The organism is Streptomyces coerulescens (genome assembly GCF_042657965.1).
GTDB classification, from domain to species: Bacteria; Actinomycetota; Actinomycetes; order Streptomycetales; family Streptomycetaceae; genus Streptomyces; species Streptomyces coerulescens.
On the sequence record NZ_JBHSKM010000016.1, the window covers coordinates 115,344 to 170,996 of the forward strand.

Annotated in this window: 52 protein-coding genes and 3 pseudogenes (2 of these 55 running past the window's edge); 34 read left to right on the top strand and 21 right to left on the bottom strand. The window is 72.1% G+C overall.

Annotation, left to right across the window (positions count from 1 at the left end):
* From ACFPQ9_RS21985 to ACFPQ9_RS22050, 14 genes are all read left to right on the top strand, one after another.
* Positions 1-283: the 3' end of an SDR family NAD(P)-dependent oxidoreductase gene (locus tag ACFPQ9_RS21985; RefSeq protein WP_380855664.1), read on the top strand. 503 nt of this gene lie to the left of the window's left edge; 283 of the gene's 786 nt are visible here — the last part of the coding sequence; the start codon falls outside the window, past its left edge; it ends in the stop codon at positions 281-283.
* Positions 284-333: 50 nt separating this feature from the next.
* Positions 334-1,275 carry an aromatase/cyclase gene (locus ACFPQ9_RS21990; protein ID WP_380855667.1) on the top strand — a complete coding sequence of 314 codons (942 nt, stop codon included), beginning with the start codon at positions 334-336 and terminating at the stop codon, positions 1,273-1,275.
* A gap of 2 nt (positions 1,276-1,277) precedes the next feature.
* A complete protein-coding gene (locus ACFPQ9_RS21995; protein ID WP_380855670.1) occupies positions 1,278-3,632 on the top strand; it encodes an SDR family oxidoreductase in 2,355 nt (784 codons plus the stop codon).
* A gap of 43 nt (positions 3,633-3,675) precedes the next feature.
* A complete protein-coding gene (locus tag ACFPQ9_RS22000; RefSeq protein ID WP_380855673.1) occupies positions 3,676-5,145 on the top strand; it encodes an MFS transporter in 1,470 nt (489 codons plus the stop codon).
* The gene (locus tag ACFPQ9_RS22005) at positions 5,142-6,128 is read left to right on the top strand and encodes a 4'-phosphopantetheinyl transferase family protein (RefSeq protein ID WP_380855676.1); all 987 of its coding nucleotides are present in this window, start codon (positions 5,142-5,144) and stop codon (positions 6,126-6,128) included. Before ACFPQ9_RS22000 ends, ACFPQ9_RS22005 begins: the two co-directional genes overlap by 4 nt.
* Complete coding sequence (gene fabD, locus ACFPQ9_RS22010) at positions 6,125-7,093, top strand: ACP S-malonyltransferase (RefSeq protein ID WP_380855679.1); 969 nt, start codon at positions 6,125-6,127, stop codon at positions 7,091-7,093. The genes ACFPQ9_RS22005 and fabD overlap by 4 nt, the downstream gene beginning before the upstream one ends.
* A gap of 54 nt (positions 7,094-7,147) precedes the next feature.
* Entirely contained in the window at positions 7,148-8,713 is a 1,566-nt protein-coding gene (locus ACFPQ9_RS22015; protein ID WP_380855682.1) for an acyl-CoA carboxylase subunit beta, read from the top strand.
* Between the two features lie 15 nt (positions 8,714-8,728).
* A complete protein-coding gene (locus ACFPQ9_RS22020; protein WP_380855685.1) occupies positions 8,729-9,016 on the top strand; it encodes an acyl-CoA carboxylase subunit epsilon in 288 nt (95 codons plus the stop codon).
* 52 nt (positions 9,017-9,068) lie between these two features.
* On the top strand, positions 9,069-10,859 hold the full coding sequence (locus ACFPQ9_RS22025) for an acetyl/propionyl/methylcrotonyl-CoA carboxylase subunit alpha (protein WP_380855688.1): 1,791 nt from the start codon (positions 9,069-9,071) through the stop codon (positions 10,857-10,859).
* A 7-nt stretch (positions 10,860-10,866) separates the two neighbouring features.
* A complete protein-coding gene (locus tag ACFPQ9_RS22030; RefSeq protein ID WP_380855691.1) occupies positions 10,867-11,919 on the top strand; it encodes a DMT family transporter in 1,053 nt (350 codons plus the stop codon).
* Positions 11,889-12,473, top strand: coding sequence for an NADPH-dependent FMN reductase (locus ACFPQ9_RS22035; RefSeq protein ID WP_380855694.1), 585 nt, complete (start codon positions 11,889-11,891; stop codon positions 12,471-12,473). Before ACFPQ9_RS22030 ends, ACFPQ9_RS22035 begins: the two co-directional genes overlap by 31 nt.
* 26 nt (positions 12,474-12,499) lie before the next feature.
* Positions 12,500-13,405, top strand: coding sequence for an alpha/beta hydrolase (locus ACFPQ9_RS22040; protein ID WP_380855698.1), 906 nt, complete (start codon positions 12,500-12,502; stop codon positions 13,403-13,405).
* Positions 13,402-14,697 carry an MFS transporter gene (locus tag ACFPQ9_RS22045; RefSeq protein ID WP_380855701.1) on the top strand — a complete coding sequence of 432 codons (1,296 nt, stop codon included), beginning with the start codon at positions 13,402-13,404 and terminating at the stop codon, positions 14,695-14,697. Before ACFPQ9_RS22040 ends, ACFPQ9_RS22045 begins: the two co-directional genes overlap by 4 nt.
* Before the next feature lie 188 nt (positions 14,698-14,885).
* Positions 14,886-15,311 carry a Clp protease N-terminal domain-containing protein gene (locus tag ACFPQ9_RS22050; protein ID WP_380855704.1) on the top strand — a complete coding sequence of 142 codons (426 nt, stop codon included), beginning with the start codon at positions 14,886-14,888 and terminating at the stop codon, positions 15,309-15,311.
* 473 nt (positions 15,312-15,784) lie between these two features.
* Here ACFPQ9_RS22050 and ACFPQ9_RS22055 read toward each other — a convergent pair whose 3' ends face one another.
* Together ACFPQ9_RS22055 and ACFPQ9_RS22060 are read right to left on the bottom strand one after the other, a co-directional pair.
* Positions 15,785-17,371 (bottom strand): glycerol-3-phosphate dehydrogenase/oxidase, encoded by a 1,587-nt coding sequence (locus ACFPQ9_RS22055; RefSeq protein ID WP_380855707.1) that lies wholly within the window; start codon positions 17,369-17,371, stop codon positions 15,785-15,787.
* The gene (locus ACFPQ9_RS22060; RefSeq protein WP_380855710.1) at positions 17,368-17,979 is read right to left on the bottom strand and encodes a TetR/AcrR family transcriptional regulator; all 612 of its coding nucleotides are present in this window, start codon (positions 17,977-17,979) and stop codon (positions 17,368-17,370) included. The genes ACFPQ9_RS22055 and ACFPQ9_RS22060 overlap by 4 nt, the downstream gene beginning before the upstream one ends.
* A 74-nt stretch (positions 17,980-18,053) precedes the next feature.
* Between ACFPQ9_RS22060 and ACFPQ9_RS22065 the strand changes: the two genes are divergently transcribed.
* Both ACFPQ9_RS22065 and ACFPQ9_RS22070 read left to right on the top strand, forming a co-directional pair.
* Positions 18,054-19,652, top strand: coding sequence for an FAD-binding oxidoreductase (locus ACFPQ9_RS22065; RefSeq protein WP_380855713.1), 1,599 nt, complete (start codon positions 18,054-18,056; stop codon positions 19,650-19,652).
* Between the two features lie 138 nt (positions 19,653-19,790).
* Complete coding sequence (locus ACFPQ9_RS22070) at positions 19,791-20,672, top strand: YegS/Rv2252/BmrU family lipid kinase (protein ID WP_380855716.1); 882 nt, start codon at positions 19,791-19,793, stop codon at positions 20,670-20,672.
* 24 nt (positions 20,673-20,696) lie between these two features.
* On the opposite strand, the gene ACFPQ9_RS22075 is transcribed toward ACFPQ9_RS22070, so the two are convergent.
* Positions 20,697-21,062 carry a helix-turn-helix transcriptional regulator gene (locus tag ACFPQ9_RS22075; RefSeq protein ID WP_380855719.1) on the bottom strand — a complete coding sequence of 122 codons (366 nt, stop codon included), beginning with the start codon at positions 21,060-21,062 and terminating at the stop codon, positions 20,697-20,699.
* Between the two features lie 127 nt (positions 21,063-21,189).
* Between ACFPQ9_RS22075 and ACFPQ9_RS22080 the strand changes: the two genes are divergently transcribed.
* The 3 genes from ACFPQ9_RS22080 to ACFPQ9_RS22090 all read left to right on the top strand — a co-directional run bounded on the left by ACFPQ9_RS22080 (position 21,190) and on the right by ACFPQ9_RS22090 (position 24,713).
* Positions 21,190-21,972, top strand: a complete 783-nt coding sequence (locus ACFPQ9_RS22080) for an ANTAR domain-containing protein (protein ID WP_380855722.1) — start codon at positions 21,190-21,192, stop codon at positions 21,970-21,972.
* A 28-nt stretch (positions 21,973-22,000) separates the two neighbouring features.
* On the top strand, positions 22,001-22,453 hold the full coding sequence (locus ACFPQ9_RS22085; protein ID WP_380855725.1) for a flavodoxin family protein: 453 nt from the start codon (positions 22,001-22,003) through the stop codon (positions 22,451-22,453).
* A 241-nt stretch (positions 22,454-22,694) separates the two neighbouring features.
* On the top strand, positions 22,695-24,713 hold the full coding sequence (locus tag ACFPQ9_RS22090) for a DUF1996 domain-containing protein (RefSeq protein WP_380856271.1): 2,019 nt from the start codon (positions 22,695-22,697) through the stop codon (positions 24,711-24,713).
* Positions 24,714-24,828: 115 nt separating this feature from the next.
* Here ACFPQ9_RS22090 and ACFPQ9_RS22095 read toward each other — a convergent pair whose 3' ends face one another.
* The 3 genes from ACFPQ9_RS22095 to ACFPQ9_RS22105 form a co-directional block, all read right to left on the bottom strand.
* Positions 24,829-25,578, bottom strand: a complete 750-nt coding sequence (locus ACFPQ9_RS22095; RefSeq protein ID WP_380855728.1) for an SDR family NAD(P)-dependent oxidoreductase — start codon at positions 25,576-25,578, stop codon at positions 24,829-24,831.
* Between the two features lie 110 nt (positions 25,579-25,688).
* A complete protein-coding gene (locus ACFPQ9_RS22100; protein ID WP_380855731.1) occupies positions 25,689-26,450 on the bottom strand; it encodes a YqjF family protein in 762 nt (253 codons plus the stop codon).
* Positions 26,451-26,496: 46 nt separating this feature from the next.
* Complete coding sequence (locus ACFPQ9_RS22105) at positions 26,497-27,147, bottom strand: TetR/AcrR family transcriptional regulator (protein WP_380855734.1); 651 nt, start codon at positions 27,145-27,147, stop codon at positions 26,497-26,499.
* 57 nt (positions 27,148-27,204) lie between these two features.
* Here ACFPQ9_RS22105 and ACFPQ9_RS22110 point away from each other — a divergent pair, with 57 nt between their 5' ends.
* A complete protein-coding gene (locus tag ACFPQ9_RS22110) occupies positions 27,205-27,891 on the top strand; it encodes a class II aldolase/adducin family protein (protein WP_380855737.1) in 687 nt (228 codons plus the stop codon).
* The gene (locus ACFPQ9_RS22115) at positions 27,888-28,850 is read left to right on the top strand and encodes a carbohydrate kinase family protein (RefSeq protein WP_380855740.1); all 963 of its coding nucleotides are present in this window, start codon (positions 27,888-27,890) and stop codon (positions 28,848-28,850) included. Before ACFPQ9_RS22110 ends, ACFPQ9_RS22115 begins: the two co-directional genes overlap by 4 nt.
* Positions 28,851-28,892: 42 nt before the next feature.
* Here the strand turns inward: ACFPQ9_RS22115 and ACFPQ9_RS22120 are convergent, their stop codons facing one another.
* The 5 genes and pseudogenes from ACFPQ9_RS22120 to ACFPQ9_RS22140 all read right to left on the bottom strand — a co-directional run.
* Positions 28,893-29,312, bottom strand: a complete 420-nt coding sequence (locus ACFPQ9_RS22120; RefSeq protein ID WP_380855743.1) for a TOBE domain-containing protein — start codon at positions 29,310-29,312, stop codon at positions 28,893-28,895.
* A gap of 163 nt (positions 29,313-29,475) precedes the next feature.
* A complete protein-coding gene (locus ACFPQ9_RS22125; protein WP_380855746.1) occupies positions 29,476-30,561 on the bottom strand; it encodes an ABC transporter ATP-binding protein in 1,086 nt (361 codons plus the stop codon).
* A complete protein-coding gene (modB, locus tag ACFPQ9_RS22130; protein ID WP_380855749.1) occupies positions 30,558-31,436 on the bottom strand; it encodes a molybdate ABC transporter permease subunit in 879 nt (292 codons plus the stop codon). Before modB ends, ACFPQ9_RS22125 begins: the two co-directional genes overlap by 4 nt.
* Positions 31,433-32,260 carry a molybdate ABC transporter substrate-binding protein gene (gene modA, locus ACFPQ9_RS22135; RefSeq protein WP_380855752.1) on the bottom strand — a complete coding sequence of 276 codons (828 nt, stop codon included), beginning with the start codon at positions 32,258-32,260 and terminating at the stop codon, positions 31,433-31,435. The genes modB and modA overlap by 4 nt, the downstream gene beginning before the upstream one ends.
* A gap of 35 nt (positions 32,261-32,295) precedes the next feature.
* A pseudogene (locus ACFPQ9_RS22140) lies at positions 32,296-32,427 on the bottom strand (MerR family transcriptional regulator); the annotation flags it as partial.
* A 314-nt stretch (positions 32,428-32,741) separates the two neighbouring features.
* Between ACFPQ9_RS22140 and ACFPQ9_RS22145 the strand changes: the two are divergent.
* A pseudogene (locus ACFPQ9_RS22145) lies at positions 32,742-32,960 on the top strand (LysR family transcriptional regulator); the annotation flags it as partial.
* Positions 32,952-33,199 (top strand): annotated as a pseudogene (locus ACFPQ9_RS22150) (NAD-dependent formate dehydrogenase); the annotation flags it as partial. The pseudogenes ACFPQ9_RS22145 and ACFPQ9_RS22150, both read left to right, overlap by 9 nt.
* Before the next feature lie 25 nt (positions 33,200-33,224).
* Here the strand turns inward: ACFPQ9_RS22150 and ACFPQ9_RS22155 are convergent.
* The 7 genes from ACFPQ9_RS22155 to ACFPQ9_RS22185 all read right to left on the bottom strand — a co-directional run bounded on the left by ACFPQ9_RS22155 (position 33,225) and on the right by ACFPQ9_RS22185 (position 40,950).
* Positions 33,225-33,620, bottom strand: coding sequence for a TOBE domain-containing protein (locus ACFPQ9_RS22155; RefSeq protein WP_030955054.1), 396 nt, complete (start codon positions 33,618-33,620; stop codon positions 33,225-33,227).
* 87 nt (positions 33,621-33,707) lie between these two features.
* On the bottom strand, positions 33,708-34,700 hold the full coding sequence (locus tag ACFPQ9_RS22160; protein ID WP_380855756.1) for a TAXI family TRAP transporter solute-binding subunit: 993 nt from the start codon (positions 34,698-34,700) through the stop codon (positions 33,708-33,710).
* A complete protein-coding gene (locus ACFPQ9_RS22165; protein WP_380855759.1) occupies positions 34,697-36,118 on the bottom strand; it encodes a sensor histidine kinase in 1,422 nt (473 codons plus the stop codon). The genes ACFPQ9_RS22160 and ACFPQ9_RS22165 overlap by 4 nt, the downstream gene beginning before the upstream one ends.
* 8 nt (positions 36,119-36,126) lie before the next feature.
* A complete protein-coding gene (locus ACFPQ9_RS22170) occupies positions 36,127-36,795 on the bottom strand; it encodes a response regulator transcription factor (RefSeq protein WP_380855762.1) in 669 nt (222 codons plus the stop codon).
* A gap of 17 nt (positions 36,796-36,812) precedes the next feature.
* Positions 36,813-38,162, bottom strand: coding sequence for an MFS transporter (locus tag ACFPQ9_RS22175; RefSeq protein WP_380855765.1), 1,350 nt, complete (start codon positions 38,160-38,162; stop codon positions 36,813-36,815).
* A 128-nt stretch (positions 38,163-38,290) separates the two neighbouring features.
* A complete protein-coding gene (gene abc-f, locus ACFPQ9_RS22180) occupies positions 38,291-39,997 on the bottom strand; it encodes a ribosomal protection-like ABC-F family protein (RefSeq protein WP_380855768.1) in 1,707 nt (568 codons plus the stop codon).
* Positions 39,998-40,260: 263 nt separating this feature from the next.
* Positions 40,261-40,950 (bottom strand): GAF and ANTAR domain-containing protein, encoded by a 690-nt coding sequence (locus tag ACFPQ9_RS22185; RefSeq protein WP_380855771.1) that lies wholly within the window; start codon positions 40,948-40,950, stop codon positions 40,261-40,263.
* Between the two features lie 139 nt (positions 40,951-41,089).
* Between ACFPQ9_RS22185 and ACFPQ9_RS22190 the strand changes: the two genes are divergently transcribed.
* The 3 genes from ACFPQ9_RS22190 to ACFPQ9_RS22200 all read left to right on the top strand — a co-directional run bounded on the left by ACFPQ9_RS22190 (position 41,090) and on the right by ACFPQ9_RS22200 (position 44,187).
* Positions 41,090-41,317, top strand: a complete 228-nt coding sequence (locus tag ACFPQ9_RS22190) for an EF-hand domain-containing protein (RefSeq protein WP_380855774.1) — start codon at positions 41,090-41,092, stop codon at positions 41,315-41,317.
* 42 nt (positions 41,318-41,359) lie between these two features.
* Complete coding sequence (locus tag ACFPQ9_RS22195; RefSeq protein WP_380855777.1) at positions 41,360-42,769, top strand: MFS transporter; 1,410 nt, start codon at positions 41,360-41,362, stop codon at positions 42,767-42,769.
* Between the two features lie 302 nt (positions 42,770-43,071).
* Positions 43,072-44,187 carry a hypothetical protein gene (locus tag ACFPQ9_RS22200; RefSeq protein ID WP_380855780.1) on the top strand — a complete coding sequence of 372 codons (1,116 nt, stop codon included), beginning with the start codon at positions 43,072-43,074 and terminating at the stop codon, positions 44,185-44,187.
* A 3-nt stretch (positions 44,188-44,190) separates the two neighbouring features.
* On the opposite strand, the gene ACFPQ9_RS22205 is transcribed toward ACFPQ9_RS22200, so the two are convergent.
* Positions 44,191-45,162: an NAD(P)-dependent alcohol dehydrogenase gene (locus tag ACFPQ9_RS22205; RefSeq protein ID WP_380855783.1), complete on the bottom strand. Its 972-nt coding sequence runs from the start codon at positions 45,160-45,162 to the stop codon at positions 44,191-44,193.
* A 451-nt stretch (positions 45,163-45,613) separates the two neighbouring features.
* On the opposite strand from ACFPQ9_RS22205, the gene ACFPQ9_RS22210 reads away from it, so the two are divergent.
* The gene (locus ACFPQ9_RS22210) at positions 45,614-46,891 is read left to right on the top strand and encodes an alpha/beta fold hydrolase (protein WP_380855786.1); all 1,278 of its coding nucleotides are present in this window, start codon (positions 45,614-45,616) and stop codon (positions 46,889-46,891) included.
* Between the two features lie 18 nt (positions 46,892-46,909).
* Here ACFPQ9_RS22210 and ACFPQ9_RS22215 read toward each other — a convergent pair whose 3' ends face one another.
* A complete protein-coding gene (locus ACFPQ9_RS22215; protein WP_380855789.1) occupies positions 46,910-47,656 on the bottom strand; it encodes a MerR family transcriptional regulator in 747 nt (248 codons plus the stop codon).
* Positions 47,657-47,703: 47 nt separating this feature from the next.
* On the opposite strand from ACFPQ9_RS22215, the gene ACFPQ9_RS22220 reads away from it, so the two are divergent.
* The 7 genes from ACFPQ9_RS22220 (at position 47,704) to ACFPQ9_RS22250 (ending at position 55,037) form a co-directional block, all read left to right on the top strand.
* Complete coding sequence (locus ACFPQ9_RS22220; RefSeq protein ID WP_380856274.1) at positions 47,704-48,195, top strand: DUF6194 family protein; 492 nt, start codon at positions 47,704-47,706, stop codon at positions 48,193-48,195.
* A gap of 201 nt (positions 48,196-48,396) precedes the next feature.
* On the top strand, positions 48,397-49,704 hold the full coding sequence (locus ACFPQ9_RS22225; protein ID WP_380855792.1) for an RsbRD N-terminal domain-containing protein: 1,308 nt from the start codon (positions 48,397-48,399) through the stop codon (positions 49,702-49,704).
* 313 nt (positions 49,705-50,017) lie between these two features.
* The gene (locus ACFPQ9_RS22230) at positions 50,018-50,917 is read left to right on the top strand and encodes an ABC transporter ATP-binding protein (RefSeq protein ID WP_380855795.1); all 900 of its coding nucleotides are present in this window, start codon (positions 50,018-50,020) and stop codon (positions 50,915-50,917) included.
* Complete coding sequence (locus tag ACFPQ9_RS22235; protein WP_380855798.1) at positions 50,914-51,714, top strand: ABC transporter ATP-binding protein; 801 nt, start codon at positions 50,914-50,916, stop codon at positions 51,712-51,714. The genes ACFPQ9_RS22230 and ACFPQ9_RS22235 overlap by 4 nt, the downstream gene beginning before the upstream one ends.
* Entirely contained in the window at positions 51,711-52,610 is a 900-nt protein-coding gene (locus ACFPQ9_RS22240) for a branched-chain amino acid ABC transporter permease (protein WP_380855801.1), read from the top strand. The genes ACFPQ9_RS22235 and ACFPQ9_RS22240 overlap by 4 nt, the downstream gene beginning before the upstream one ends.
* Positions 52,603-53,745: a branched-chain amino acid ABC transporter permease gene (locus ACFPQ9_RS22245; RefSeq protein ID WP_380855804.1), complete on the top strand. Its 1,143-nt coding sequence runs from the start codon at positions 52,603-52,605 to the stop codon at positions 53,743-53,745. The genes ACFPQ9_RS22240 and ACFPQ9_RS22245 overlap by 8 nt, the downstream gene beginning before the upstream one ends.
* Positions 53,746-53,795: 50 nt before the next feature.
* Complete coding sequence (locus tag ACFPQ9_RS22250) at positions 53,796-55,037, top strand: ABC transporter substrate-binding protein (protein ID WP_380856277.1); 1,242 nt, start codon at positions 53,796-53,798, stop codon at positions 55,035-55,037.
* A 56-nt stretch (positions 55,038-55,093) separates the two neighbouring features.
* Here ACFPQ9_RS22250 and ACFPQ9_RS22255 read toward each other — a convergent pair whose 3' ends face one another.
* Positions 55,094-55,653 carry the 3' portion of a TetR/AcrR family transcriptional regulator gene (locus tag ACFPQ9_RS22255; RefSeq protein ID WP_380855807.1) on the bottom strand. 79 nt of this gene lie beyond the right edge of the window, so only the last 560 of its 639 coding nucleotides appear in the window; its start codon lies off the right edge, out of view — the gene reads right to left on this strand; its stop codon occupies positions 55,094-55,096.

Below are 55,653 nucleotides of genomic sequence, written 5' to 3' on the forward strand. Positions count from 1 at the left end.
CAAGGCCCTCGGCAACGAGCTGGCCCCCACCGGCATCACCGTCAACGCGGTCTGCCCCGGGTACGTCGAGACGCCGATGGCGCAGCGGGTGCGGGCCGGTTACGCCGCCGCGTACGACGTCACCGAGGACGCCATCCTGGAGAAGTTCCAGGCCAAGATCCCGCTGGGCCGCTACTCCACGCCGCAGGAGGTGGCCGGCCTGGTCGGCTACCTGGCCTCCGACACGGCCGCCTCCATCACCTCCCAGGCGCTGAACGTCTGCGGCGGCCTGGGCAACTTCTGAGCCCGCCCGCCCCGTTCGCCGACCACGCACTCATCCCAAGGAGCCTGACCATGTCGCAGCCCGGCCTGCGCGAGGTGGAGCACGAGATCACGGTCTCGGCTCCGGCCGCTGCCGTCTACCGTCTGATCGCCGAGGTCGAGAACTGGCCGCGCATCTTCCCGCCCACCATCTACGTCGACCACCTGGAGCGCGCGGGCGACACCGAGCGCATCCGGATCTGGGCCACCGCCAACGGTGAGGCGAAGAACTGGACCTCCCGCCGCGTCCTGGACCCGGACCGCCTGCGGATCGAGTTCCGCCAGGAGGTCTCCACACCTCCCGTGGCCGCAATGGGCGGCACCTGGATCATCGAGCCGCTCGACGACGTCACATCCCGCATCCGCCTGCTGCACGACTACCGCGCCGTCGAGGACGACCCGGACGGCCTGCGCTGGATCGACGAGGCCGTCGACCGCAACTCGCGGTCCGAGCTGGCCGCCCTGAAGACCAACGTCGAACTCGCCCACGCCGCCGAGGAGGTGACGTTCTCCTTCGAGGACTCCGTCCCTGTCGCCGGCTCCGCCAAGGACGTGTACGACTTCATCAACGAGGCGCACCTGTGGCAGGAGCGCCTGCCCCACGTCGCGTCCGTCCGCCTCGACGAGGACGTGCCGGGGCTGCAGACCCTGGAGATGGAGACCCGCGCCAAGGACGGGTCCACCCATCTGACCAAGTCCTACCGGGTCTGCTTCGAGGGCCGGAAGATCGCCTACAAGCAGGTGACCCTGCCGGCGCTGATGACCCTGCACACCGGCTACTGGACCTTCACCCAGGACGCGGACGGCACCACGGCCTCCTCCCAGCACACCGTCGTCCTCAACACCGAGAACATCACCAAGATCCTCGGCCCGGACGCCGGTGTCGCCGAGGCCCGCGCCTACGTCCACACCGCGCTGAGCACCAACAGCCGGGCCACGCTGGGGCACGCCAAGACCTACGCCGAGGCGCGCTGACCATGTCCGCCACCCTGCGCACCCAGGTCCTCGTGGTCGGGGCCGGCCCCGCGGGCCTGATGCTCGCCGGGGAACTGCGGCTCGGCGGCGCCGAAGTGCTGGTGGCGGAGCGCCTGGAGACTCCCACCACGGAGTCCCGGGCCTCCACCCTGCACGCGAGGACCATGGAGACCCTCGCCGCCCGGGGCCTGCTGGAGCGGTTCGGCAACCCGCCGAACGAGCCGATGGGGCACTTCGGCGGCATCCCGCTCGACCTGACCCTGCCCGGCTCCCACCCCGGGCAGTGGAAGATCTTCCAGGCGGAGGTCGAGCGGGTCCTGCAGGAGTGGAGCACCGGCCTGGGCGCGGTGGTGCTGCGCGGCCACGAGCTGTGCGGGCTGACGACTGCCGCCGACCACGTCACGGCCGAGCTGTCGGGCCCCGACGGGCCGGTCGAGGTCAGCACCGAGTACGTCGTGGGGTGCGACGGCGAGCAGAGCGCCGTACGGCGGCTCGCGGGCTTCGACTTCGCCGGCGCGGACGCCGAACGGGAGCTGGTGCGGGCCGACGTGGCCGGCATCGACATCCCCGACCGGCGCTTCCAGCGGCTGCCGCGCGGGCTGGCGATCGCGGCCCGCCGCCCCGACGGCGTCACCCGCGTCATGGTGCACGAGTTCGGCAGCGTCGCCCCGCCGCGCACCACGGACCCCGACTTCACCGAGGTCGCCGCCGTCTGGCGCCGCGTCACCGGCGAGGACATCGGCCACGGCACCCCGCTGTGGGTCAACGCCTTCGGGGACGCCTCCCGTCAGGCGACCGCGTACCGGAAGGGACGCGTCCTGTTGGCCGGGGACGCCGCCCACCGGCAGATGCCGATCGGCGGCCAGGCCCTCAACCTTGCCCTCCAGGACGCCGTCAACCTCGGCTGGAAGCTGGCGGCGCGGGTGACCGGCCGGGCCGGCGACGCGCTGCTGGACTCGTACCACGGCGAACGCCACCCGGTCGGCCGCCGGGTCCTGAGCAACATCAAGGCCCAGGCCCGGCTGCTGCTGGGCGGCGAGGAGGTCGAGGCGGTCCGCGAGGTGTTCGGCGAACTGGTCTCCCTGACGCCCGCCCGTGCCCACCTCGCCTCGATGATCGCGGGGCTCGACATCGCGTACGACGACGGCGGCACCGACACCGACGGCACCGACGCCGGGCATCCGCTGCTCGGCAGGCGCTTCCCCCCGCTGTCCCTGACCACACCGGACGGCGACGGCACGACGGCCGCGCTGCTGCGGGCCGGCCGGGGCGTCCTGCTCGACCTCTCCGGGGACCCCGAACGAGCGGCGGAACGATCCGCCGTACTCGGGCCCTGGACCGAGCGGGTGTCCCTCGTGACGGCCCGGCTCCGGGACGCCGGGGACCTGGCGGACACCGACGCGGTTCTGCTGCGGCCCGACGGCTACGTCGCCTGGGCGGCGACGACCGGCACCACCGGCCTCACAGCGGCCCTGCACCGCTGGTTCGGCACACCGCCGGGCGCCCCCGCACCCGGCATCAGCACCACCGCACACCGCACACCGGCCCGGGCACCCGCCGCCAGGGCCGACCACGGCAACCACAGGAGGACCACGATGGGAACGCTCACCGGGAAGACGGCGCTGGTCACGGGATCCAGCCGAGGCATCGGCCGGGCGACGGCCCTGCGCCTCGCCGACGAGGGAGCACTCGTCGCCGTCCACTACACCAGCAACCAGGAGGCGGCCGACGACGTCGTCCGCACCATCGAGAAGGAGGGCGGCCGGGCCTTCGCCGTCCAGGCCGAACTCGGCGTCCCCGGAGACGTCCACGACCTGTTCCTCGGCGTGGAGCAGGGCCTCAAGGAGCGTACCGGCACCACCGATCTGAATATCCTGGTCAACAACGCCGGCGTGATGGGCGGCGTGGCCCCGGAGGACACCACCCCCGAGCTGTTCGACCGGATCATCGCGGTCAACGCCAAGGCGCCGTTCTTCATCATCCAGCGGGCGCTGACGATCATGCCCGACGGTGGTCGCATCATCAACATCTCCACGGGCCTCACCAGGACGGCCAACCCCCAGGAGATCGCCTACGCGATGAGCAAGGGCGCCGTCGAGATGCTCGCGCTGCACTTCGCCAAGCACCTCGGCCCGCGCGGCATCACGATCAACAGCGTCGCACCGGGCATCACCCGCAACGACAACCCGGTCTTCGACATGCCCGAGGTCGTCGAGCAGATGGCCCAGCTGTCGGTCTTCAACCGGGTCGGCGAACCGCGCGACGTAGGCGACGTCGTCGCCCTGCTCGCCTCCGACGACGCGCGCTGGATCACCGGGGCCTTCGTCGACGCCAGCGGGGGCACCCTCGTCGGCTGAACGGACGCGGGGACGGAAGCAGAACGAGACGGGGGGCAGGACGATGACACCGACGAGCGCGGCACCCGTGGCCGGACAGCCCGGCGCGGGCGGCACGGGAGCCGGACGGTGGAGCCCGCGCCAGTGGGCGCTGCTGATGGTGCTGGCCGGCAACATGCTCATCGACGCCCTGGAGGTGTCGGTGGCCGTGGTCGCCCTGCCCTCCATCGGCGGCGACCTGGGCGCGGACCCGACCTCACTCCAGTGGGTGATGAGCGGCTTCGCCGCCGGTTTCGGGGCGACGATCCTGTTCGGCACCCGGCTGGTGGAACGGCTCGGACGACGCCGGGTGTATCTCGCGGCCGTCTCCGTCTTCGCCGTCGCCTCCCTGGCCGGGGCCCTGGCCGGCGCCGCCTGGTTCCTGATCGCCACCCGGGTGGTCAAGGGCGTGTGCGCGGCGCTCACCGCGCCCACCGGTCTGGCGATCATCACCAGCACCTTCCCGGAGGGCCCCGCCCGCAACCGGGCCGTCTCGGTCTACAGCCTCTTCGGAGCGAGCGGCTTCTCCCTCGGCCTGGTGCTCTCCGGGCTGCTGACCGAGGCGAGCTGGCGCTGGACGTTCGCCTTCCCCGCGCCCGTCGCCGCCGTACTGCTCCTGGCCGGGCTGCGCCTCGTACCGGAACAGCGCGGGAAGGGACGCGCGGACGGCGGCCGTCCCTACGAACTGCCCACCGCCCTGGGCCTGTCCGCCGCGCTGCTGGCCCTGGTGTACGGCGTCGGGAACGTACCCGAACACGGTTGGACCGCGCCCGGCACCCTCGGCGCGTTCGCGCTGGCCGCCGCGCTGTCCGCCCTCGTCGTGGCCGGGGAACGGCGGGCGGCCCATCCGCTGCTGCCGCTGCGGGTACTCGCCCACCCGGCCCTGCGGCGCTCGGCGTTCGGCGCCGCCGCGCTCAACGGGTCGTACCTGGGCCTGCTGTTCGTCGTGACCTTCCACCTCCAGACGCTCCTCGGCTGGTCGCCGGCCAGGACCGGACTGGCCATGCTGCCCGCCGCCCTGCCGCTGGCGCTCTCCGCCGCGTACTCCGGGCGGATGGTGCAGCGGTTCGGAGCGGGCCGGCTGATCGCGGTGGGGTACCTGGCGCCCCCGCTCGGCTACGCCCTCTACCTGAGGGCGTCTGTGCCCACGCGGTACGCGACCGATGTCCTGCCCACGCTGCTCCTGCTGGGCGCGGCCTTCGTCCTCTGCTTCGCCGCGCTGCACCTGCAGGCCCTGGCCGCGGCCCCGGAGGCGGAGCCCGGCGTCGCGAGCGGCGTGTACCAGACGGCCGTCCAGTTCGGCGCCGTACTGATGCCGGCCCTGGTGGCCGCGCTGATGTCGGCCCACCGGCCGCCACCCGGCGGGTCCGCCTCGGCCGCCCTGGCCGGCTACCACCCGGCCCTCCTGCTCGTCACCGCCGTCGGCGTCGCCGGGCTCGCCGTCTCGCTCACCGGCCTCCTGCCGCAACGCACCACCGGACCGAACGCGTCATGACGAACCGACGCGCCCGGACGAACCGACGCACCATCACCGACCGAGGGGAGGACCAGGCCTTGTCGCTCCACAGCAACTCCGCGTCGCACGGCACCGGTTCTCCCCGGCGGCCCGCCCCGGACGCCCCGGTCGCCGTCGACCTCTGGCTGGTGCGGTACCCGGTGCAGCACAGCACGGGACGCCGGCTCGCCGTGGCCGAACTCGACGCCCGGGAGCGCACCCGGGCCGCGGCCTTCCTACGGCCCCCGGACGCCCTGCTCTACACCGCCGCCCACATCGCCCTGCGCCGGCTGCTCGCGGCCGCGCTCGGCCTCACGCCCGAGGACGTGTCGTACGTCCGTGAGCCCTGCCCGGGATGCGGCGGACCGCACGGCAGGCCCGCGCTGCGGCCCGGCCCCGCGCCCGTGCTGCACTTCTCCCTGTCCCACAGCAGCGGACGGGCCCTGGTCGCCCTCGCCACCGCACCGGTCGGCGTGGACATCCAGCGGATGCCCTCGGCACAGGCCACGGAGGTCTGCGTCCGCCGGCTGCACCCCGGCGAGCGCGCCGAACTCGAAGAGCTGCCGCAGGACCGGCGCGGCCCGGCCTTCGGACAGCTGTGGGCCCGCAAGGAGGCCTACCTCAAGGGCATCGGAACCGGCCTCGAACGACCGGCGCACGCCGACTACCTGGGCACGCCTGGCCTTGGCCGCTGGCTCAGGCCCCCGCACTGGACGGTCCTCGATCTGCCCGGCGGCCCGGCACACACGGCCGCCGTCGCCGTCCTGGGCACCCCGGCCGCCCCCCTGCCGGTCCGCCCGCTCCCCATGGAGTGGCTGTACGAGGGCGACGCCGCCCGTGTCCTGACCGAGATCGCCCGCCTCACCGGTGCCGTTCGCGTGACGGAGGCCGCCGGCGTGCAGGACACCGCCGGTGTGGAGGGGACCGACCGAGTGGAGGGGCCCGTCCGCCTGAAGGAGACCGTGAAGGAGACACTGACATGACCACCACCGCCTTCGTCTTCCCGGGCCAGGGCTCACAACGTGTCGGCATGGGCCGGGACCTCGTCGACCGATGGCCCGACCTCCTCGACGCCTACTACCGGCCCGCCGACGAAGTCCTCGGCCTCCCGCTCACCGACCTGTGCTGGAACGGTCCGGCCGACGCACTCGCCGACACCGCGATCACCCAGCCCGCCGTCCTCCTCACCAGCGTCGCCGTCCTCGACGTCCTGCGGCGCCACGGCATCCGCCCCGTCCTGGTGGCGGGACACAGCCTGGGGGAGTACGCGGCGCTGGTCGCCGCCGACGTCCTCGACTGGAGCGACGCCCTGAGGCTGGTCCGGCTGCGCGGCTGGCTGATGGCCGCCGTCAACGAGCGGGTGCCCGGCCGGATGGCCGCGGTCATGGGCCTGGACCTGCGGACCGTGGAGGAGCTCTGCGCCGCCGTCCGTGAGCGGACCGGGCAGGTCGTCGAGGTCGCCAACGACAACGAGTTCGCGCAGACGGTCGTGTCGGGGCAGGCCGCGGCGGTCGACGAGCTGGTCACGGCGGCGCGTGCCGCAGGGGCCGCCCGTGCCCTCGCGCTGAAGGTCGGCGCGCCCTTCCACAGCAGTCTCATGGCGCCCGTGGAGGAGGAGTTCACCCGGGCCCTGCTGGAGACGGAGTTCCGCGACCCGGCCGTCCCGGTGATCTCCGGAGTGACGGCGGCGCCGCTGACCAGCGCGGGGCAGGTCGTCGACACCCTGCGGCGCCAGCTGACGGGCCGGGTGCGCTGGACCGAGTCGGTGACGCGGATCGCCGCCGAGGGGACGCACCGGATCCTCGAAGTGGGCCCCGGCAAGGTCCTCTCCGGCCTGTGCCGCCGGATCGCGCCGGACGTCCCCGCCCACACCACGCACGACGCGACCCATGTCGTGTCGGCCCTGGACCTGTTCGCCCCGGCCGAGGACTCCGCCACCGCCGTCTGACCGCCGCACGGCGGTGCCTCACGCCACGTCACGCGACACCAAGGAGGGGAAACCATGCCAGCCAGCCGGGACATCGTCCAGGAACGCCTGGACGAACTGGCCGCGATCAAGGAGTCGGTCCTGGCGGGACCGGACCCCGCGGCCACCGAACGCCAGCACGACAAGGGCAAGCTGGCCGCCCGCGAACGCATCGAACTGCTGCTGGACAAGGGCTCGTTCAACGAGGTCGAGCCCCTGCGCCGGCACCGCGCGACCGGCTTCGGCCTGGAGGCCAGGAAGCCATACACGGACGGAGTCGTCACCGGCTGGGGCACGGTCGACGGTCGTACCGTCTTCGTCTACGCCCACGACTTCCGCATCTTCGGCGGCGCGCTCGGCGAGGCGCACGCCCAGAAGATCCACAAGATCATGGACATGGCCGAGGCGGCCGGCGCACCCGTCGTGAGCCTGAACGACGGCGCCGGCGCCCGCATCCAGGAGGGCGTCACCGCGCTCGCCGGCTACGGCGGCATCTTCCAGCGCAACACCCGCGCCTCCGGCGTCATCCCGCAGATCAGCGTGATGCTCGGTCCGTGTGCGGGCGGCGCGGCGTACTCGCCCGCGCTGACCGACTTCGTGTTCATGGTCCGGGACACCTCGCAGATGTTCATCACCGGACCGGATGTGGTGAAGGCCGTGACCGGCGAGGAGATCACCCAGAACGGCCTCGGCGGCGCGGACGTGCACGCCGCGACGAGCGGCGTCGCGCACTTCGCGTACGACGAGGAGGAGAGCTGCCTGGAGGACGTGCGCTTCCTCCTCGGGCTGCTCCCGTCCAACAACCGTCAGACGCCGCCGGTCGTCGCGACGAACGACCCGGCGGACCGGCCCACGGACGCCCTGCTCGACCTGGTCCCGGCCGACGCCAACCGTTCGTACGACGTCCGGGCCGTCATCGAGGAGATCGTCGACGACGGCGAGTACTTCGAGGTGCACGCCGTCTGGGCGCCCAACATCGTCGTGGCGTTCGCCCGCCTGGACGGGCACGTCGTCGGCATCGTCGCCAACCAGCCCGCCGCCACCGCCGGCGTGCTCGACATCGAGTCGTCGGAGAAGGCGGCCCGGTTCGTCCAGCTGTGCGACGCCTTCAACATCCCGCTGGTCACCCTGGTCGACGTCCCCGGCTTCCTGCCCGGCGTCGACCAGGAGCACAACGGCATCATCCGGCGCGGCGCCAAGCTGCTCTACGCCTACTGCAACGCCACCGTGCCCCGCATCTCCCTGATCATGCGCAAGGCGTACGGCGGCGCGTACATCGTCATGGACTCCCGCTCCATCGGCGCGGACCTCGCCCTCGCCTGGCCCACCAACGAGATCGCGGTCATGGGCGCGGAGGGCGCCGCCAACGTCATCTTCCGTCGCCAGATCAACGCCTCGGACGACCCGGACGCGGTGCGTCAGCAGAAGATCGAGGAATACCGGTCGGAGCTCATGCACCCCTACTACGCGGCCGAACGCGGCCTGATCGACGACGTCATCGACCCGCGGCAGACGCGGGCGGTGCTGATCAGGTCCTTGGCGATGCTCCGCGCCAAGCACGCCGAACTGCCCTCCCGCAAGCACGGAAACCCGCCGCAGTGAATCAGGAGTGTTCCGATGACCACCACACCCTTCGCCTCCTCCCTCACCTCTCCCGTCACCTCCACCTTCACCTCCATCGAACCGCTGATCCGCGTCGAGAAGGGCTCCGCGGGCCCCGCCGAACTGGCAGCGCTCACCGCCGTACTGCTCCACCGCGTCGCGTACGACGCCTGCGCGTACGACGCGCGCCAGGCACCGGCTCCGCGCTGGAACCGGGCGGGCACACGCCACGCCGCGGGCAGTCCCGTGAGCTGGCGATCGGCGCACCTGCGGGACTCCGCCCGTCGGCCCTGGCAGCGCTGACCACTCATCAACCAGCCCCAGCAGGGCTCGACCGAGCAAAGGATGGATCATCGTGCGCAAGGTGGTCATCGCCAACCGCGGTGAGATCGCTGTCCGCGTGGCCCGGGCCTGCCGTGACGCGGGGATCGCGAGCGTGGCCGTCTACGCGGACCCGGACCGCGACGCTCTGCATGTCCGCGCCGCGGATGAGGCGTTCGCCCTGGGCGGTGACACCCCGGCCACCAGCTACCTGGACATCGACAAGGTCCTGAAGGCCGCACGCGAGTCCGGCGCGGACGCGATCCACCCCGGCTACGGCTTCCTGTCGGAGAACGCCGACTTCGCCCAGGCCGTCCTGGACGCCGGCCTGATCTGGATCGGCCCGCCGCCGCAGGCCATCCGCGACCTCGGCGACAAGGTCGCCGCCCGGCACATCGCCCAGCGCGCCGGCGCCCCCCTGGTCGCGGGCACCCCCGACCCGGTCAGCGGGGCGGAGGAGGTCGTCGCGTTCGCGGAGCAGCACGGGCTGCCGATCGCGATCAAGGCCGCCTTCGGAGGCGGCGGCCGCGGTCTGAAGGTCGCGCGCACCCTCGAAGAGGTGCCCGAACTCTACGAGTCCGCGGTCCGCGAGGCGGTGGCCGCGTTCGGCCGGGGCGAGTGCTTCGTCGAGCGCTACCTCGACAAGCCCCGCCACGTCGAGACCCAGTGCCTGGCCGACAGCCACGGCAACGTGGTCGTCGTATCGACCCGGGACTGCTCGCTCCAGCGCCGCCACCAGAAGCTGGTCGAGGAGGCCCCCGCCCCGTTCCTGTCCGACGCCCAGGTCGCCGAGCTGTACAGCGCCTCCAAGGCGATCCTCAAGGAGGCCGGCTACGTCGGCGCCGGCACCGTGGAGTTCCTGGTCGGCGCGGACGGCACGATCTCCTTCCTGGAGGTCAACACCCGCCTGCAGGTCGAGCACCCGGTCACCGAGGAGGTCGCCGGCATCGACCTGGTCCGGGAGATGTTCCGCATCGCCGACGGCGAGCACCTCGGCGCTGCGTCATATTTCAAGGAGGGCGACCCGCCGCTGCGCGGCCATTCCTTCGAGTTCCGCATCAACGGCGAGGACCCCGGCCGAGGCTTCCTGCCCGCCCCCGGCACCGTCACCACCTTCACCCCGCCGTCCGGCCCGGGCGTGCGCCTGGACGCGGGTGTGGAGTCCGGATCGGTGATCGGCCCCGCCTGGGACTCCCTGCTGGCCAAGCTGATCGTCACCGGTGCCACCCGCGAGCAGGCCCTGCAGCGCGCCGCCCGCGCGCTGGCCGAGTTCCAGATCGAGGGCATGGCCACCGCCATCCCCTTCCACCGCGCGGTCGTCACCGACCCCGCCTTCGCCCCCGAGGTCCACGGCCAGGACGGCCCGTTCACGGTCCACACCCGCTGGATCGAGACCGAGTTCGACAACACGATCCCGCCCTTCACCGTGCCGCCCGAAGCCGAGGCCGACGACGATCAGGGCCGTGACACCGTGGTCGTCGAGGTCGGCGGCAGGCGGCTGGAGATCTCCCTCCCGTCCACCTTGGGTATGTCCCTGGCCCGCACCGGCCTGGCCTCCGGTGCCAGGCCGAAGCGCCGGGCGGCCAAGAAGTCCGGCCCGGTCGCCTCCGGTGACACCCTCGCCTCGCCCATGCAGGGCACGATCGTGAAGGTCGCGGTCGAGGAGGGCCAGCAGGTCGAGGAGGGCGACCTCATCGTCGTACTCGAAGCGATGAAGATGGAGCAGCCGCTCAAGGCTCACCGGGCGGGCACGGTCAAGGAACTGTCCGCCGAGGTCGGCGCCTCCCTCACCGCCGGTGCCCGCATCTGCGAGATCAAGGACTGAACAGGCGATGAGTGCCTTGGCGTTGTCGGTGCTGCTGTGTCTGGTGTCGGCGCTCTGCTATGCCGTGGGGGCGCTGCTCCAGGAGCGGGTTGCCGGCGCGGCACGGCAGTCGGCCGTACGGGGGACGCTCCGCTCCGGGCTCTGGTGGGCGGCACTCTCGCTGAACAGCGGCGGCGCGCTCCTCCATGTGCTCGCGCTGCGCTGGGGCCCGCTCAGCCTCGTACAGCCGCTGGGTGCGCTCACCCTGGTGTTCGCCCTTCCGCTGTCCGCGCTGGGGCATGGCAGCGGAGGCAGAGGCAGCCGGGTGGGTCGGGCCGCGTGGGCCGGAGTCGGGCTCGTGAGCGGCGGTCTGGCCGCGCTGACCGCGCTGGTCGACATCGGCCCACAGGTCCTGCTGTCCGCCAGGGACCAGTCGGTGATCGCGGGACTGGGCCTCGGCGCTGTGGCCCTGTCGGCCGTCGCCGCGGCCGGGACGAGGTCGGCGGCGGTGCGTGGCGCGGCGCTGGCCGCGGCGGCCGGCGTGGCGTTCGGCGTGGCGTCGGTCCACGTCAAGGCGGTCGTGGCCGGCTGGGGCGTACTCCCGGTCGGCGCCGAGGCGGTGGGGCTGTGCCTCATCGTGGTCCTGGCCGTGGCCGGACTGGCGGCATCCCAGGCCGCGTACCGGGATGCCGGTCTCACCGTGCCCCTGGTGACCACGACGCTGGTCAACCCGGTCGTCGCGTCCCTGATCGGGGTCGCCGTCATGGACGACGGCTTCCACCACGGCGCGGCCGGGCTGGCGCTGGTGGTGCCGGCGGCCGGTGCGGCGGCCGTCGGGCTGCTCCTGCTGGTCCACGACCGGGCCGGCCGCGAGGGCGTCGGACGCGGTGAGCGATCCGGTTCCGTCGGCGTGGCCGCCGGAGTGCCGCGCGACCTGCCCGGGGAGGCCGCGGAACCCGTGAACCACGTGCCCTGCCTGTCAGCCCATGGGAAAAGATCCCATGAAACAACCCAAGCCGGACAGATTCCCGATGCCAGGGGAGGCCAGTCATGCCGGAACAGTCCCTACGTCTCGCAGTGATCACCAGCAGTCCACCGGAGAGCGGTTCGGGTCCCGTCGTCGCCCGATGGCTGACGCGGCAGGCCCAGCAGTTCGGCGCGTTCAGCGTCGACGTGATCGACGCCGTCGAGGCCGATCTGCCGACGGTGGTCTCCCCGGCCCGCGCCGCGGCGGCCCGCCACCGGCTCGAGGAGGTGGCGACGCGGATCGAGGCGGCCGACGCCTATGTGGTCGTCACCGCCGAGTACAACCACGGCTGCCCCGCCGTCCTGAAGACCGTCATCGACTGGCACCCCACGCAGTGGCGCGGCAAGCCGGTGTCCTTCGTGTCGTACGGCGGCCGCTCCCGCGGGCTGCGGGCGGTGGAGCAACTGCGGCAGGTCTTCGCCGAACTCCATGTCGCGACCCTGCGGGACGGTGTCAGCTTCGCGGACGCGCGCAGCCACTTCGACGAGGACGGCAACCCGCGGGACGCCCCGGGCCTCGACGCGGCGGTGAAGACCATGCTCGGCCAGCTGGTGTGGTGGGCCGCCGCGCTCCGGCAGGCGCGTCGGCGACGCCCGTACGCGGCATGAATACGAAGGAGTTGAAGGAGACGACGGTGGGAAGGCAGCAGACCCCGGCCCTGAAGCGGACGTCCGCGACCAGGACGTCGGGCGTCACCGACATCACCCTGGACGCGGGTGGCATCACCCTGTCCGGACTGCACATCGAGCCGGCCGGCCTCGCGCCCAGGGCGGTCGTGGTCGCCGTGCACGGCGGGGGGATGACGGCCGGCTACTTCGACGGGCAGGCGCACCCCAGCGTGTCGCTGCTGGGGCTGGGAGCACGCCTCGGTTTCTCGGTGCTGAGCCTGGACCGGCCCGGCTACGGCCGTTCGGCCCAGGAGATTCCCCACGGGCAGAGCCTCGCCGAGCAGTCGGCCGCCCTGCACGCGGCGCTCGACGACTACGCGCGGCACTTTCCGACGGGCGAGGGGTTCCTGCTCGTCGCGCACTCCTTCGGCGGCAAGGTGGCGTTGACGGCCGCCGCCGACGACGAGCGCGGCCGGATCATCGGCCTCGACATCTCGGGCTGCGGGCACCGCTACGCCGTCGACTTCCGGGAGCCGCCGGGCCATCTCGCCCGCGAGTCCTGGAAGTGGCACTGGGGACCCCTGCGGCTCTATCCGCCGAACAGCTTCCGCTACAGCCGTCCCCTGGTGGCGCCCATGCCCCCGGCGGAGCTGCGGGAACTGCGGCAATGGTCGGAGATCTTCCCCGGCGTGGCCGCCCGGGTCCGGGTCCCGGTCCGGTTCACGTTCGCGGAGTACGAGAACTGGTGGCTGCACGACACCGACGCGCTGGAGGAGCTGGTCGGCCATCTCCGGGCGGCCGCGGTCACGGTGCACCGTCAGCCGGACGCGGGGCACAACATCAGCCTCGGCTGGGCCGCGCGCTCCTACCATCTGCGCGTCCTGGCCTTCCTGGAGGAACTGCTCGCCCGCCGCGAACAGGCCGGCGCATGAACCAGGAGGTGAGCCGGCGGCCCGCCCCGGTCGCCGGATCCTTCACTCGGGTCAGGTCGATCGGCCGCTCCCTGTCGGTGCGCAACTTCAGGCTGTTCTTCATCGGCCAGCTCGTCTCGGTCATCGGCACCTGGATGATGGTCGTCACCCAGGACTGGCTCGTGCTGTCCCTGACCGACGACTCCGCCACCGTCCTCGGCGTGGTCACCGCCCTCCAGTTCGCGCCCATGCTGTTCCTGTCCCTCTACGGTGGGCGGCTCGCCGACCGCCGCGACAAGCGCGTGATCCTCGTCGCGGCCAACCTCGTCTCGGCCGCGCTGTCGCTGGTCCTGGCGCCCCTGGTGTTCACGGGGGCCGTACGCGTGTGGCACGTGTGCGCCCTGGCCTTCTGCCTTGGTGTCGTCAACGCGATCGAGACACCGGCCCGGATGTCCTTCGTGCACGAGATGGTCGGCGGCGACCTGCTGCCCAACGCCTCGGCCATGAGTGCCGCCTACTTCAACCTGGCGCGCATCTTCGGGCCCGCGCTGGGCGGTCTCGCGATCACCTGGCTCGGCATCGGACCGGTGTCGCTGCTCAACGTGGCCAGCTATCTGGCCACGGTGGCGGCGCTGCTGATGATGCGCCCAAAGGAACTGCTGCGGAGCCGCAGCACCGCCCGCGACGGGCGGTCCGTCGACGCCCTGCGGTACGTCGCGTCCCGCCCCGATCTGCTGCTGCCCCTGCTCACGGTCGCGGTCGTCGCGCTCTTCGGCCTGAACTTCCAGCTGACCCTGCCGCTGCTCGCCAAGACCGTCTTCCACGCGGACGCCGGTACCTTCGGGCTGTTCACCTCGGCGGTCGCCGCGGGATCGCTTCTCGGCGCACTGATCGGCTCGGGCCGCGAGGGACGCCCCTCGGCCACGCTGGTGGCGGCTGCCGCCATCGCCTTCGGCACGGCCGAGGCGCTGACGGGGCTCGCTCCCGGGCAGGGCACCGCCCTGGTTCTGCTGGCGGTCACGGGCCTGACCGCGATCTTCTTCACACAGGCCGTCAACCACCGCGTTCAACTGGGCTCGGCCCCCGGCTACCGGGGCCGCATCCTGGCCCTTTACACCCTCCTGCTCCAGGGCTCGACGCCCTTCGGCGCCCTCCTGACCGGCTGGCTCGCCGCCCACCACGGCGCTCGTGCGGCCCTGCTCGTCGGCGGCCTGGTCTCCCTGGCCACGGGCCTCGCGGCCCTGGTGAAATATGCCCTGCCCCAATCCTCCTCGAAGCGCCGCTCATTGAGCGTCCGGAAAACCGGCCGATGAGTACAGTTATTACGGTGTTGTCCTCCTGGGTTTCATGCTGTGTAGACTGCCACTACTGGCCGACGCTCCGTCAAGTCACGGTTATGTCAGGCGACTTCTGGTGAACTTCAGGCAACTCGGATAAAAAAATCGGATCGAGTTCTTCCCCAAGAAGGGAATCAATCATGCAGGTCCAGTACACCGACCGCATGGCGGCCGCCGTGCGGTCGGCGAGCGAACTTGCCGCCGCGCAGCGCAGTCCCGAATTATTCACCATTCATCTGCTCACCGTTCTCAGCGCGCAGAACGATTCCACTTTCTCGGCCCTGCTGATCGCCGGCGATGTGGATCTGGCGGCTTTTCATGAATTCGCCTCCAACCGCAGTCGGCAGATGATTCCGCCGGTGTCGCGGGTGTCGGCGGACGACATCCGGCCGAGCCAGGAGCACGCGGCCCTGCTGGAGGGCGCCGCCACCGAGATGTCGGAGATCGGCGACAGTCGGCTCGGCACCGAGCATGTGCTGCTGGCGGCGCTCAAGTACCGTCCCGGCAAGGGCGCCTGGGCCGTTTTCGGCCTCTCGTACGCTCCGGTCCGCAAGAGCCTGGACGCGCTGCGGAAGAACTCGAACGTCTGACGTCGTCAGGCGGATCAGCGCCGCCTGACGCCCGTCACCTCGGCCGGCTGCCGGACGACGCAGTCGGCCGCGAGGGGAGCCCGGCTCGGCTGCCCTCGCGCACCCCGAGACGTCCTTGTCGCTCAACGACATCTCCGCACGCAGGCTGCATGACGCCCGCCTCCCGGTAGGCCTGGATGCGTAGGCCACGCGGGGCCAGGGCCTGGGTAAGGCCTGATCCATTGGCCACCCAACGGTCGCCATCGGGGCTGATCCACTGCGCCGTTGACAGAATCAACGGCGCGACAGTTGAGCCAGTGGGAGCCGAGGTGCCCATCTTCTCCATGTACTTGCGGCGCCGCGTAGCGTCGGACGGCGACGAGGCCGGGTCCGGACCGCGGTGCCTTAGTCGTGCCTGTTTGTTGTCCGCGATCCGGGATGACCGTAGGCAGGACGCGTACCACCGCAAGGGGGGCGGCTGACCCGTCCCGGCGCTACACGCCGCCCGCCCGCGCCGTCACCGTTCCCAGCACCTCGCGGGCCACGTCCAGCGCCGCGTCCCGGTCGGCCGGCACCAGCCCGATGCGGGTACGCCGGTCGAGCAGATCGGACTCGTCCAGGGCACCCTCGTGGCGTACGGCCCACAGGAGTTCGGCGCCGGTGACGGGGTGGCCCGCGAGCACGGGTTCCGCGAGACGGGGGTCCTCCGTGGCGAGCGCCTGGACGGCCGGCGCCTCGGTGCCGTACCGCTGGAGCAGTCGGCGCGGTGCGCGCAGCGAGCCGAGGGCGTCGGGGGACGCGGCGCCGACCAGCGGCAGGGAGGCGGTGGGGGAGGGGCCGGCCGTGAGCCGGTGCGTGGCGACGGCCGCGTCGAGGGCGTCCTCGGCCATGCGCCGGTAGGTGGTGAGCTTGCCGCCGACCACCGTGGTCACCCCCTCCGACGAGGTGAGGACCGCGTGCCGGCGTGAGATGTCGGAGGTCCGCGGCGCCCCGGACCCGGCCGCCGGCGCGGTGTCGAGCAGGGGACGCAGACCGGCGAACGCACCGACGACGTCGTCACGCCGGACCGGGACGTCCAGGACCGAGCCGAGGACGTCCAGCAGGAAGCCGATGTCCGTCTCGGGAACTTCGGGAACGTCGGGGACGTCACCCTCGACGGGCTCGTCGGTGAGGCCGACGTAGACCCGGCCGTCGCCCTGCGGCAGGACGAGGACGAAACGGTTGGTCTCCCCGGGGACGGGCACATGCAGTCCCGCCGGCAGGGGGCCGAGGTGGTCGGAGCGGAGCACCAGGTGGGTGCCGCGCGAAGGGCGGATCCGGATGCCGTCCACCAGGCCGTCCGCCCACACGCCGGACGCGTTGATCACGGCGCGGGCCCTGATCTCGCCCTCCTCGCCGGTGAGTTCGTCACGGATCCGGGCGCCGGACGCGGTGAGCTCCAGTGCCCTGACGCGGGTGAGGATCCGGGCGCCGCGGGCGGCGGCGGTGCGGGCGATCGCCGTCACCAGACGGGCGTCGTCGGTGAGCCGGCCGTCCCAGGACAGCAGGCCGCCGCGCAGGCCCTGGGTGCGCAGGGCGGGAGCGAGGTGCCGGGTCTCCACCGTGGACAGGCGGCGCGGGGCGGGGAGGGTGGCGCGGGCCGTGCGTGCCGCCAGCCGCAGGGCGTCGCCGGCCCGGAACCCGGCCCACGCCAGGGTGGACTGGGCGCGGGAGACCAGCGGCGTCAGCGGCAGCACGAACGGCTGGGCCCGCACCAGATGAGGTGCCGTCCGCTCCATCAGCACCCCGCGTTCGACCGCGCTCTCGTGCGCCACGTCGAGCTGCGCCGAGGCGAGGTAGCGCAGGCCGCCGTGGATGAGCTTGCTGCTGAAGCGGGAGGTGCCGAAGGCCAGGTCATGGGCGTCGACGGCGGCCACCGTCAGACCTCGGGCGGCGGCGTCCAGGGCGACCCCGGCACCCGTCGCGCCCAGCCCGACGACCAGGATGTCCACGACCGGACCGCCGACGGTCTCGGTGAGTTCGCGCGAACGCCGGGCGGCGGACAGCGACGATCCGGGGACCGGGGGAGTGGCAGGGGTCATGGCGTGAGGGTCCTCTCCAGGATGCTGCGCAGTTCCGCCAGGAAGGCGTCGCTGCTCAGGTCGGCGTCGTCCTCGTCGGTCATGGTCCGCAGGGACAGGGTGAACGACTGGACGATCAGCAGCAGGGACCGCGCCTGCCGCTCCAGATGGCCCGCGCGCACCGAGCCGTCGGCGTGGCCCTCCCGCACGGCGCCCGCGAGCAGGGCGAGCAGCGCCTCCTGGCTCGCGCCCCGGCGGTCGAGGACGTAGGGAAGGAGCAGTTCCGGGTCGACGTCCACGATCTTCTGGAAGAGCGGATGGGCGCGGAAGGTCCTCACCCCCGCCACGAGTCCCTCGACGATCAGGTCGCGCGTGGCCGTCCCGGGGTGCCGTTCGGGCATGGCCCCCGTGGCGACCGCGACCCACTCGCGGGTCATCAAGTCCCCGACCAGGGAGCGCACGTCGGGCCAGCGCCGGTACAGCGTCATCCGGGAGACGCCCGCGCGGCGGGCCACGTCGGTCAGCGTCGTACGGCGGACCCCGACGGCCAGGACACAGTCGCGCACCGCGTCGAGGACCGCGTCGCTGTCGGAGTGGTTGCCCGAATCCTTGTGACGAATAGGCGTCATGTGTCACAGTGTAACGCCTGCGAGGCCGTCCGGGACACGGCATCGCTCGAAATCGACCGGTGAGGACGACAGTCATGGACATGCTGTGGAGCGGCTGGGGCGACCCGGCCAAGGCGGCGCCGCTGCCCGAGACCGTGATCGGCCTGCTGCGCGATCTGCTCGGAGTCAAGCCGCGCACCGCCGGGCCGGTCGCCCTGGAGGACATCGCCGTACCCCAGCCCGGACTCGAACCCGCCGCACGCCAGGCCCTGTCCGCCGCGGTCGGCGGCGAGGAGCACGTCCGCACCGACGCGGAGACCCGCATCCGGCACACGCGCGGCAAGTCAACCCCCGACCTGCTCCGGATCCGGGACGGCGAGGTGGACGACGTCCCCGCGGCCGTCGTCCTGCCCGCCGGCCACGACGATGTCCTCGCCGTCCTGCGCGCCTGCGCCGAACACGGCCTGGCCGTGGTCCCGTTCGGCGGCGGCACCTCCGTCGTCGGCGGCCTCGCCCCCTCCCGGCGCGGCGCCTTCGTGGCCCTGGACCTGCGCCGCATGGACGCGCTGCTCGCCGTCGACCCGGTCTCCCGCACCGCCACGCTGCAACCCGGAATACGCGGGCCGCAGGCCGAGGCGCTGCTCGCCGAACACGGCTTCACCCTCGGCCACTTCCCGCAGTCCTTCGAGTGGGCGAGCATCGGCGGATTCGCCGCCGCCCGCTCCAGCGGCCAGGCATCCGCCGGATACGGCCGCTTCGACGAGATGGTCCTGGGCCTGACCGTCGCCACCCCCGAGGGCACCCTCGACACCGGCCGGGCCCCGCGCTCGGCGGCCGGCCCCGACCTGCGTCAGCTTCTGCTCGGCTCGGAGGGCGCGTTCGGCGTCATCACCTCCGTGACCGTGCGGGTCCGGCCCGTCCCCCGGGCCCGGGTGTACGAGGGCTGGCGCTTCGCCTCCTTCGAGGAGGGCTCGGCCGCGCTGCGCCGCCTCGCCCAGGACGGACCGCGCCCGACGGTGCTGCGGCTGTCCGACGAGACCGAGACCCTGATCGGCCTCGCCCAGCCCGACGCCATCGGCGGCTCCGACGCGGCGCAGCAGTCCGCGGGCTGCATGGCCGTCGCCGGGTACGAAGGCACCGAAGGGGACGTCGCGTACCGCAGCGAGCACGCCGCGGCCGTCCTGCGGGACTGCGGCGGCACCCCGCTCGGCGAGGAACCGGGCGAGCGCTGGGCGCACGGCCGCTACTCGGCCCCGTATCTGCGCGACTCCCTGCTGGACGCCGGGGCGTTCGTCGAGACGCTGGAGACGGCGACCTTCTGGTCACGCGTCCCCGAGCTGTACGCGTCCGTCCGCGACGCCCTCACCGCGACGCTCACCGAGGCCGGCACCCCGCCGCTGATCATGTGCCACATCTCCCACGTCTACGAGAACGGCGCCTCGCTGTACTTCACCGTCGTCTCGGCGCAGGGTGAGGACGCGGTCGCCCACTGGGAGACGGGCAAGCACGCCGCCAACGAGGCGATCCTCGGCGCGGGCGGCACCATCAGTCACCACCACGGTGTCGGCACCGACCACCGCGACTGGTACGTCCGCGAGGCGGGCCCCCTGGGTGTCGAGGCGCTGCGTGCCGTCAAGCGGCGGCTGGACCCGGCGGGGCTGCTGAACCCCGGCGTCCTCCTGCCGCTCGACTGAGCCCGGCCGGCCCGCCCGCACCCGGCCCTTGACACGCCTGTTCCACTGGGCCGGGCACACCCCGCTCCACAGCCCACCCCCACCCGTACCCCGGCCCGCCTCCGGCAGCTCCCTCCCGTCGGCCCGAAAGGCACCCCGATGCGACAGTTCACCGCCATCGTCAACCCCACGGCGGGCGGATCCGCCTCCGCGGCCGCGCTGCTGGAAGTGGCCCGGCCGCTGCGGGAGGCCGGGGCCGACCTGGAGACCCAGTACAGCCGTAGCCTGGCCCACGCCCGGGATCTGGCCAGGGACGCCGGAGAGCGGGGGCGGGTGGTGCTCGCCGTGGGCGGCGACGGAATGGCCGGCGGCATCGGCGGCGCCCTCAGCGGCACCGGCAGGGTGCTGGGCCTCGTACCGGCCGGCCGGGGCAATGACTTCGCCCGGGCCCTCGACCTGCCCACCGACCCGGCGGCGCTCGCCGAAGTACTGCTCCACCATGAGCCCCGGGAGGTCGACACCATCGAGGTCGAGTCGGCCGTCCACGACCGCACCGTGGTCCTCGGCAGCGTGTACGCCGGAGTGGACGCGCTCGCCAACCGCCACGCCAACAACGCCACCCTGCTGCGCGGCGCCGCCTCCTACTACGCGGGCGGGCTGCGCGCCGTCACCACCTGGCGCGCCGCGCGTTACCGGGTCACCGTCGACGGGCAGGAACATCTGCACACCGGCTACACGGTCGTGGCCGCCAACTCCGGTTACTACGGATCCGGTCGGCTCATCGCGCCCGACGCCCGTGTCGACGACGGCATGCTGGAGGTCGTGATGATCCGCGAGGCCCCGCGCCGGCTGTTCTTCGCCCTGATGAACGACCTCAAGACCGGCGCCCATGTCGACCGCCCCCAGGTGGAGATCCTGCGGGGCAAGGAGATCCGTATCTCGGCCGACCGCGAGGTGCCCTACGGCGCCGACGGCGAGGTCGAGGCGACCCTCCCGGTCACGCTCAGAGTTCTGCCGGGAGCGCTGCGCGTCCTGTGCTGAGCCCGAACCGCCTCGGGCGAGGGCTCAACCGCCGTCCAGCGGCATCCGCTGCCGCGTCGCCCTGAGCTGATCGGCGGCGGCGCCGCGATCGGCCACGTCGGGGATGAGCAGGGCGAGCAGCGCGGCCACCGGCAATCCGGCCTCGGCGGGGTGCCGCAGCAGCTTGCCCTGCTCGATCCGGTAGATGTTGGTCCTGCCCTCGCGGACATGGGACAGATAACCGTCCCGCTCCAGCTCCGAAATGATCTTCTGGACGGCTCGTTCGGTGAGCCGGCAGTGGGCCGCGATATGGCGGATGCGGACGTTCGGGTTGTCGGCGATCGCTGCCAGTACGCGGGCGTGGTTGGTCAGAAATGTCCATCCGGTGTGCGGCTCAGGGACTCCGTCCATGAGCCAACAGTACGGCTGAGCGTTCACGTATACAAATACACGCACTGAATTTCATGTATCGGTTGACGTGTTCGTGGGTTCGGGTCAGTCTGGTGGGCAGACGGGGAGCACTTGAGGAGAGGCGGACATGTCCGAGCTCACGTCCTCTGTGCCCGGCCCTGACGGCGACCGGGTCACCGTGGAGGTACGCGGAGAACTCGACCTCGACACCAGCGAGCGGCTGCGCAACTCGCTGCGCTCAGCGCTGCGCCGCTCGGTCCGGGGCCTCGATCTGGACCTGGCGGGCGTCACCTTCTGTGACTGCGCCGCCCTCAACGTCCTGCTCGCCCTGCGACTGCGAGCGCTCAAGCAGGGCAAGACGGTCGTGATCCGCGCCAGTGGCACGGCCGTCGACCGTTTGCTCGCGCTGACTCAGACGCGGGAGCTGTTCGCAGTCCCGGGTGCCGAGGGGCCGGACACCTCGGCCGGGGAACTGCGCGCGGCGGTGCAGGCGTCCGAGGAGTTCGTGCAGGACCTGCGGATCGAGGTCGCCCAGCTGCGCCGGGCGATGCAGACCCGGCCGACCATCGACCTGGCCCGCGGCATCCTGATGGCCTCCTTCGGCCTGAGTTCCGACGACGCCTGGACGGTGCTGGTCGAGGCCTCGCAGAACACCAACACCAAACTGCACACCCTCGCCGACGGCCTGGTCACCGCGGTGAAGGGCGACCCGCTGCCCGAGGCGGTGCGGGAGCAACTGTCGTGCGCCGTCGCCAAGGTCGGCTTCACGGGTCCCACCGGTTCCACAGGTCCCACCGGTTCCACAGGTCCCACCGGTTCCACCGGTTCCACCGGTTCCACCGACTCTGTCGGCGCCGCTCGCTCCGCCGACTCCGCCGGCTCCGTCGCCGGAGCGTCACGGTTGCGTTGATCGGCGGCGCGACGGCAGGGTGCGGGGTGTGCCTACCTTGCTGATCATCCATCACACCCCCTCGCCCAACTGCCAGGCCATGCTCGAAGCCGTCGTCTCCGGCGCGACCGCGCCCGAGATCGAGGGCGTCGACGTCGTGCGGCGGGCGGCGCTCGCGGCCACGGCGTCCGATGTGCTCGCCGCCGAAGCGTACCTGCTGGGCACCCCCGCGAACCTCGGCTACATCTCGGGCGCTCTCAAGCATTTCTTCGACCAGATCTACTACCCGTGCCTTGACGCGACCCGAGGCCGCCCCTTTGGCTACTACGTGCACGGCGGCAGCGATGTGACCGGCGCCGTACGGGCCGTCGACTCCATCACGACCGGCCTCGCCTGGCGGCGCGCCACGCAACCCGTGACGGTGACGGGTGAACCCGGCAAGGCCGACATCGAGGCGTGCTGGGAGCTCGGGGCGACGCTCGCCGCCGGACTGATGGACTGAGCCGGTCTCCCGTCGCTGCGGTGTTGGTTCGAACACCGTTGCTCAGACGAGGTTTACGAGGCTCATAAGATATTTCTGAGAATTCCTGAGGCGGTTGAACACTGCGCCGTCGGCCTCCGTATAGGACCGGGGGATTTTCATGCCCTGACCGACCACGAGGCGTAGGAGTACTTCCTTGGGACGCAGCACGCGAAGACGCCCAACGGGCGCACGGCGCGCGACCTTTGCAGCGGTCGCGCTGATGTTGGGCGGCGGCGGCCTTGTTGGGGCCAACGTCTATGCCTCGGCGACCGAAGACGCCGGAACGGACAGCGCTCAGCCGTTGTCCTCCCCGGCCGGCACGATCGACTGCCCTGACGTCGGCGACAAGCTGACGGACGTGCCGGAGGCGGCCAAGGAGGATGTGGCGAAGGAACTCGCCCTCCTGGACCAGCAGATCGCGGACGCCTACCAGCGGTTGACCGAGGCGGCGCAGGCGATCCAGCAGGACCCCGGCTTCGCCGACAACGCGATCATGAAGCCGCTGAAGGAGAAGCGCGGCGCGACGATCGAGCGGATCGCCATCGCCGTGGACCGCACGGGGGACCGGCCCGAGGGCCTGGACGGCCTCGCCGACTGCACCCTGCGCGCCCCCGAGGCGGACAGCGGTGACCAGGCGAACGGCGGTGACCAGGCGAACGGCGCCGACGGCCAGGACGGCGCCCAGGACAACGGCGGCGACGGCCAGAACGACGCCGGCGAGGGCGGCGAACAGCAGGGCGACGGAGCCCAGAACGGCAACGGCGGACAGGCCGGCAACGGCCCCGTCGCGGCGGACTACCAGGACATCAAGTCCGTACAGCCGAACGTCCAGAACCCGGCCCTGTCCTCGGACGCCTCCCGCGGCACCTTCGCCACCAGCTGCGGTGTCAACGAGAACGGCCTGTTCAACTCGGACAACGTCATCGTGGCCCCCGGCGTCTCCAACGGCGCCCACCACTTCCACGACTACATCGGCAACCAGTCCAACGACGCCTTCGCGAGCGACGAGGACCTGGCGAACGCCGAGACCAGCTGTGTGAACCAGGACGACAAGTCCACGTACTACTGGCCCGTGATCCGTCTCCAGAACGGTTCGCAGGAGCAGGACGCCAACTCGCCCGGCGGCGGTATCGAGGGCAACGCCGGTGAGATCGTCACCCCCAAGGAGGTGACGCTGAACTTCGTGGGCAGCCCGCGCAGCAAGGTCACCGAGATGCCGCGTCTGCTGCGCATCATCACCGGTGACGCGAAGGCGTTCATCAACGGCACCGCGAACGCCAACGCCTCCTGGAGCTGCACCGGCTTCGAGGACCGGCAGCTGAAGGACAAGTACCCGCTGTGCCCGCAGGGCAGCGACGTGGTGCGCACCTTCAAGTTCCAGAGCTGCTGGGACGGGACGAACATCGACAGCGCCAACCACCGCACCCACGTGGCGTTCGCCGCGGCGGACGGCAGCTGTGCGAACGGCTTCAAGGCCATTCCGCAGCTGGTGCAGCGGATCGTCTACGACGTCAACGCGCCGAGCCTTCAGGACGGCGGCAAGACGACCCCGCTGTTCGCGGTGGACTCCTTCCCGGAGCAACTGCACAAGCCCGTCACCGACCACGGCGACTTCATCAACGTCTTCAGCGAGGACCTGATGAGCGAGATGGTCGACTGCATCAACGCGGGCCGCAAGTGCGGTGCCGGCGCCGACGAGGGCGGCGACCCGGGCCAGGAGGAGCCGACCGAGGAGCCGACGCAGGCGCCCACCACTCCGCCGGCCGACGACGACAAGCCGGAGCCGGGCAACGGAGGGAACGAGCAGACGGACCCGCCGGCGACCGAGGACCCGGCCACCGAGGAGCCCGCGACCGAGGACCCGGCGACCGAGGACCCCGCCACCGAGGCTCCCTCGAACGACGACCCCGGTGACGAGGCGCCCGCCGACGACCCGGCGAACGACGACAAGCCGACCCTGTCCAGCACGGTCGCGCCCAAGTCGGACGGCACCCCGTCGGCCGCCGCGGGCGACGACCAGGCGCAGGGCGGCTCGGGCGACGACGAGAACGCGGGCGGTGCCGCGGCGCAGACACAGCCCCCCGGCGACGACACCGAGGACAGCCTGGGGACGAAGCCGCAGGCTGTCGGGGGCAACCTCGCCGAGACGGGCACCACGCTGTGGCCGGCCGCGGCCGGTGCCGTCCTGCTCATGGGCGGTCTCCTGGTCCTGATCCGCGCCAGGCGCAGCGCCCGATGAGGGTGATGCGGCAAGGGACCGGCGCGTGAGGCGCTGACGTTCCGCAGGGGCCCGGACCGGTCCACCCGGTCCGGGCCCTCGCGCGTTCCCCACCGCGATGCGGCACCCCCGCGCTTCAGTCCACGATGGCGCCGCAGGAGATGTTCACGTCCGTCGCGGTGAGCGTGCGGGCCCGGTCGGAGGCCACGAAGGCGGCCACGTCGCCGACGTCGTCGAGGGTCGCGGCCCGGCCGAGCTGGGTCGCCTCGACCAGGCTGTCGACGATGGCCTCGGCGCCGGGAAACCCGGCGGGCAGGGATTCCGGTACGCCGCCGGACTTCAGGGTCACGACCCGGATACCCTGCGGGCCCAACTCGATCGCCCACTGGCGGCGCAGTCCCTCCAGGGCGTCCAGCGCGATCTTGAAGCCGCCGAGGCCGGGCAGCGTCTGCGTGCCACCCCCGCCGAAGGCGAGGATCACTCCCGTGCCGCGGGCGGTCATGTGGCGGGCCGCCGCCCGTGTCGTCAGGAACTGCGACCGCATCGCCGTCACGATGGGCTGGAGGAAATCCCCCTCCGAGATCTCCATCAGCGGCTTCTGGATGTCTCCGTAGCCGACGGCGTTGAACGAGACGTCGATCCGTCCCGCCCGGGCGGCGACTCCGTCGACGAAGGCATCCACGGCCGCCTCGTCCCGCGCGTCGACCACGGCGGTCTCCGCGTCGCCGCCCGCGGTACGGATGTCCTCGGCGAGCTCGTCGAGCGGTGCGGCGGTACGCCCGGCGAGGAAGACCCGCGCCCCCTCACGGGCGAAGGCGCGCGCCGCGGCCCCGCCGATGGCGCCACCCGCGCCGTACACCACCGCGACCTTGTCCCTGAGCAGCATGACCGATCTCCGTTCTGACGGCTGCCGACCGGCCGGCCGCGTCGTGCGGCCCCGGCCCTCTCATCCGATACGTCGGCGCCGGACTCCGGAATTCGACACGCGTGAGCGGATCAGGGCGTGGGGATGCCCGCGGGGCGCGCCGGACGGCCGAGCCGGACGGGGACGCCGGGGGAGTACAGCACGCTGACCGGGGCGCCGCTCGGGGCGGGCAGGCCGGCCGCCGCGATCAGGTTCTCCTCGCAGGTGAGCAGCTCGGCGCGGTACAGCGGCCACCGGGGGTGGTGGTTGGGCAGATACGCAACCCCGTCCGGCCCGCCGAAGAAGGCGTTGTGCATGCCCCAGCGGGCGGTCAGGAAGTGCTCCAGCTCGGTGGGCTCCTCGATGCGTTCGCCGGTGCGCACGGTGATGCGGCTGGACGCGCCGCGCGGTCCGGGCCAGCGGCGGGAACCGGTGTAGGTGACGGTGTCGCCGGCCGGGCGGACGGACATCCGGGACCACAGGTACGGCAGCCGGAAGCCGACGCGCCCCATCACGACCGGGATCAGCCGCGAAGCGTCCATCGACCGGAAGACGACCCCGCGCCGCCCGTGCTCGTCCACCGAATACAGCCGCACATTCGTCTCCGGGAAGGTCCCGAGATACGGCACCCCGGGCATCCGCAGCCAGCCCACCCGGTGCATCCGGAAGGCGACCAGGCCGACGTACGTGACGTCGTCGTGGGTGTCGGCGACGGTGCCCCGCGGCAGCAGTGCCGTCACCACGTCGGGGTCGACCGCCCAGTGGATGAAGGTGAGGTCCAGCCACTCCTGGGTGAGGAGCGGGGTGCGTATGCGGGCGGGCGCGTCCGGGGTGACCGGCGTGGGTTTCGGCACGACGCCAGGATGGCAGAGCCGGCTCCGCCGTTCGCCGGCCACCCGGTCAGCCGTAGCGCGCGACGACGTCGGCGAGGTATCCGCGCAGCATGAGCCGGGCCTCTTCGAGCAGACCGGGATCACCGTCGGGGTCCCGGCGGAACGCCTCCTGGGCGAGGGCGTCGGCGGCGAGGACCGCGGCCTGGCAGGCGCGGGCGAGTGCCTCGTCGTCGTGGGCGAGACCGAGGGCCAGCAGGATGTGCCGGATGCCGTCCGCCATCCGGCGCTTGTGCTCGCGGTCCGCCGCGCGGATCTGCTCCGTGAGACCGCCGCCGAACCACAGGGCCCGGAAGCCGTGCTCGGTGCGGTAGATCGCGGCGTAGGTGTCGATGAGCACTCCGACGGGGTCCTCCCACCGCTCCTGTGTCGCGCCCCGGACCAGGTCGTCCATGGTCGCCTCCAGCCGGGCGAAGTAGCCCGCCGCGAGGGCGTCGACGATGGCGTCCCGGTCGGGCAGGTACTGGTACAGCGAACCGACCGAGACCTTGGCCTCCGCCGCGATCCGGGTCGTCGTCAGCGCCTGTGCGCCCTCGCGGACCAGGACCCGCTCGGCGGCCTGGAGGACCCGGGCGAGACGGGCCTTGCTGCGCGCCTGCTGGGGTGTGCGGCGCAGCGGGACCTGCCGGGTGCCGCCGGGATCCGGGGCCGGATCGCCCATGTGCGGCCTCCAAAGGTGAACGTGACTTTGTTTCAGCTTTAGGCTAGCGTCGCGCACATGACAGGCTCAAGCTCGGTGCTGGGTCAGGAGCGCGCCGCCGTGGCCGAGGCGTGCCGTCGGCTGGGTGCGGAGGGCCTGCTCATCGGCACGGCCGGCAACGTCAGCGCCCGGGTGGACGACCTGGTCGCGATCACGGCCACCGGAGCGGTGCTCGCCGAACTCACGGCGGACCAGGTGACCGTGGTCGACCTCGGCGGGGCCCTGGTGGCCGGGACGCTCGAACCCACCTCCGAACTCGACCTCCACCTCGGCGTCTACCGCCGCTACGGCACGGGCGCGGTCGTCCACACCCACGCCCCCATGGCGACCGCACTGTCCTGCGTACTCGACGAACTTCCCTGCATCCACTATCAGTTGCTCGCCCTCGGCGGCTCGGTGCGCGTCGCGCCGTACGCCACCTTCGGCACCCCCGAACTCGCCGAGTCCGTCCTGACGGCACTGGACGGACGCAGCGCCGCACTGATGGCGAGCCACGGCGCGCTCACCCACGCCCCGACCCTCGGCAAGGCCGTCGAGCACGCGCTGCTCCTGGAGTGGGCGTGCGGTGTGTACCAGCGCGCGGCCGCCCTGGGCACGCCCCGCGTCCTCGACGAACACCAGCAACTCGCGGTGATCGAGGCCGCGCTGGCCCGGAACTACGGCACCACCCACCCCGTACCACCCGTGCAGGAGGGAAACCGATGAAGGTCGTCACGCTGGGCGTGCATGTGCTGGACGTGCTGGTGCGGCCGGTCGAGGCCATACCCGAGGGCCAGGGTGCCACGCTGGTCGAGGACATCAGGATGACCGCGGCCGGCACGGCCGGCGGAACCGCGCTCACGCTCGCCAAGCTCGGCGCCACGGTGTACAGCGCCGGGGCCATCGGCTCGGACCCCACCGGGGACATGCTGGTCCGACTCCTGGGCGCGGCGGGCATCGACACCACGCACCTCGTCCGCCGCACGGACACCGCCACCTCCGCGAGCGTCCTGCCCATCCGCCCCAACGGCGACCGCCCCTCCCTGCACCTCCTCGGTGCCAACATCACCTACGGCCCCGACGACGTGCCCTGGGACGCCGTCGCCGAGGCCGACCACCTTCACCTCGGCGGCCCCGAACTGATCGGCGTCGACACCGCCACGCGCATCCTGTCGCACGCCAAGGAGCACGGCGTCACGACCTCGGTGGACCTCCTTGCACCCGGCGTCCTCGGCGGCTTCGAGCAGATCGAGGCCGCGCTGCCGTACGTCGACCACCTGCTGCCCAACGAGGACCAGGTCCTCGGCTTCACCGGCGAACAGGATCTGGTCGCGGGTGCGCACAAGCTCCTTGCCGCCGGGGCCGGGCTGGTCGCGGTCACCCGGGGCGGCGACGGTGCGCTGCTGGTGACCCCGGACGGCACCGAGGCGGTACCCGCCTTCGCGATCGACGTCGTGGACACCACGGGCTGCGGCGACGCGTTCTCGGCCGGCTTCGTCCGCGGCACGGGCCTGGGCCGGACGCCGCACGCATCGGCCGTCCTGGGCTGCGCCGCCGCGGCCCTGGTCGCCCAGGGGCTCGGCAGCGATCACGGGGACTTCGACCTCGCGGCCGCGGACACGTTCGCACGGGAGCACAAGAGGAGGTTCCCGACGGAGGCTGGGGCATCGGCGGGGACGTCCTGACCCTCCCCACACTTCAACACCCCCGGGCAGCTGACCTCGGTCTCACACGCTGGCGAGGGACACCTCGGTCGACTTGAACAGGACGGTGACCGCGGAGCCGGCGGCCAGACCCAGGTCACCGACCGCGTCCGCGGTGATCGCGGCCGTCACCTCGCCGCCGTCGACCGAAACCCGCACCGAGGCCATCGCGGCACCCGTCGAGACCTCCCGCACGGTGCCGGGCAGCCGGTTGCGGATGGACAGACCCTCCACCGGTCCGGTGGCCAGCGCCACCTCCGTGGCCTTCACGAGGGCCTGTACGGCGGAGCCGGCCGCGAGGCCCAGATCCTTGACCGCGTCGACGGTGATGGCGGCGGTGACGTCCTGACCACCGTCGAGGCGGACCCTGACCGTCGCCATGGCCTCCCCCGGGGTGACGGAAGTGACGGTGCCGGGGATCTGGTTGCGGATGCTCAGGCTCATGGTCGTACGCCTCGCAAGGTGTGGGGGATTTGTTGCGATTGGGGGTTCTGTGTGGACACCGTAGTCCGGCGGGCGCGCCGCCTGCGGGAACCCTGTCGCAACCGCGATGCGAAGGCCCCGCCGGACCTCGCAGAACCGTGCGCCGCCGACTGACGACCGCCCCTCACGCCGGGTAAGCGTGCGTCTGCGTCGCCTTCACCGTCGCCCACACCGTCGCTCCGGGACGCAGATCCAGTTCGGCGGCGGCGATGGTCGTGAGGTCGGCGGCCAGCGCCAGTTCGCCGGTGAGGGCGGCGCGGATCTGGTCCCCGTGCGTCTCCAAGCCGGACACCTCGCAGCGCCAGAGGTTGCGGGCGCTGGAACCGGTGGGGCGGTCACGGTGCAGGGTGACCGCACTGGGCGGGAAGGCGACGAACACCGGGCCGGTGAGGTCCTCGGTGGTCGTGACCGCGGGGCCGCCGTCGACACGGACCGTGTGGCCCGTGGCCTGGCCCCGGTAGAGGTTGAGGCCGACCAGATGCGCGATGTAGTCCGTGCGCGGACGGCGGGCGATGTCGGCCGGTGTGCCCTCCTGGACGACCTGGCCGTCCTCGACGACGACCAACCGGTCGGCGAGCACCATGGCGTCCAGCGGATCGTGCGTGACGAGTACGGCGACCGCCTCGAAGTCGGCCAGGTGGTGGCGGAGTTGGGCGCGCACGTCGAGACGGGTGCGGGCGTCGAGCGCGGCGAGCGGCTCGTCGAGCAACAGCAGCCGCGGCTGTGTGGCGAGCGCACGGGCGAGGGCGACACGCTGCGCCTGCCCGCCGGAGAGCTTGCGCGGCTTGGTTCCGGCATGCCCCGCGAGTCCCATGCGCTCCAGCCACTGGGCGGCCCGGGTGCGGGCCTCCGCTTTGGTGGCGCCGTGACAGCGCGGTCCGAAGGCCACGTTGTCCAGGGCCGACAGATGGGGGAAGAGCAGGTAGTCCTGGAAGACGACCCCGACCGGCCGGGACTCCGGCCGCGTATGCTCCAACTCGGCGCCGTCCAGCCGGAGATGACCGTCGGACAGGCCGACGAGTCCGGCGAGGGCCCGCAGCGCGGTAGTCTTGCCCGCGCCGTTGGGGCCGAGCAGCGCGACCACATCGCCCGGTGCGGCGCTCAAGGTCACGTCCAGTCGGAAGGTCCCCTGCTCCACCACCAGCCGGGCGTCGAGTCCCTCACCGGTCCCGGTGGGAGCGTCGACGGTGGTCTTCTCGGTGTCGGTCATGAGGCGGTCATCCATCGGTCACGCAACCCCGCCAGCACCGCGATCGACACGGCGAGCAGCACCAGGCTGAGGGCGATCGCCGCTTCGGGGTCGTTCTGCAGGGCGAGATACACGGCGAGCGGCATGGTCTGGGTACGGCCCGGGAAGTTGCCGGCGAAAGTGATCGTCGCGCCGAACTCGCCGAGCGCGCGGGCCCAGGCGAGGACGGCACCGGCCGCGATGCCGGGGGCGATCAGCGGCAGCGTGACCCGGCGGAACGCGGTGAAGCGGGAGGCGCCCAGGGTCGTGGCGGCCTCCTCGTAGCGCGGGTCGGCGGCCCGCAGCGTGCCCTCCACGCTGATGACGAGGAACGGCATCGCGACGAACGCCTCCGCGACCACCACGCCCGCCGTGGTGAACGGCAGCGTGACCCCGAACCAGTCGTCCAGCCATCTGCCCACGACGCCGTTGCGGCCGAGCGCCATCAGCAGCGCCACACCGCCGACGACCGGCGGCAGGACGAGGGGCAGGGTGACGAGGGCCCGTACGAGACCGCGGCCCGGGAACTCGACGCGGGCCAGCAGCCAGGCCAGCGGCACGCCGATCACCAGGCTCACCGCGGTCGCCGCCGTCGCGCAGAGCAGGGAGAGCTGGAGCGCCTGCCACACCTCCGAGCTGGTCAGCAGGTCGGGCATGCTGCGCCACGGGGCGCGGATCAGCAGGGCGACGAGCGGCAGAACCAGGAAGGTCAGACCGATCAGGGCGGGGACGAGCAGGGGCAGCGGAGCACCCCCACGCCCCGGCCTGCCGACCCGGCCCTCGCGGACGCGGTCGCGCCGCGGGCCACCGGTCAGCGTGTCCGCGGCGTCGGCCTTGTCCTTGGACGGGTCGGTCACGGCTCGAGGAACCCGGCCTCGCCAAGGACCTGCCGGCCCTCGGGGGACTGCACCAGCGCGATGAACGCCTTGGCGGCCTCGGTGTTCTGCGACTCCTTCAGCACGGTGATCGGGTAGTCGTTGATGGCCTCGGCGGACTCGGGGAACTCCACGCCCTCCACCTTGTCACCCGCCGCCTTCACATCGGTCTTGTAGACGAGGGCGGCGTCGGCCTCCTTCAGCGCCACCTTGTTCAGGGCGGACTTGACGTCCTCCTCGTAGGAGACCGGCGTGAGCTTCAGCTTGCTCGCGTCGAGGGCCTTCTGGGCGGCGGCACCGCACGGCACCGTCCTGTCGCACAGCACGACCTTCAGATCCGACTCCGTGAGGTCCTTCAGGGAGCCGATCTTGTCGGGATTGCCCGGCAGGGTCGCGATCTCGAGCTGGTTGCGGACGAAGGTGGCCGGCGTGCCGGACGCGCCCCCGGCGTCCGTGACGATCTTCATCGTCTTGGGGCTGGCGGAGGCGAAGACGTCGGCGGGCGCACCGCCGGTGATGCTCGCCGCGAGGGCGTCACTGCCGCCGAAGCTGAAGGTCACCTTCGTGCCCGGATGCTCCTTCTCGAACTCCTTGCCCAGCGCCGTGAAGCTCTCCTTCAGCGAGGCGGCCGCGAAGACGGTCACCCCACCGGAGAGCTTGTCCGAGGCGGAAGCAGACCCGGAGGCGTCGGACTTCGCCGACGACGAGTCGTCGGAGGAGGAGCAGGCGCCCAGCGCCAGCATGGCGGCGGCTCCCAGAGCTGCCACCTGCAAGGGGCGGTGGGACCGGCGCACGGTACGGGTCATCACGGATCTACTCCCTGTCATTCATGGTCTTTCCCCGGGGATGATCCGATGGCTCGGCTCGGCTCATCGCGTTCGGCGGTGAGTTTCCCGCCGTCGACCAGGCGCCTCACGGTGTCGGCGCCGACGCCCCGTAAGGCGGCCGCGTCCCCGATCCGGTAGGTGTGCATACGCCGATGATACTGCCGCAGATGCAAGGGAAAAGTCACCTGTGGGTTTGCATGAGCCGGAAATGGGTTCTGCCTGATTGGCATGTGCGTTTGTACGGGACGTCGGTGCGGGTACGGTCATCCGGGAGGGGTAGCCCGTGAGCCGGTCCCTCGCAGATGCCGGTAACTGACGGTGCCCGAGTTGCCGGCCTGGGCGGAGATCGATCCGGACTTCGGCCGGGCTCCCGTACTGCTCGCCGTCACCCTCGACGACACCCCGCTCGACGGCGCCGGCCCCCAGCGGGTAGACCCACCGGAACCCCGGGAGGACCCGCATGCAACTGCGTCAGCTGGAGTACCTGGTGGCTCTCGCCCGTGAGCGCCACTTCGTTCGCGCGGCCGCCGCCTGTTACGTCTCCCAGCCCTCCCTGTCGGCCGCGATACGGCGGTTGGAACACGAGCTGGGCGTGCCGATCGTGCGCCGGGGGAGACGCTATGAGGGACTGACCCCGGAGGGCGAGGTGGTGCTCGCGTGGGCGCACCGCATGCTGGCCGGATACGGGGGCGACGTCTGGTACCCGCAGCCGGCTCCGGCGGACCACCCCTGCCGCACCAGGGCATGACCCCGCACATCTCGGGCTCCTCCCTGTCGGCGCAGGCCCGTTACGCGGCCGGCACCCGGGAGATCCTGGAGTCCTGGTTCGCGGGCCGCCCGATCCGCGACGAGTACCAGATCGTCGACGGCGGAGCCCTGGCCGGGACCGGCGCTCACTCCTACTCGGTCACCGAGTGAGCGGCGGGGCCACCGTCCGGCACCCTCAGACGCGGTCGATGTGCACGTTCGTCGACTTCACCCGGGCGGTGGCCTCCATCCCCACCTCCAGGCCCAACTCCTCCACCGCTTCCCGCGTCAGCAGCGACACCAGCCGGTGCGGTCCGGCCTGGATCTCCACCTGGGCCGCCACGTCACCCAGCTTGATCGCGGTGACGATGCCGGGAAAGGCGTTGCGGACCGAGGTGTAGGAGGCGTCCTCCTCGCCGCTGCCGCCCTTGGCGAGCTCCACCGAGAAGGCGGCCAGGTCCTTCCCGTCGATGAGGCGCCTGCCGCTCTCGTCGCGATGGGTCGCCACCCGCCCCGCGTCCGCCCACCGCCGCGCGGTGTCCGGACTGACGCCGAGCAGCCGTGCGGCCTGGCCGATCGTGTATGCCTGCATGCAGGCCAAGATAGGTCAGGGACGGGGCAGGTCAGTGCACGAGGGACCCGTACGAGCGGGCCTTCGGCCCCCGAGCACGCCCCGCGGCTAGCCGTGCAGTTCTCGGTACGCCACGACCGCCCCGGGATGCAGCGGCACGGACCCGGTCGAGATCAGGCTGCGGGCGTCCAGGAACTGGGTGCCCAGGGCCGAGGCGGGGACGAGGTGGGTGGCGCGGCGGACCAGGACGTCGGTGAGGGCGGCGGCGACGGGGGAGGGCAGGTCGGGGCGGCACAGGAGCAGGTTGGCCACGCCGATGGTGGTCACCTCGGGCGTGCCCCGGTACGCGCCGGCCGGCACCGTCACCGCTTCGAGACCGGGTCCGGAGGGTTCCGTGCCGGCCCGCAGGCGGGAGAGCAGCGAGGCCAGCGGCAGCAGACGTATGCCGCGCCGGGCGCCGAGCCCGGAGAGGGCAGGCAGCGGCAGGCCGCCCGAGACCAGCAGGGCGTCGATGGCGCCGTCGTCCATCGCGCGGACCGCCTGGGGCAGCAGCAGGCGGCGGACCTGGACGTCGGTGCCCGGGGTCAGTCCCGCGGCCCGCAGCAGACGGTCGCCGAGGACGGCACCGCCGGAGGCGGGCGCACCCAGCGAGACCGTGTGCCCCGCCAGGTCGGCCACGGTGCGGATCGGCGCGTCGGCACGCACCGCGAGCTGGAGATAGTTCTCGTACACCCGGCCGATCGCCCGCAGTGGGACCGGGCGGCCGAACGGCGCCGAACCGTCGTACGCCGCCCACGCGATGTCGGCCAGGGACAGCGCCACGTCGGCCCGGCGGGCATGAAGCATGCCTATGTTGTCCACGCTGGCCTCGCTGTTGATCACCTCGCAGGTCAGCCGGGGGTAGGCCGCCCGCACCTGGTCGGCGAGGAGCCGGCCGAAGGCGGCGTAGAGGTTGCCCGACTCGCCGGTCGCGATGCGCAGCCTGCCCTCGGGGCCACGGTCCGTGTGCCGTGCGTCGGCCGTTCCGGCGGCTGCGAGCAGGCCGGTGCACATGACGCCGAGCGTGGCACGCAGGGCGGTGCGGCGGGCCGGGCCGGTCATGGCGTACGCCCCTTCGCCATGGACGTCGACTCCTGATCGGCGCGCGGGAGTACGGCCCTGACCCGCAGGCCGCGCGGTTCGGCCGACGCGAACTCGACGTGTCCGCCCCGCCCGGCCACCAACTGCTCGGCGATCGCCAGCCCGAGGCCGCTGCCGCGCACATCACGGTTGCGCTCCGAGCGCCAGAAGCGGGTTCCCGCCTGTGACAGTTCCGCCGTGCCGAGACCGGGACCGTCGTCCCGCACCTCGAACACCGTGTGCGGGCCCTCGACGAAGCAGCGCGTGCTGACGTGGGCGCCGCTTCCGGCGTACTTGATCGCGTTGTCCAGGAGGATGTCGGCGATCTGGGCCAGCTCACCTTCCGTGCAGGCCATGCGGACGGGTGGGCCGGGGACATGGTCGAGGCGGATGCCCGCCTGTTCGGCCACCGGGCGCCACAGCTGCACCTGGGCCGCGGCGGTCCCGGTCCCGTCGCAGCACGCCTCCGGTGCGTCCGTCACGGCCAGCTCGCCCGCCCGGTGTTCGGCGTTCGCGAGGGCGAGCAGGTCGTCCAGCAGGTGTTCCATGCGCTCCAGTTCGCCGGTCACGCCCGTGTACGTGCGGGTGGCGGAGTCGGGCAGCCGGAGCTGGAGGGAGTCGATGCGCAGGCGCAGCGCGGCGAGCGGATTGCGCAGTTGGTGGGAGGTGTCGGCGACCAGTCGGCGCTGCTGCTCCAGGGCCGTGGTCACCGCGTCGGCCATGCGGTTGAAGCCGGTGGCGAGCTGCCGCAGCTCGGGCGGCCCGCCGGCCCGGGCGTGCTCGGCCGGCAACCCCGCCGCGAGCGCGCCGACCGCACGGTCCAGGTGGTGCAGCGGCCGTACGACCCAGCGGGTGGCGGTGCGGGCGAGCAGCACGCAGGCCACCGCGAACACGCCCGCGCCGGCCAGGACCAGCGCCCAGCGCAGGGCGATGTCGTCGGCGGCGGCCCGCACCGAAGCCCGCAGCACCACGGCCCCGGACACCCGGGTGCCGGTGCCCACCGGGCGGGCGAGCAGTCGGTCGCCCCGGGACCAGGGGCGCAGCGTGCCGCCGGGCGAGACGCGCTGGTTGCGCAGCGCGGCGTCGACCAGCCTCGCGACGACCGGGTCCGCGGCGTGCAGACCGCCCGCCTGCACCACCGGCGCGCGGCGCGCGTCGACGACCACGACCGCCTCGCCGTACAGCTCCGCGTACCGGGTCACCTCGGCGGTCAGCGCCCCGGTGTCGCCGCTCTCGGCGGCCTGCGCGGCGAGCCCGGCGAAGCGGTCGAGGTCGCCGGTGCGGGCCGCGACGAGCTGCTCGGTGCGCTGGGTGGCGGTGACGCCGAGCAGCGGTACGGCGAAGCCGGCCACCGCGAGGACGGCGAAGGCGAGGACGACGGTCAGCACCCGGGTACGCATGGCCCGCTTCAGCCGCCGAACCGGTAGCCGAAACCGCGGATCGTCGTCAGCACGTCCGGGCGGCCGAGCTTGGCCCGCAGCTGGGTGAGATGGACGTCGAGGGAGCGGGACACCGCCAGATAGGCGTCGCCCCACACCTCGTCCATCAGCTGCTGGCGACTGACCGCCGTACCGGCCCGGCCGGCCAGCGCGGCCAGCACCGCGAACTCCTTCGTGGTCAGCCGCACCTCGGCACCGCCGACCGTCACCCGGCGCGCGTCGAGATCGACCTCGACGTCACCGGCGCGGATCGTGCGCGGCGCGGGTGCCGTCGGCGCGGTCGGTATGGCGGCGCGCCGGGTGACGGCCTCGATCCGGGCCAGCAGCTCGGCCAGCCGCACCGGCTTGACCAGGTAGTCGTCGGCGCCCAGACGCAGGCCGCGCACCACCGAACGCTCGTCGCCCCGCGCGGTGAGGACCACGACCGGTAGGCCGCTCACCGCGCGCAGCTTGCGCAGGACCTCCAGCCCGTCGAGATCGGGCAGACCGAGGTCGAGCAACAGCAGGTCGGCCTGGCGATGGCGGGCCAGGACGTCCTCGCCGCGCCGCACCCGGGTGGGCAGATGACCGTGCTCGTACAGGGCCTCCGTCAGGGCACCGGCCACCCCGTCGTCGTCCTCGGCCAGCAGCACGCGCACGCTCGCCACCCTCCCGGTCAGTCCCTGTCCTCGCTCTCCAGCGGCGATCCGTCCGACGTCTCGCGCATCCGAATGTAGACGAGCAGCGAGAGAAGGACGCAGGCGGTGACGTAGTAGAAGTACCAGCTCTCATGGCCGGCGTCCTTGAACCACAGGGCGACGTACTCGGCGGTCCCGCCGAACAGGGCCACGGTCAGCGCGTAGGGCAGACCGACGCCGAGCGCCCGGATCGACGTCGGGAACAGCTCCGCCTTCACCACCGCGCTGATCGACGTGTACAGGGAGCTCACGGCCAGCGGGCCGACCATGAGCAGGAACGCGTACACCGGATTGCTGGTGTGCGACAGGAGGGTCAGCGAGGGGACCACCACGAGCGCTCCCAGCACCCCGAACCCGATCAGCATCGGACGCCGCCCGATCCGGTCCGACAGCAGCCCCATGACCGGCTGGAGCAGCACGAACACGAGCAGCGCGAAGAAGTTGATCCAGGCCGCCGTCGGCTTGGCGATGCCGCTGGTGTTGACCATGAACTTCTGGAGATACGTCGTGTACGTGTAGAAGAACAGCGTGCCGCCCATGGTCAGGCCGACGACGATCAGGCACTGCCGGGGGTACGACAGCAGCATGCGCAGGCTGCCGCGCGCCGGACCGGCGCCCTTCTCGACCGCGGCCTCGGCCTCGGCGGCCACGCGCTCGAAGCTCTCCGACTCGTCCATGCCCCGCCGCAGCCATAGCACCACGATCGCCCCGGCGGCACCGACGACGAACGCGATCCGCCAGCCCCACGACTCCATCTGCGTGCCGCTGAGCAGTTGCTGGAGGATGATCTGGAGGCCGAGCGCCGTCAGCTGTCCGGCGATGAGGGTGACGTACTGGAAGCTGGAGTAGTAGCCGCGCCGGCCGGGCGAGGCGACCTCCGACATATAGGTCGCCGAGGTCGAGTACTCCCCGCCGACCGACAGCCCTTGCAGGAGCCGCGCGGTCACCAGCAGCACCGGCGCGACCACCCCGATCGCGTCGTACGACGGCGTCAGCGCCACGATCAGCGAACCGGCCGCCATCAGCGTCACCGACAGCGTCAGCGCCGCCCGCCGCCCCCGCCGGTCGGCGTACCGCCCCAGCACCCAGCCGCCGATCGGCCGCATCAGGAACCCGACGGCGAACACGGCGGCGGTGTTCAGCAGTTGTGCGGTCTGGTCGCCGGAGGGAAAGAAGGCGGCGGCGAAGTACACACTGAACGCGGTGTACGCGTACCAGTCGTACCACTCGATCAGATTGCCGATCGATCCACGCACGATATTGCTGACAACTCTGCGCTCGCCCTGACGCGACTCCCGCGTACCCGCGGTCGTGGTCTGTGTGGCCATCGAAAACTCCCTTGTCTGTGGCCCGGAGGCACACAGCGTCGATGGCCCGACAGCCCCGTTCAACAGCGCGAACGAAGTCCTAACAGTCCCTTAGGACGGAGACCACGCGCCGTACCATCCCCGCGCCGTCAGCATCTGCGGCCGGCACGCAGTTCGAGCCGCTCGCCCGGGAACTGCTCGCGGAAGCCGCGGTCGTGGGAGACCGCCACGACCGCTCCCGGGTAGGCCGCGAGCGCCGCTTCCAGATCCTCGACGAGGTCGAGCGCGAGGTGATTCGTCGGCTCGTCCAGTACGAGGAGTTCCGCGGGACGGGTCACCAGGGTGGCGATCTGAAGCCTCCGCTGCTGCCCCGCGGACAGTGCCGCGACCGGGACACGCAGGTCCTCCTCACGGAACAGGCCCAGCGTCAGAAGCTGCTCGGCGTACTCGTCCGGCAGCCCGGGCCGTCCGGCCGCGAAGGCGGTGAGCAACGGCAGCCGCGTGGTGCGGGCCGGGAGCTCCTGGGCCAGGTACCCGATCCGGGCGGGGCGGCACACCTGGCCGGCATCCGGTTCGAGGTCACCGGCCAGGACGCGCAGCAGTGTCGTCTTGCCGGCCCCGTTCTCGCCCGTGACCAGCAGCCGCTGACCGGGTGCGACGGTCAGCGTGCCGTCCAGGCGCAGCCGGATGCCGACTTCCACGCAGGTGAGCTGGGCGAGCGGGCGATCACGGTCATGGAGGCGGTCGTGGGTGTCGTCGTGCCTGCCATCGTCGATCTTGCGGTCGGCCGAATGCCCGTCGCCCGCCGCCGCTGACAGCGCCGCTGTGAACCGCAGTGGCTGCGGCGGTGCCGGCACCGGATGGCGTCGCAGGTGGGCCAGCCGTTCGCGGGCCGCGCGCACCTGTCCGCCGAGCTTCGCCTCGTGCGAGCGGCGGTGCTTCCCGAAGCCCTGCCGCGGGTCCTTGCCGGTGCCCACCAGGCGTTTCCCGGCGGCGGCGAGGAGCTCCTCGACACGGGCCACGTCCTCGGCCCACTCGATGTGATCCTGCTCCGCGCGCCGCCGCGCTGCCGCCTTCGCGGCGCGATATCCGGCCCAGCCGTCGCCGTGACGATGCACGGTGTGCGTGTCCCGGTCCACCTCCAGGATCGTGGTGGCGACGCGCTCCAGGAAGCCACGGTCATGGGTGACGGCGACCACGGTGCCGCGGTGCGTGCGCAGGTGCTCCTCCAGCCAGTGGACGGCCGCCGCGTCGAGATGGTTGGTCGGTTCGTCCAGAAGCAGCAGCTCGGGGGCTGCGGCCAGTACGCACGCCAGCGCGAGCCGGGACTGCTCACCACCGGAGAGCGAACCGAGCGCGCGGTCCCGGGTGATCCCGGCGAGCCCGAGCCCGTGCATGGCCGCCTCGACCCGTACGTCGGCCTCGTACCCGCCGCGTTCCTCGTACGCGATCAGCAGCTCACCGTACGCGGCGAGGTCGTCCTCGGACGCCTCGCCCAGGTCTTCCTCCGCCGCACGCAACCGCCGCTCCAGGTCACGCAGCTCGCCGAGGGCCAGGTCGACGGCGTCCTGCACGGTGCAGTCCGGGTCGAGGTCGAGAGTCTGGGCGAGGTGGCCGATGCCGCCGGGGAAGCTGACGGTGAGCTCCCCGGCGTCCGGCGCCTCGGCCGCGGCGAGCAGCCGCAGCAGGGTCGATTTGCCGGAGCCGTTCTCACCGATGACGGCGGCCTTCTCGCCCGGGCGGACGGTGAGAGTGACCTGGTCGAGAACCATCCGGGTGCCGTAGGACTTGGTGACGTCCTTGACGGACAGCTGGGCCACGGCAGCGGGCATGGATGTGCGGGCGCGTTCGCGCATGTGACTTTCCCCTGGGGTGCGAAGTGTCTACGGGCGGCGGAGACGGCGGCGAGGGCCGTGCCCGGACTCAGGGGAAGTAGTAGAAAGCCACGCGGCCAGCATAACAAAACGGACCGTCTCGTCTCCACTGGGATTTGGGCGGCGTGAAACGAAAGGGCCGGGGGACTTGGCGTAAGAGGCCGGTCTCGGCGGCGTTCCCCTGGGGGCCGGGTCCGGCCAGGCTCCTCTGGTTCAGACCACGAGCCGGGGGAGCCGCCCTTCCGTCAGGACAGGCTGCCGTGTTCGCAGATCAGACGGGCGACCTCACGCAATTTGATGTTGTTCTCCTGCGAGTACCGGCGCAGCACGTCGAATGCCTGCTCCTCGCTGAGATCATGGCTGCCCATGACGATGCCCATGGCCTCCCCGATCATGTGCCGAGTGGCGACGGCGTGCTCCATCTGGGCATGCGTGCGGGCGCTGGAGAAGGCGACCGCGGCATGGGAGGCCAGCAGCCAGCCGGCCAGTTCGCTGGCCTCGGTGAAGGCGCCCGCCTCACCCGAGTAGATGTTCAGCGCACCGAAATCCTCGTCCTCGGTGTACAGCAGGAAGCCCATCATGCTCCCGATGCCGAGCCGACGGGCCTCGGGTGCGTAGGACGGCCAGCGCGGTTGCTCCAGGGTGAAGTCCGGGATACGGAAAACCCGCTCGCCATCTTTCGTGCGGGCGGCGTCGAAGCAGGGCCCCTCACCCAGCTGCTTCTGCAAGTCGTCGCTCTGGACTACCAGCTCATGCGTGGGCGCCAGGGTCTGGACCTGCTTGCCGTGCAGCACCAGGATCCCGGCCGCATCGCACCCCTCCACGAGCTCGATCGCCGAGTCGGTGATCCGTCCCAAGGTGGCATCGACCGACTCCTGAGCCAGCAGATCCCGCGCCATCGACGCCATCTGCTGCGCGAACCGAGCCCAGTCCATCGCGTATGCCACCCTTCGACGTGCCTCGGTCGCCCGTTCACCCAGCATGTCACTCGAACGGCCGTCACGGCACGCGAGCGGCGCTGTCATCGCCCAGCCTGGCAGGGAGTCACATCCAGACGTCCGGCTGGAGGACGAGATGACCACCCTGGACCCGGCACTCAAGGCCGTCACCGACCAGTTGAGGATCATCGGCGACGCGGACGGCGACGGTCGGATAGACATCGAGGAATTCCTGGCAGCCCTCAAGGGCATCGGCATCGACATGGCTCATGCCCGACGGGCGTTCGAGGAAGCCGACAAGGACCGCGACGGGGCCCTCGGGTACGAGGAGGCCGTGACCGCGGCGCGCAGGGCGTTGCAGTAGAGAGCAGCAGCGTACTTCCGTGGACTAGATGGAGTTGGGGCCGTGGCGTTCGCGGAATCGGCCGACCAGGCCGGGGGTCAGGGCGAGGCCGGGCAACGGTCCTGGGCACCGTTGCTGGCGGTCTGCGCCGGCTATTTCATGGTGATCCTGGACGTGACGATCATCAACGTCGCCGTGCCGGTGATCGGTCGCGAACTGTCGGCCTCGCTCACCGGGATCCAGTGGATCACCGATGGCTACACCCTGGTCTTCGCCGGGCTGCTGCTCACAGGCGGCGCACTGGGCGACCGGCTGGGCAACCGCCGGGTCTTCTGCTGGGGCGTGGGGGTGTTCACGCTGTCCTCGGCCGCGTGCGCACTCGCTCCGAACACCCCCGTCCTGGTCACCGCCCGCCTGACGGAAGGGCTCGGCGCGGCACTGATCGTGCCCGGCTCCCTGGCCCTGCTCCAGCAGGCCTACCCGGCACCGTCCGCGCGCGCACGGGCCTTCGGCCTGTGGGGCTCGATGGCGGGCATCGCGGCCTCCGCCGGCCCGCTGCTGGGTGGCCTCCTGGTCTCCACGGTGGGCTGGCGCTGGGTGTTCCTCATCAACCTCCCGGTCGGCGCGGCCTGCCTCGCACTGACGCTGAGACACGTCTCCCGCTCGCCCCGGCGCGCCACCCGGGCCCTCGACTGGCCGGCACAGGTCGCGGTCGTCGCGTCGGTGGCCCTGCTCACGGCGGCGCTCAACGAGGCCGGACGGCGCGGCTGGTCCGACCCGGCCGTACTCGCCGGCCTCGGCCTCGCGGTGCTGGCCGCCGCGGCGTTCGCGGTACGCGAGCGACTCGCCCGCGCCCCCGCCCTCCCCCTGAACCTGCTGCACTCCCGCGCGATGAGCGGCGGCGCCGTCATCGGCCTGCTCTTCAACTTCGGCTTCTACGGCATGGTCTTCACCGCCAGCCTGGACTTCCAGCACCAGCGCGACTACAGCGCCCTCGAAACCGGCCTGGCGCTGTTCCCGGCGGTGGCGATGACGATGTTCGCCTCCGTCCTGTCCGGACGACTGACCCGCCGTACCGGCGACCGTCCACTGGTGGTCTCCGGCATGCTCCTGGCCGGGCTGGGCCTGGCCGGCTGGGCCGCAGCGGGATCCGACCCCGCGTATGCGCTGCTGGTGGCCCCGATGATGGCCGCGGGCTTCGGCACGTCCTTCGCTCTGACCGGTTCGACCGCCACCGTGATGGGCGCGGCGCCCCCGGCCTACTCGGGCACCGCCTCCGCCCTGTTCAACACGACCCGCCAGATCGGCAGCGCCACCGGCGTGGCACTCGGCGGCAGCCTCCTCGCCACGGCCACCGACCACGGCACCGGACTGCGCACGAGCATGGCGATCGGCGCGTTCGCCTACCTCGTCGCCGCCGTCCTCGCCCGGCTGTGTGTGCCGCCGAAGCCTCCAGCAACACAGCCGAGTTGAAGGCGGACGGTGTCGTGGGAATACCCCATACACGGCACACCGCCCGGCCGCCCGGCCGCCCGGAAAACCGGATGCGTCGGTCCGCCACCGTCGCTAACGTACGGGGTGTTCAGGTGCGCAGGCTGCGGCTACTTCGCCTCTCAAGCGGGTGACGCGGGTTCGAATCCCGCCACCGGCATCACCGGCCGGTGTCGTCCAGCGGCCCAGGACGCCTACAGTGCGCCGTCGCCGACCTCGATCTCTGAACACCCGCAACACACACATGACGTCGAACCGGCCGCGAGGCTATACGCTGCGCCCCTGTGACCGGAATCGATCTTGTCAACGGGATAGTCGGCGCCGTCTGCGGCATGGTTCTCGCCATCCTGTTCCAACAGCCCCTCCAGGACGCCTGGTTCAGGCTCCGCCGCCGATTCGCCACGCGAGTACGCAGTCTGACGTACCGTGAGGACGGCGCCCCGCAGTCGACTTGGTCGACCTTCTCGATCGGCCCGCTGCACACCACGGCGCTCATCGTCGAGGGAGACGGTGAGCAGGCCATCGCACCGGAGTCGGTCCAGGTCCGGGTACTGGACGGTGACGCGGTCCTGCCCGAGGAGATGACGTCATGGCGGGCGGAGATCGAGGCGGCGGAGCAGCAGGCCGAGGAGACCGGCACACGCGTGCGCACCTGGAACGGCCCCCGCTACGCCGTCGAGGGCCTGGAGATCTCCCGGACCGCACTGGAGGAGCAGCCGGAGATCGTCCTCCGGCTGCGCCCCACCGACTACTTCACCTTCCTCGCGGCCCAGCAGCTCGATCGCCGTTTCCGCGACGGAACCACCCCGCGCGGACGCTACCTCGACCCCGACCGCCCGCTGGACGCCCCCGCCTTCCTGCAGTGCAGCTTCGGCGTGAACGTGGCCGTGGTCACGGCCGACCATCTGCTCGTCGTCAGCCGACGCGCCCACAACGTCCGCTCCGGGCCCGGCCTGTGGGGCTCCTCGGTGAACGAGGGGCTCTCCCGGCACATCGACTCGGCCGGCCGCAGCGCGCCCGACCTCCACGAGGTCGCACGGCGCGGGATGCGGGAGGAACTCTCCCTGGAGCCGCACGAGTACACGCTCTCCATGCTCGCCTTCGTCCTGGACGTCGAACGGCGCCAGTGGAGCGCCCACTTCATCGCCCACCTGACGAACCTGCGAGGCGAGACGCTGCGCTCCCGCATGTCGCGAGGCGTCGCGGACCGATGGGAGCACCAGAGCATCGAGTACGTTCCGTTCCGCCCGGCGGACGTGGTCCGCTACCTCCTGCGCCCGGACCGCGTCCGCCACTGGGCCGCCGTCAGCCCCGCCCTGTACCACCTGGCCCTGGTCCACACCCACGGCCGCAGCGCCGTGGAACGAGCAGAGGCCCAAATCGTGCGCCGGCTGAACTGACCGTCAGTTCGGCGGTACGACGGTGATGACGACGTTGCCGGTCTTCTGCCCGGTCTCGACGTACCGATAGGCGTCGACGATCTGCTCCAGTGGATAGCGTCGGTCGATGACCGGCCTGAGGCCACCGGCCTTGATCAGCTCCCCGATCTGCCGCACGATCTCCTGATTCTGTTGCGGAAAGGGGAACTTCACCCTCCGCCCGCGGAACACAGCGGTGACGAGCGGCAGGAGCACGTTCTGCCAGCCGGGGCCCAGCTCCGAGGACAGATACAGCCCGCCCGGCTTCAGCAGCCGCCGGCAGCGGCCGAAGGTGCTCTTGCCGACCGCGTCGAACACGGCGTCGTATCGCTGCTCGTCCACGGTGAAGTCCTGTGCGGTGTAGTCGACGAGCCGGTCCGCGCCGAGGCCCTTCACCAGCTCCAGACGGGCGGTGTCACAGACCGCGGTGACGGTGGCTCCGTGATGCTTCAGCAATTGCACGGCCGCCGAGCCGATGCCGCCGGTGGCGCCGTGGACGAGGACGTCCTGCCCGGCGCGCACTCGGGCGACCCGGAGGAACGCCAGGGCGTAGTGCGCTCCCTCGGTACCGGGCGCGGCCTCCTCGAACGTCAGCGCGTCGGGCATCACCGCGATCGCACCGCCCTGCGGGACCGCCAGGTACTCGGCGTGGGCTCCGAACGCGCCCTCGTTGTAGCCGAACACCCGGTCACCGACGCCGAACGAGGTGACGCCGCTGCCGGCCGCTTCCACCACACCCGCGTACTCGGTCCCGAGCACCACGCGCCGCGGCCGGGCCAGGCCGGTGAGCGCGCGCATGAAGAACGGCTTGGCCGCACGGTAGGCACAGTCCGTACGGTTCACCGTGGTCGCGTGCACCCTGACGAGTACGTCGTCCTCGCCCACCGCCGGCCTGTCCACCTCGGCGATCCGAACCACGTCCGGCGGCCCGTACCGGCTGTGCACCGCTGCCTTCATGGGCGAACCGTAGCGGCAACACCCCTGGTTCCACAGCGCTGATGCAGGACGCAACCCCTAGGCGTGGCCCGGAGAGACCCCTGAGCCTGGCCCCTGTCTCTCCCCTGATTCCTCCCCGTCACGCTTGTGACCCCCTCCGACCCCACGCCACGGTTGATCGAAGGAAGCCCCGTGATCCATGGGCGAAGCCTCCGAAAGGAACCGCATGCAACCGCTCTTCAAGGCACTCACAGGAGCGCTGGCCGTGGGCCTCTTAGCCACTGGCGTGCTGATGGGTGGAACACCCGCCTCGGGTGAGCAGGCACAGGAAGCCTCGGCTCCCCTCGCAGCGCGGCCGTCGGCCGCTCCCATCGACTGGAAGCCCTGCACCCAGGACGCCACTGCGGAATGCGGGACCCTCCGGCTGCCGGTCGACCGCGCTCGCCCGGGCGGGGAGACATTCGATCTCGCCGTGGCCCGTCGCAGAGCGGCCGATCCGGATCGCCGGGTGGGAGTGCTGCTGGTCAACCCGGGCGGGCCGGGCGACCCGGGAGTCGACTTCGCCGTACGGCGCGCCCCTTCGCACTTCAGCGCGGACACCCTGGCGAAGTTCGACATCGTCGGATTCGACCCGCGAGGCGTCGGCGGCAGCCGGCCGGTGATGTGCTCCGCCGAGCTGTTGGCGCAACGGCCCTCGCCCTATCCCCGCAACCAAGCGGAGTTCGACCGACTGGCCCAGTACAACCGTGTGTTGCGCGAGGACTGCCGCCGGCACACCGGCCCCGTATTCGACCACGCCGACACCCTGAGCGTCGTCCGGGACATGGACGCCCTCCGACAGGCCCTAGGCGAGCGGAAGATCAGCTACTTCGGGCACTCCTACGGCACGCTGATCGGCCAGCAGTACGCGGAGGAGTACGGCGACCGCATCCGGGCCATGGCCCTCACGGCCAACGTCGACCACAGCCTCGGCACCCGGGAGTTCCTCACGTCCTCGGCGATGGCGGCGGAGGACTCCTTCGAACAGTTCGTGCGGTGGTGCGAGGCCACCAGCACCTGCGCCCTGCACGGCCGGGACGTCACCGCCGTATGGGACGGCGTCCTCGCTCGGGCAGACCGAGGGGAGCTGTACGACCCGGAGCGACCGGAGCGGGCGCTCACCGCGCACGAGATCAGCCTGTACGCCTTCAAGGCCTTCTACGGCCCGGACCGGGACGAGGCCGCCGCGTTCGTGGCGCAGTTGGACAGCCAGCGGCCAGGGGAAGGACGGCAACACCGGCGGTCGGACCGCGAGCCGCTCCGACCAAGCCCGTCCCAGCCCCCTCAGCCGACGGAGGCGGCGCCCTTCCACGCGGTGTTCTGCCAGGACTGGCGCTTGCGGCCGAAGAACTACCGGGAGTACGCCGCCCTCACACAAGCAGAGCTCCGGGCCGCACCCCATATGCGCGGCACCCCTCGCGTCCACGCGGCGGTGGCCGGCTGCGTCGGCTGGCCGGACGAGGTGAACAACCCGCAGCACCGTCTCCGCATCACCGAGGCCCCGAAGATCCTCCTGCTGCATGCGCGACACGACCCGGCGAACCACTTCTCCTGGCCGGCCAACGTGCACCGGCAGACCCGCGGGACGACCGTTCTGCTGCCGTACGAGGGGGCGGGACACAGCGTCTACGGACGCAACGACTGCACACGTGACGCCGTGGACGACTACCTCGCGGAGCTCGACCTCCCGCCCTCCGGCAGCCATTGCTAGCCACGGCGCGCGGCCCCGTCAGCTCCTCGGACGTTCCGGGGCAGTGACGACGGCCGCCAGGTCCGCGCCCGCCCGGAGCAGCGCAACGGTCCGGGCGGCGATGTCATCGAGGCGCTCGCTGAGGACGCGCTGCGTCTGCTCCTGACCGTCGAATCGGTGGAGCGAATCGACGATCTCGCGCACTGCGGGAATGCCGTGTCCGGTGCTGCGCAGGGCCGCGACGATCCGGGCCGCCCGAATGGCCGGAAGCCCGTAGCGGCGCGCTCGCAGGGACGTCACCCGCTCGGGGAGGACAAGTCCCTCCTCTTCCCAGAACCGCAGGGTCGAGGGGCGGACGTCGAGCGCGGTGGCGAGCTGCGTGATGGTCATCGCGTCCGTGTCGTACTCGGTCTCGGGCGTCTCCGCCTCGGCCCGGAGCGACCGCAACGCCTGCTGAGCACGCAGAGCCTCCTCACGCTCGTGCGTGAGCTGTACATGCAGCGCGCTGATCGCCGAGGCGGCCTCGGCGAGCGTCTGCGTGCGCAGCCGGCCGAGCACCTGCCGTGCCGTGACCGGTCCCACGGCGCTGGCGAGCCCGCGATAGGCGTGCAGAGCACGCACATGGACGGACCCATAGGCGCGATACCCGTTGCCCGACCGGGCGGCCGGCGGGATGACCCCCAGCCGCTCCAGGTCGCGGACCTGTTGCACCGAATACCCCGAGGCCCGGGCGACATCGACGGTTCTGAGCGGCGCCGACCGCGCATGTCTCGAAGCGTCACTCATCGGCGAACCCCACAGAAGCACTTGAAGGTGATGCTTGAACCATGAGTATGGAACAGATCATCGCCACCGTGCGCGGCCTCGACGGCGCCCTCGTGCTCACCCCGGGACCGGACGGCGACTTTCCCGAGGTCGCCTGGGGGGACGCGTTCTTCTACTACGCCCCCGACGGCCGTATCCCCCACCACACCCAGCCCTACGGAACGATCGTCACGAAGAACTACCCCGACGACACCGCTTGCGACCTCGACCCTCCCGGCCGCTGGCGCGTGAACATCCACGTCGACCGTGCCACCTTCAAGGAACTCACGGGGGAGGAGCCCCACACCCTCGCCCACCCTCGCGACCACACATCCACCGACACGGTCCTGCCGCACCCGCTCTACGGCACACTCGGCTGGATCTGCGTCGTCAATCCCGGCGAGCGGACGGCGGACACCGTCCTGCAACTCCTCCGGGACGCTCACGACGCGGCTCGTACCCGGGCCACACGGCGACAGGAGCTACGAGGGCCCGACAGCGGTACCGGCCTCACTTCGTGATCCTCGCGCGCAAGAATGCCGCTGCACACCCCTAGGGACCGACCGGACGGTATGCCATCCTTCGGGCAGGACGACGAGTCGGGTGGCTGCCGCACGGGCAGCGCGTCCCGTCGGACTCCGCCGAGCCGTCGGGCACAGCCGTGCCGTCGGCCCGGCGCCGCCGGAGCGCTGCCGGGAAGCCGAGGTTGGGGGAGGACCGCGATGCATCCTGCCGTACGCACACGCGTGACGAACCGCACCGGGCCGACGCCCGTTCCGCGGCCGCGGACACGGCGCATCCGGTCACTGATCGACGCCGACGCGCTGCGTGTCCTGCACCGGGCGGCCCGGATCCTGATGGACGACCTCCCGGAACTGACCGATCGGCTCCTGGCCGTGCTGCGCGAGCAGGAACCGGCGTACCGGACCGCGCTGGAGAACGACCACGCCGGCACCTGGGAGGAGGTGCACCGCTCGCTGCGGCACAGCGTGACCTCGCTGCTCGACCCCCGCAGCACCCGCGAGGCCGCCCACCGCTGCACCTGGAGCATCGGCGTCACCCGGGCCGAGCAGGGGCTGCCGCTGGACGCCCTGCTGCACGCCTTCCGGCTGGGCGGATCCCTCGTCTGGCAGCGACTGGTGGAGGAGACCTCCCGCACGGCGCCCGAGGACATCCGGCTCCTCGTACACGTCGCCATCGACGTGTGGAACTTCGTCGACGAGCACTGCAGCCTCGTCGCGGACGCCTACCGGCAGGCCGAACGGCAACTGGCCTGGCGGCGCGAGAACCGGGTACGGCTGCTCGCCACCGCCCTCCTCGACGGCACGAGCCGGATCGCCGACCTGCCCGAGACCGCCGAGGGACTACGGCTGCCGGAGCACGGACGGTACGTCGTCGTCGCGGTCGAGGTCGCCGGCGCTCGACCGAAGGGCGTCACGGGAGTGCGTTCCGCCCCCGTACCACCAGGCACGAGCGTCTACTGGCACTCGGGAGGGGAAGTGGACTACGGCATCGTCCTGGTCGGCGAAGCGGGGGATGGGGACGACGACCAGGACGACCAGGATCCTGTGGAGGCGCTGGGGCTCTCGGCCGACGATACGGCCGAGGGGCGGATCGGCGTCGGCAGTGCCGTGGCCGGGCTGGCCGCGGTCGGCGACGCCCGGCGCCTGGCCGACCTCGCCCTGAGCATCTGCCCGCCCGAGGGCGGCACGGTCCGGCTCACCGAGCGGCTGCCCGAAGCCCTCGTGATCTCCTGCCCGGAACTGGGCGCCACCCTCACCGAGCAGGTGCTCGGCCCCCTGCTGCGGCTGGAACCCGCCGACCGGGACGTCCTGCTGGACACCCTCGCCGCCTGGTTCGCCTGCGACGGCTCCGCCCAGCGGGCCGGGGAGCGGCTGTACTGCCACCGCAACACCGTCCTGAACCGGCTGCGCCGCTGCGAGCAGCTCACCGGACGCTCCCTGGCACGCCCGGTCGACGTGGTGCAGATCAGCCTCGCCCTGACGGCACGCCGACTGCTGCGCGGCTGACCGTACCGCCACTGCGCGGCGCGGCGACTTGAGAGCGCCGGTGGAACGACGGGTCCCCGCGCACTGCCGGAGGACAGCGCCGTCGGGCTGAGACGCCGAGCCCACTCGCCCCGGCCGACATCGCCGCGCCCCCCTGCCTCCGACCACCGCTTCCGCGTCACCCCTGGGCACCCGCACAACCCCGTCCCACCCGCATTGGGACCGCGCAGCGTCCTCGCCCGAACACCTGTACCGCCCGCCCGTGCCCGTGCTGTCGTGGGCTGCCCTTTCCCCGAAGCCCCCGTGCCCGCCGGCACGGACCCGAGGAGCCGTGATGCCCGAAGCACCACCGGACGAAGAGGCCGCCCTGTACGTCGAGGGCCTCGACGTGACCTACGGCCGCGCCCTGTCCGCCCTTCGTTCCGTGTCCCTGACCGTCCCGCACGGCGCGGTCGTCACCCTGCTCGGCCCCAACGGCGCCGGCAAGACGACCCTGCTGCGGGCGGTGTCGGGCACCCTGCGGCTGCATCGCGGCGCGATCACGGCCGGCCGTATCCGCTACGGCGCCACAGAACTCGACGGACGCGACCCGGTCGCGGCGGTGCGAGCCGGAGTCGTACAAGTCCCGGAGGGACGCCGGGTCTTCGCCGGGCTCACCGTCGACGAGAACCTCCGCACCGGCGGCCTCGGCCTCGGCAGGCGCCGCCCCGCTCAGATCACCGAGGCCCGGGACCGGGTCTTCTCGCTCTTCCCGCGCCTGGCCGAACGCACCGGGCAGGCCGCCGGGCTGCTCTCCGGCGGCGAGCAGCAGATGCTCGCCATCGGCCGCGCCCTGATGGCCGCCCCGCGCCTGCTCCTGCTCGACGAGCCCTCCCTGGGCCTCGCCCCGCAAATGGTCTACCGGATCGCCGAAGTCATCCGCGAGATCAACGCCCAGGGCACCGCCGTCCTCCTGGTCGAGCAGAACGCGGGCATGGCGCTGTCCCTCGCCGACACCGCTCACGTCCTGGAGGTCGGCGAGGTCCGGCTCTCCGGCCCCGCCGACGAACTCGCCCGCACGGACGCCGTACGGCGCCTGTACCTGGGCGAGACGACCGAGACCACCGAGACGACCGAGGAGACGGAGACGACCGCGACGACCCAGACGACCGAGACCACTGCGACCGCCGAGACCTCAGGGGTCACGCACACGTCCAGGACCACCGGCACTACCGAGGGGCAGGGAGCCGCGTGACCGTCCGCACCACCGCACCGCCCGTACTCTCCGTCACGGACGTGACCGTCCGGTTCGCCGGGCTCACGGCCCTGGACGCCGTGTCCTTCACCGTCGTCCCGGGCACCGTGCACGCGCTCATCGGACCCAACGGCGCGGGCAAGTCCACCTGCTTCAACGTCCTGTCGGGACTGTGCCGCCCAGCGGCGGGCGCCGTACGGCTCGGGGACGCCGAACTGACCCGGCTCGCCCCGCACCGCATCGCCGCACTCGGCGTCGCCCGCACCTTCCAGAACATCGTCACCACCCAGGGCACGGTCGCCGACAACCTCATGCTCGGCCGCCACGCCTTGTCCCGGGCCGGGTTCGCCGCCAGCGCACTGCGGCTGCCGAACGCGCGGCGCGAGCAGCGCGAGCACCTCGCCCGCGCCCACGAGATCGCCGAACTCACCGGTCTGGCACCGCACTTCGTCAGTCCGGTCACCCTGCTCTCCTACGGCGACCGCAAGCGCGTCGAACTCGCCCGCGCCCTGTGCCTGGAGCCCCGCGTCCTGCTGCTGGACGAGCCGGTCGCCGGGATGAACGCGGCCGAACGCGCCCGCACGGTCGAGGTCGTGCACGCCGTACGCGCCGAACTCGGCCTGTCCGTCGTGCTGGTGGAGCACGACATGGGCATCGTGATGCGGCTCGCCGACGAGGTCACCGTCCTCGACTTCGGCCGCGTCATCGCGCACGGCACCCCGGACGAGGTCCGCCGCGACCCCGAGGTGCTGCGCGCCTACCTCGGCACCGGGGCCGACGAGGAGGACGCCGCATGACCACCTTCCTGGACAACGTCTTCAACGGACTCGCCCTCGGCGCGGTCTACGCACTCGTCGCCCTCGGCTTCGTCATCATCTTCAAGGCGTCCGGCGTCATGAACTTCGCGCACGGCTCGCTGCTCCTGCTCGGCGGCTACCTCACCGCCGTACTCCACGACGACCTCGGCTTCGCCGGCGCCCTCGCCGTGTCCGTCCTGGTCACCGCGGCCGTGGCCGGTGCCATGGACCGCTTCCTGCTCCAGGCCGGCGGGGGCGCGGACCCGCACGCCGCCCATGTGCAGACCATCGTCACCATCGGCGTGGACATCGTCATCCTCACCGACCTGTCGCGGCGCATCGGCGGCGATCTGCTCTCGCTCGGAGACCCCTGGGGCGACTCGGTGAGCGGGCTGGGCCCGGTGACCGTCGCCGACAGCCGGATCGCGGCGATCGTGGTGTCCACCGCCGTGATCGCCGGCGTCTTCGCCCTGTTCCGGTACACGAGTTGGGGCCTGTCGCTGCGTGCCTCGGCCGAGGACGTGGAAGCAGCCGCACTCATGGGTGTACGGCTGGTGCGGGTGCGCACCCTCGCCTGGTGTCTGGCCGGTGCCTTGGCGGCCCTGGCGGCGGTGTTCCTCGCCGCGTTCCCCGCGCCAGGCCTGGAACGTACGACGGGACAGATCGCCCTGAAGGCGTTCCCGGCGGCGATCCTCGGAGGAATGGCCTCACCGCCCGGCGCGCTCGCGGGCAGCCTGCTGATCGGCCTGACCGAGGCACTCGTCGCGGGCTACCAGTCCGATCTGCATGTCCTGGGCGAGGGGTTCGGCGATGTAGCGCCCTACGCGGTGATGGTCCTGGTGCTGCTGGTGCGGCCCACCGGGCTGTTCGGCGGAAAGGCGGCGGTCCGTGTCTGAGCGACTCTCCCGCGCCCACGCCGTCCGCCTGGGCCGGACCCTCGCAGCCGTCGCCGTCCTGTGCGCGCTGCCCTTCTACCTCGACGCGTTCTGGCTGCGCATCGGCCTGTTCTCGATGGCGGCGGCCATCGGCGCGGTGGGCCTCGGCCTGCTGTCCGGCACCGCCGGCCAACTCTCCCTCGGCCACGCCTTCTTCCTGGCCGTGGGCGCCTACGGCTACGTATGGCTGTCCGGTGAGCCCGGCCCCGGGCTGCCGACCGCCGTCGCCGCCGTACTCGCGGTGCTGCTCGCCGGGGCGGCCGGCGGGCTGTTCAGCCCCGTCGCCGGCCGGGTGCGCGGCATCTACCTCGGTGTCGCCACCCTCGCCCTGGTCTTCCTCGGGCACCACGTCCTGCTCACCGCGGACTCCGTCACCGGCGGCTTCAACGGCCGCTCGGTCCCCCCGCTGGAAGTGGGCGGCTTCTCCTTCTCCGCCGACTCCGAACTGAGCCTGCTGGGCGTTCCGTTCGGCGCCGAGGAACGCCTGTGGTACCTGGGGCTCGCGCTGTTCGCGGTCACCTGGTTCACCGCCCGAGGACTGCTCCGCGGGCGACCCGGACGGGCCCTGGTGGCGCTGCGTGACAGCGAGACCGCGGCCGCGGTGATGGGCGTCGACGTCGCCCGCTACCGCTCGGCTGCCTTCGTGGTCTCGTCGATGTACGCGGGCCTGGCCGGCGTACTGCTCGCCCTCTCCTTCCGCCGCGTGGTGCCCGACTACTTCGGCCTCGTCCTGTCCGTCGACTACCTCGCCATGATCGTCATCGGCGGACTCGGATCGGTGGCCGGAGCCACCGTCGGCGCCGTCTTCGTCACGGCGCTGCCCCTGCTGATGACCCGTTACGCCGACCAACTCCCGCTGGTGGCCGCCCCGGGCAGCACCGACGGCACGGTCGGCCCCACCGAGGCGGCCCGCTACCTCTACGGAGCGTCGATCGTCCTGATCCTGCTCTTCGCCCCCGACGGCCTGCACGGCCTGGTCCGGCGTCTGCGCACCCGTCTGCGCCGCCCCCGGAAGGCACTGCCACCACCCCCGAACGCCACCTCCCCGTCTCAACCCACCGCGCCAGCCGTACGAGCCAAGGAGCACACCCCGTGAAGCCCTCGCACGACCACACGCACCGCGCCGCGCCGCGCACCAGGACGCTCATGGCCGCGGCCCTCGCCGCCCTCCTGCTCGCCGGCACCGGATGCAGCTCCAAGGCCAACTCCTCCGACAGCGCGGGCGACGGCGCCGACGGCGTCAGGACCGGGCCCGGAGTGACCGACAAGACCATCAAGCTCGGCGCCCTCACGGACCTCACCGGCCCGTACGCGACCCTCGGCAAGAGCATCGTGCAGGCACAGCAGATGTGGGCCGACGAGGTCAACGCCGACGGCGGCATATGCGACCGGCGCGTGGAGATCGTCGTCAAGGACCACGGCTACGACGTCCAGAAGGCCGTCACCGCCTACGCCGACATCTCCGCGGACGTCGTGGCGCTGCCCCAGGTCATCGGATCGCCGGTGATGGCGGCCCTGCTCGACGACATCGACCGGGACAAGCTGCTGACCTTCCCCCAGGCCTGGGCCGCCTCCCTGCTGGACCGGGACGCCGTGCAGGTCCTGGGCACCACCTACGACATCGACATGATCGCCGCCGTCGACTTCCTCACCCGCACCAAGGGCCTGGCGAAGGGCGACACGATCGGCCACGTCTACTTCGAGGGCGACTACGGCGCGACCGCGCTGGAAGGCTCGCAGTGGGCCGCGAAGAAGGCGGGCCTGAAGGTCGTCGGCCAGAAGATCAAGGCCACCGACACCGATCTGTCCGCGCAGGTCTCCGCGCTGCGCAAGGAGGGGGTCAAGGCGATCCTGATCAGCGCCGGACCGGCCCAGACCGCCTCACTCGTCGGCGTCGCCGCCTCCCGCGGTCTGAAGGTGCCCGTCGTCAGCAGCGCCCCGGGCTACGCCCCACAGCTGATGAAGACACCGGCCGCGCCCGCCCTCACCGCCATGCTGAACATCGTCAGCTCCGCCCCGGCCACCAGTTCCGATCTGGCCGGCGTGCAGAAGATGGTGGCCGAGTACAAGAAGAAGTACCCGGACGCCTTGGTCGACGCCGGAGTGCTCTCCGGCTACAACGCCGCCCGGATCATGGGCGCCGACCTGAAGAAGGCCTGCGAGAGCGGCAGTCTCGCCCGCGAGGACGTGGTCAAGGCGCACCGCGCCCAGTCCAATGTCGACGTCGGCCTCGGCACCGCGCAGGACTTCTCCGACAAGGGGCAGCCGGCCAGCACCTCCACCTACGTGCACAAGCCGGACGCCAAGGCGGTCGGCGCCGCGGTGAACGTGGAGGAGGCGCACACCGCGCCCGGTGTCGAGGAGTACCTCCGCTCCCGGAGCTCGTGACTCCCTGACGAGCGGGGTCGGGACCGGGTGCGGCCCCGACCCCGCTCCGGCATGTCCTACTCCTGGTCGACGTCGGCGGGGACGAGGGAGCGGGCGGCGGCGAAGATCCGCGCGCAGCGTCGCGTCATGGCCTCGGGCGACTGGTCGGGGTGGTTGATCCACCAGCGGACCAGGGCGGTGCACAGGCCGCGCCAGGCGTACTTGAGGGCGTCGGCGTCGAGCGGGTCGCCGACTCCGGCCGACCGCAGGACATCGGCGGTGCCGCTCGCGGCGAGGTCGTCGATGGCGGTGCGGTAGTGCGCGGCGCGGTGGGCGGCCTCGCTGTCGGGCGGCAGTGTGGCGTCGTAGAGCACGAACCAGGCTTCGCGCTGCCCCTCCAGGGCGGTGAACAGGGCGTCCAGCACCCGCAGGGAGGTGGGCGGCGCAGCCGCGTCCCGTTCGTCCATCGCGGTGCGGACCGCGTCCAGCAGGCGGTCGCCGACCGGGTCGAGGCACGCGAGGTAGAGGTCCTGCTTGCTGCCGAAGTACTGGTGCAGCAGCGGCTTGGTGACACCCACGCGCGTGGCGATGGCGGCCACCGTCGTCGCCTCGTAGCCGTGGCGGCCGAACTCCTCGG

Coding starts and splice junctions, on each gene's coding strand:
- ACFPQ9_RS22250 (WP_380856277.1), top strand. CDS start 53,796: ATGGCCGCGGCCCTCGCCGCCCTCCTGCTCGCCGGCACCGGATGCAGC.
- ACFPQ9_RS22055 (WP_380855707.1), bottom strand. CDS start 17,371: ATGACCCCTGCCACTCCCCCGGTCCCCGGATCGTCGCTGTCCGCCGCC.
- ACFPQ9_RS22240 (WP_380855801.1), top strand. CDS start 51,711: ATGACCACCTTCCTGGACAACGTCTTCAACGGACTCGCCCTCGGCGCG.
- ACFPQ9_RS22115 (WP_380855740.1), top strand. CDS start 27,888: ATGAAGGTCGTCACGCTGGGCGTGCATGTGCTGGACGTGCTGGTGCGG.
- ACFPQ9_RS22080 (WP_380855722.1), top strand. CDS start 21,190: ATGTCCGAGCTCACGTCCTCTGTGCCCGGCCCTGACGGCGACCGGGTC.
- ACFPQ9_RS22020 (WP_380855685.1), top strand. CDS start 8,729: ATGACCACCACACCCTTCGCCTCCTCCCTCACCTCTCCCGTCACCTCC.
- fabD (WP_380855679.1), top strand. CDS start 6,125: ATGACCACCACCGCCTTCGTCTTCCCGGGCCAGGGCTCACAACGTGTC.
- ACFPQ9_RS22015 (WP_380855682.1), top strand. CDS start 7,148: ATGCCAGCCAGCCGGGACATCGTCCAGGAACGCCTGGACGAACTGGCC.
- ACFPQ9_RS21995 (WP_380855670.1), top strand. CDS start 1,278: ATGTCCGCCACCCTGCGCACCCAGGTCCTCGTGGTCGGGGCCGGCCCC.
- ACFPQ9_RS22215 (WP_380855789.1), bottom strand. CDS start 47,656: ATGAGTGACGCTTCGAGACATGCGCGGTCGGCGCCGCTCAGAACCGTC.
- ACFPQ9_RS22090 (WP_380856271.1), top strand. CDS start 22,695: ATGTTGGGCGGCGGCGGCCTTGTTGGGGCCAACGTCTATGCCTCGGCG.
- ACFPQ9_RS22225 (WP_380855792.1), top strand. CDS start 48,397: ATGCATCCTGCCGTACGCACACGCGTGACGAACCGCACCGGGCCGACG.
- ACFPQ9_RS22205 (WP_380855783.1), bottom strand. CDS start 45,162: ATGAAGGCAGCGGTGCACAGCCGGTACGGGCCGCCGGACGTGGTTCGG.
- ACFPQ9_RS22120 (WP_380855743.1), bottom strand. CDS start 29,312: ATGAGCCTGAGCATCCGCAACCAGATCCCCGGCACCGTCACTTCCGTC.
- ACFPQ9_RS22175 (WP_380855765.1), bottom strand. CDS start 38,162: ATGGCCACACAGACCACGACCGCGGGTACGCGGGAGTCGCGTCAGGGC.
- ACFPQ9_RS22070 (WP_380855716.1), top strand. CDS start 19,791: ATGCGACAGTTCACCGCCATCGTCAACCCCACGGCGGGCGGATCCGCC.
- ACFPQ9_RS22005 (WP_380855676.1), top strand. CDS start 5,142: ATGACGAACCGACGCGCCCGGACGAACCGACGCACCATCACCGACCGA.
- abc-f (WP_380855768.1), bottom strand. CDS start 39,997: ATGCGCGAACGCGCCCGCACATCCATGCCCGCTGCCGTGGCCCAGCTG.
- ACFPQ9_RS22125 (WP_380855746.1), bottom strand. CDS start 30,561: ATGACCGACACCGAGAAGACCACCGTCGACGCTCCCACCGGGACCGGT.
- ACFPQ9_RS22050 (WP_380855704.1), top strand. CDS start 14,886: ATGGCGGCCGCCGTGCGGTCGGCGAGCGAACTTGCCGCCGCGCAGCGC.
- ACFPQ9_RS22065 (WP_380855713.1), top strand. CDS start 18,054: ATGGACATGCTGTGGAGCGGCTGGGGCGACCCGGCCAAGGCGGCGCCG.
- ACFPQ9_RS22230 (WP_380855795.1), top strand. CDS start 50,018: ATGCCCGAAGCACCACCGGACGAAGAGGCCGCCCTGTACGTCGAGGGC.
- ACFPQ9_RS22060 (WP_380855710.1), bottom strand. CDS start 17,979: ATGACGCCTATTCGTCACAAGGATTCGGGCAACCACTCCGACAGCGAC.
- ACFPQ9_RS22095 (WP_380855728.1), bottom strand. CDS start 25,578: ATGCTGCTCAGGGACAAGGTCGCGGTGGTGTACGGCGCGGGTGGCGCC.
- ACFPQ9_RS22000 (WP_380855673.1), top strand. CDS start 3,676: ATGACACCGACGAGCGCGGCACCCGTGGCCGGACAGCCCGGCGCGGGC.
- ACFPQ9_RS22105 (WP_380855734.1), bottom strand. CDS start 27,147: ATGGGCGATCCGGCCCCGGATCCCGGCGGCACCCGGCAGGTCCCGCTG.
- ACFPQ9_RS22165 (WP_380855759.1), bottom strand. CDS start 36,118: ATGCGTACCCGGGTGCTGACCGTCGTCCTCGCCTTCGCCGTCCTCGCG.
- modA (WP_380855752.1), bottom strand. CDS start 32,260: ATGACCCGTACCGTGCGCCGGTCCCACCGCCCCTTGCAGGTGGCAGCT.
- ACFPQ9_RS22075 (WP_380855719.1), bottom strand. CDS start 21,062: ATGGACGGAGTCCCTGAGCCGCACACCGGATGGACATTTCTGACCAAC.
- ACFPQ9_RS21990 (WP_380855667.1), top strand. CDS start 334: ATGTCGCAGCCCGGCCTGCGCGAGGTGGAGCACGAGATCACGGTCTCG.
- ACFPQ9_RS22155 (WP_030955054.1), bottom strand. CDS start 33,620: ATGCAGGCATACACGATCGGCCAGGCCGCACGGCTGCTCGGCGTCAGT.
- ACFPQ9_RS22045 (WP_380855701.1), top strand. CDS start 13,402: ATGAACCAGGAGGTGAGCCGGCGGCCCGCCCCGGTCGCCGGATCCTTC.
- ACFPQ9_RS22110 (WP_380855737.1), top strand. CDS start 27,205: ATGACAGGCTCAAGCTCGGTGCTGGGTCAGGAGCGCGCCGCCGTGGCC.
- ACFPQ9_RS22220 (WP_380856274.1), top strand. CDS start 47,704: ATGGAACAGATCATCGCCACCGTGCGCGGCCTCGACGGCGCCCTCGTG.
- ACFPQ9_RS22035 (WP_380855694.1), top strand. CDS start 11,889: ATGCCGGAACAGTCCCTACGTCTCGCAGTGATCACCAGCAGTCCACCG.
- ACFPQ9_RS22185 (WP_380855771.1), bottom strand. CDS start 40,950: ATGGACTGGGCTCGGTTCGCGCAGCAGATGGCGTCGATGGCGCGGGAT.
- ACFPQ9_RS22190 (WP_380855774.1), top strand. CDS start 41,090: ATGACCACCCTGGACCCGGCACTCAAGGCCGTCACCGACCAGTTGAGG.
- ACFPQ9_RS22030 (WP_380855691.1), top strand. CDS start 10,867: ATGAGTGCCTTGGCGTTGTCGGTGCTGCTGTGTCTGGTGTCGGCGCTC.
- ACFPQ9_RS22160 (WP_380855756.1), bottom strand. CDS start 34,700: ATGACCGGCCCGGCCCGCCGCACCGCCCTGCGTGCCACGCTCGGCGTC.